This window comes from Helicobacter fennelliae (assembly GCF_900451005.1).
Taxonomy (GTDB): Bacteria; Campylobacterota; Campylobacteria; order Campylobacterales; family Helicobacteraceae; genus Helicobacter_B; species Helicobacter_B fennelliae.
The window spans coordinates 1035083-1092753 of record NZ_UGIB01000001.1; the positions used below are offsets into that span (position 1 = coordinate 1035083).

The window sequence follows — 57671 nt, forward strand, 5'->3', positions numbered from 1 at the left end:
CAAGCAATAGCGCCTCTTCGCAGCCACAAGCCAATGCTTCATATTTTGCCATTTGTGAATTGAGATAATTTGCTGGAACTTTTGCTTTACCCATTGAGGATTTGATAGGATTACGCACAAAAGAGCTTATTTTGACTTTGATTCCATTATTTATCCCATCTTCGCCAAGGTAAGCACCCCATTCCCAAGCAGCGATCATCGTATGCACTGGAGCATTCACATGATACACGCCCATTACCCCATAGCCAAGATATACAAGCGGGCGGATATAGACATTTGTCGTATAGTCATTTTTATTTGCCTTCAAAAGCTCAATATGTGCGTTTTGCAACTCAGTTTGTGAATAAGGACAAGCAATAGCGACAATCTTACAAGAATCTAAAAGCCTTTTGCAATGATCTTTGAGCCTAAAAATAGCAAGTCCCTTATCTGTCATATAAGCTCTTGTCCCCTCAAATGCGCCATTTCCATAATGCAATGTGTGGCTTAGCACATGCGTTGTGGCATCATGCCATTTTATCAGCTCACCATCTCTCCAAATATATGTCGCTTCCTTCATACTTTCTCCTTTTTTATTTTTTTACTTACTTTCTTATATAAACTTTTGCAAACCTCGTAATTCCTCATAATTCTTCATCATTCCTCACAAACTCTAGCAAACCTATCTCACTTTATTTCTATGTGTGCTGTGTCGTTGATGTGATCTATTTGATCTTTGCGTATGCTTGGGCTTTTTGGCGTGAAAGGGCTTAGATTCTTGTGATAGATTCTGGATTTGCTTTTTACTCAAGCCGATTTTGTTATTTTGGAGATAAAAAGTCAAAAGCTTCAAACAAAACTGCGCCTGATCGACTTCTGTGCCGATTGAGCCAAAAATATCGACAGCTTCTTTGCTGACTTCAAGATCCAAAAGCTTTTTGAGTCCTTGCGATTGGCTAAATGGAATCTCAAAGAGCTTTAATTTTGAGCCGACATCATCTTGAATCCGCTGCAATTCTTTATACTCTAATGGCGTAACAAGCGTAATAGCGATACCCTTTTTGCCCGCCCGCCCTGTGCGCCCTATCCTATGGACATAGCTTTCTGGATTTAGCGGTATGTGGTAGTTAAACACATGGCTAACATCGCTAATATCAAGCCCACGACTTGCGACATCAGTTGCTACAAGAATATTTGATTTTTTGTTTTTAAACGAAGTGATAGATTCTCTACGTTGCCTTTGATCCAAATCCCCATGCAAAACGACTGATTTATACCCTTGCGAGCAGAGCATTTCATTCAGCATATCAGCTTCTTTTTTTGTGCGCGTAAAGATGATTGATGAAGTTGGCTCTTGTGTATCCAAAAGCCTCAAAATCGCGTCATTGCGCTCACCTTCATTGATTACATAATAACGTTGCGAAATATCTGTGTTTGTGATTTCAGTGGGTGTGATTTTGATATTTGTCGGGCTAAGCAGAATCTTATCTGCAAGATCTCGGATTGGCTTAGGCATTGTCGCAGAAAAAAGAAGCACCTGAATATCCTCTGGAAGATACCCAAAAATCTCTTCAATATCATCTAAAAAGCCCATATCAAGCATTTCATCGCTCTCATCAAGCACAACTATTTTTGGCGCGAATCCTTTGAGTCGGTTATTTTTGAGATGATCAAGCAATCGCCCCGGAGTTGCGATCATCACTTGAGGCTTTTTATCCAAAAATCCGATTTGATGTTTTATGTTTTGCCCGCCATACACACAAATGGTTTTCACCCCGCAAAACTTCCCAAGCTTGAAAATCTCATCGCTAATTTGCATAGCTAATTCTCTTGTCGGCGTGATGACTAACGCCTCGATTTTGCCATTGTGCTGCAAATTATTTAAAATCGGAAGCGCAAAAGCCGCAGTCTTACCCGTGCCTGTTTGTGCTTGTGCGATGAGATCGCCACCTTTGAGTATGGCTGGAATGGCTTGAGTTTGGATAGGGCTAGGCGTGGAGAATCCAATCCGCTCGATACCTCTTAGGACGGATTTTTTTAATCCCAACTGACTGAATTGACTAAAATCTATTTCATTTGACATTTTATTTCTTTCATTTTTCTTTATTGCAAGTTATTGCTAAGGTTTGATTTTGATAAGAAATTATACTTTTAAAACCTTAATCTTAAATAATCCTAAAAACACAACCCCATAAATTCTAGAATCTAATTTACATAGATTCTACTAAAATCTGTCGTTTTTGTCGTCATTGCCACAGCCCTAAGGGGCTTTGTGATGACGACAAAAGGCTGGATTGCACGACTTCCTAGTGGAAGTCTCGCAATGATGATTTAGAATCTAGATTCTAGTTTGGATTTGGATTCTTCGTTCGTTTCACTTACTCAAGTAATGACGACAAAAACAACATAGATTCTACTAGAATTTATGCAAACACAAGCAAGCATTAAAAAATTCTAGACTTTTTTAATTTTTAGATTTTAGAATTTATGCAAACACAAAAAGAGCGTAAAAGAGATTTTAAGATGAGTTTGCAAGAGCTTGATAGATTGTGCGGTTTTGAGCAAGGAGATAAGGCTAGTCGCCTATCGACGAAGCGAAAAACAAACTCGCAGCTCAAATCGCTTAAAAGCTAGGATTTAGATCCTATGGAAATATGTAAATTAGAATCTAGATTCTATGCAAAAATATTAGGATCTAAATCCTAAAACTTTTTCTTTTTTGCATCATCTAAGATAGCCTTAGCAATCAATGAGACTTCATTGCTAATCTCTGCGCTAGTATTAGCAATAGTTACATTATTTTGTGTAACAGATTCTAGATTTGAAATGGCTTCATTGATTTGGGTAATACCTGCTGTTTGTTCTTTGATAGATTCTGCCATATCATTGATTGATTGCACAAGTAGATTTGTATTTGCCTCTATTTCTCCTAGACTTTTTCCTGTGCGCTCTGCTAGCTTTCTGACTTCATCAGCAACAACTGCAAATCCTCTTCCATGCTCTCCTGCTCTTGCTGCTTCAATCGCAGCATTAAGTGCTAAGAGATTTGTTTGATCAGCTATATCTCGTATGATACCAATGACATTGCGTATATCTTCTGTTTGTTGGATTACTTCATTAGTCCTGCCTGAGACATTTTGCATAGAAGAAGTGATCTCTTCTACTGCTGTGGCTGTTTGCTCTAATGAGCTTGCTTGAGAGTGAGAGGATTGGGTAAGATTATTGACTGCTTCTTCAAGTTTATTGCTTTGGGTATTGAGTGTATTTGCAAAGTCAGATGAAGCAGAGAGCATTTTTCGTATTTCTTCACCTAAAGTATTTGTAATCACTTCTACTCTTCCTTGTGCATTTTTAACTTGCGTTGAAAAATCAAGTTTTGCAAATGAATCAAATACACGATTAAGCTCTGGTAAATCATTTCCAATAGCACTTGAGAGAAGATCTAGAAGTTTATTGACAGAATCTTTGAGTGTATTTAGCTCTGAATTACTTCCTGTGAGTGTTATTCTTTGATCTACATGTCCTTCTCTTGTGTGTTCTATAACAGCTAGAGATTGTTGGACAAGTTCTTGATCTTTTTGGAGGGATTGTTTGGTGTGTTGTATATTTGCATTAATAGCTTGAGCAATTTGTTCAAATTCATCGCCACTTTTGATTTGAAGTGTTGTTGCATCTTTGGCTTCGTGATTGATATATTTAAAGAATTCTGATAAGCCTGTTGCTATGGTTTTGAGGGGGGAGATAAAGCGATGAATGCAAAACAAAATCACAACCATACCAAGAGCAAAAAACAAAATTCCAATGAAAAAAATCATTCCAAATTGCGTGCTAATCGCAGAAGTATATTTACTTTCATTCGCACAAACCGCCACTATCCACCCAAATGGAAGCTCTGTAAAAACAGCCAAGTATGTATCATTATGGCTATCTTTATAATCTAACCAATGTTCCTGCCAATCCTTTTGCTCTGCCAACTGATTTGTTTTGGTCGCGCTTGTTGTGCTAGTTTGGGCTATATCTTGCGCTTGTTGTAATGCTTCTTGAATGCCACTTATCGCGATTGTGCTATCAGTTGCATTTATCAATTTAGTTTTTTCTTGCGCTTTGGAATGATAAAACACATTGCCCGCAGAATCTGTGATTATCAATTCACTTTCTTGCAATGCATCTACAAAAGGCTTTAGTCGCGCACTAATTTCCTCAAATGCGATATCCATACTGATTACGCCTGTAAATTTGCCATTTTTAATAAGTGGCATGGTGGCTGTAATGATTATTTTGTTTTTATCTTTAGGTGAGCTATACGCGGGTGTAAATATAGGCTTAAAAGCTTGCTTTGTATGCATATACCATTGATTTGTGCGCGATTCCTTGCGTGATTGTTTATCATTCTCCCAATTCGGTGAAAAATGTGTTTTGGAAGTGTTGGTTGTGGATTCTGTGAGGGTTGCGCCATCATCTTCATAGACAATCGATACATTGAGAGATTTAGACATCTGCGCTATTTGATAGAGAATCTGCCGTTGGGCGATCACATCATTCTTATCGAGCGTAGCGAGATTTTTGGTGGCAAACTCAAGCTTACGCCACACATCATGCGCCACCACATCAATGATTGCAGATACGCTATGAAGCTCTGTGGTTTGTGTATTTGCATAAAGTTTATAAATGCTTTTTTTGCTCTGATGATAGCTTACAAACATCACGATAGTAAATACAATCACAAACACAATTCCCACAGAAAGCATAATTTTTGAACTCAATGTTTTCATAAAGCAACCCCTAATCTCATACAAAGCACATTCTAGCTTTGAAGTTCTTAATTTTTCTTAAGTTTGTGCGCAAAATCCAAAAACTCTGAAGCTATATATTAAGATTTTTGAAGAGTTTTTGAAGTGATAAAAATGTTATTTTTTTAATCTAAGATTATCGGGTTTTCAGATTTTACTTTAAGGAGAACAGAATGAAAATAAGCAAAGTTGTATCAAGTTTATTGGTCGTGGGAGCTATCGCTTCAAGTGTGCCAAATGTAGCACTTGCAATCGGTGGCGCAAGCGGTCCTAAGCTCACTTACAATATACCCGGAAAAATCGGTGAAATTATCGTGAATCCTTATGGTCTTGCACCACTTACAGCGGTTATCAAAAATGGTGGCTATGAGCTCAAAAACGCAAAAGTAACGGTTGTAGGCAAAAAAGGTGGAGTTGATATTAGCTACAATGTCGCCGATAAACATTTGCGAACTCACGCTGGGATTCCGGTATTTGGACTTTATGCGGATTATCAAAACACCGTAAATGTCGAATATGACAGAATCTTTAATGGCAAAGTAGAAAAAATCAAAGAAACTTACAAAATCTATGCTGCACCTATTTATGGACAATCAGGCGGTGGTGGCACCGGGTTATTCTTTAGCAATATTGATGTCAAAAAAGTTGATCCTGCATTCAAAAATAGATTGTATTTTGTCAATGATTTGGGTAGCGATCAAAAAGGTATGAAAGTCGTTTGGAATAACCCATCAGGCGGTGCATTAGAGTGGAATTATGAGCCACAAAACTTCATCATTGACACAAAAGGCGAAGTGCGCTGGTATATGCTTCCTAATCAAATCCATGATATGCAATCAATCTTTAAAAATGGCGTCATGATGGGATTCCGTCAAAACACTGATGGTGCGCTCTCTTGGGGATTTGGTCAAAGATATGTCAAATACGACATTATGGGTAGAGAGATTTTTAACCGCAAACTTCCAGAATCTTATAATGACTATTCACATTTTATGTATCCAGCCACAGCAGGCAAATCAGCAGGGCATTACTTTATGAGAGTTGCAAGCTCAAACTACAAACGTCCTGATGGCAAAAATGTGCGAACCGTGCGAGATGTGATCGTAGAAGTCGATGAAAATGGGAATGCAGTTGATGATTGGAAATTGTTTGAGATTCTCGATCCATACAGAGACAATATCATCAAAGTGCTTGATCAAGGTGCTGTGTGCTTAAATATCGATGCAAGTAAAGCAGGACACACTATGAGTGCTGAAGAATTAGCAAAACTTGATGAAAGCAATACATTTGGTGATGTTACAGGAAGTGGTGCAGGACGCAACTGGGCGCATGTCAATAGTGTATGGTATGATGCAGAAGATGACTCAATCATTATCTCTTCACGACATCAATCAGCAATGGTTAAAATTGGTCGTGATAAAAAAGTAAAATGGATTGTTGGAGCACATAAAGGCTGGAAAGATCAATTCAAACCATTCCTTTTGCAACCTGTTGATGAAAAAGGTAATAAAATCGTATGTGATGATGAATACACTAAATGCCCCGGATATACAAACAAAGCTGGTGGATTTGACTGGACTTGGACACAACATACAGCATTTAAAATCGATGCAAAATCAAAAGGTGATATTTTATATCTTTCAGCATTTGATAATGGAGACTCAAGAGGAATGGAGCAACCAACATTTCCTACAGATAAATACTCTCGTGCTGTAATTTACAAAATCGATCAAAAGAAAATGACAATCGAACAAATCTGGGAATATGGTAAAAATAGAGGTCATTCTTACTATTCACCAGTTACATCAATTACAGAATTCCACCCTGATACAAACTCTGTGCTTGTATATTCTGCGACAGCAAGTATGAGCTTTGACATTGCTTCTGGAAAAGCTGGTGGCAGACCACAACCATTTATCAATGAATTCAAATGGAATCCAAATGCAAAAACTCCTGAAAAAGAGCCTGCGGTAGAAATCCAACTTCATGACGCAATGGGTTATCAAGCATTTCCATTTAGTGTAACTAGCGCATTTAGCAAATAATTACACAAACGCGATAGTGGCTGCAAAGCCACTATCTTAGCATTTAGATTCTGCTTAGATTCTATGTCGCAAAAATTCTTACAATTTCTCTCCAAATTTTCTCACGCAATTTTTCTCACAATAGTAGCAGTAATAGCCAAAATAGATTCTGTGGTATAGATTCTCTTTTATACTTTAAGCCTTCTATTTATTTTTGCTATTTTGCGCTATATTCACTGCTATTTTATCGCCACCATTCCACCACCTCAAAATAACAAAACCTTAAAATACCAAACAAAAGCATTCCAAAATCATTTATACAAATTATTCTCATTAATAAAACCACGCAAACAAACCACTACCACGAATAATCACAACTCACAAAATAACCCTAAGTGATAAAAATGTTATTTTTTTAATCTAAGATTATCGGGTTTTCAGATTTTACTTTAAGGAGAACAGAATGAAAATAAGCAAAGTTGTATCAAGTTTATTGGTCGTGGGAGCGGTCATTTCAAGTGTGCCAAATGTAGCACTTGCAGGTGGTGGCGCAAGTGGTCCTAAAGTCCAGCATGTCGCAGTAGGAAAAATCGGTGAAATTGTCGTAAATCCCTATGGCATCGCACCACTTACAGCAATCATCAAAAATGGTGGCTATGAGCTCAAAAACGCAAAAGTAACGGTTGTAGGCAGAAATGGCGGGATTGACATCAGCTATAAAGTATCTGATGATCATCTCAAAAATCACGCTGGGATTCCGGTATTTGGACTTTATGCGGATTACAAAAACACCGTAAATGTCGAATATGACAGAATCTTTAATGGCAAAGTAGAAAAAATCAAAGAAACTTACAAAATCTATGCTGCACCTATTTATGGAGATATTACAGGACTCAATGAAGGTGGCGTACTGCTTAGCAAAGTCGCAGTCAAAAAAGTCGATCCTGCATTCAAGGATAGATTGTATTTTATCAATAACCTCTCTTCAAATCCTCTCAGCTCACAAGCCGTTTGGAATAACCCATCAGGCGGTGCATTAGAGTGGAATTTCGTATCTCAAAACTTCATCGTTGATACAAAAGGCGAAGTGCGCTGGTATATGCTTATAGACAAAATCTATGATAGAGAATCCATCTACAAAGCAGGTCCGATGATGGGATTCCGTCAAAACACTGATGGTGCGCTCTCTTGGGGATTTGGTCAAAGATATGTCAAATACGACATTATGGGTAAAGAAGTCTTTGATCGTAGATTGCCAATCGGCTACAATGACTATTCACATTTTATGTATCCAGCCACAGCAGGCAAATCAGCAGGGCATTACTTTATGAGAGTTGCAAGCTCAAACTACAAACGTCCTGATGGCAAAAATGTGCGAACCGTGCGAGATGTGATCGTAGAAGTCGATGAAAATGGAAAAGTTGTCGATGATTGGAAATTGTTTGAGATTCTCGATCCATACAGAGACAATATCATCAAAGTGCTTGATCAAGGTGCTGTGTGCTTAAATATCGATGCAAGTAAAGCAGGACACACTATGAGTGCTGAAGAATTAGCAAAACTTGATGAAAGCAATACATTTGGTGATGTTACAGGAAGTGGTGCAGGACGCAACTGGGCGCATGTCAATAGTGTATGGTATGATGCAGAAGATGACTCAATCATTATCTCTTCACGACATCAATCAGCAATGGTTAAAATTGGTCGTGATAAAAAAGTAAAATGGATTGTTGGAGCACATAAAGGCTGGAAAGATCAATTCAAACCATTCCTTTTGCAACCTGTTGATGAAAAAGGTAATAAAATCGTATGTGATGATGAATACACTAAATGCCCCGGATATACAAACAAAGCTGGTGGATTTGACTGGACTTGGACACAACATACAGCATTTAAAATCGATGCAAAATCAAAAGGTGATATTTTATATCTTTCAGCATTTGATAATGGAGACTCAAGAGGAATGGAGCAACCAACATTTCCTACAGATAAATACTCTCGTGCTGTAATTTACAAAATCGATCAAAAGAAAATGACAATCGAACAAATCTGGGAATATGGTAAAAATAGAGGTCATTCTTACTATTCACCAATTACATCAATTACAGAATTCCACCCTGATACAAACTCTGTGCTTGTATATTCTGCGACAGCAGGGCTTAATATGGCTCAATTTGCAAGAATGCAAGTATCGCCTATTTTGCAAGAATTCAAATGGAATCCAAATGCAAAAACTCCTGAAAAAGAGCCTGCAGTCGAACTTCAATTCTCAGGCACTCCTATTGGCTATCAAGCACTTCCATTTGATATAAAAAGTGCATTAAGCAAATAAGGAGCTTATATGAAATATTTAAGCAAAGTTGCAACCCTTACAGCCCTAAGTGCTTGCGCGGCATTTGGTGCGCCTGATGAATTTGATTGGTCAGGGACAAGCTGGCCTGATCTCCCTAAGCAGACGAGCTTTCCTGCAGAAGTCGCAACTACTGCGGCTACTGCCTATGGGCTAAAAAGTGAAAAACATGGCAAAGTCTATCCTGTCGCCACAGCGGGTGTTACCACTGCGACAGGTGGTTCGACCACTTATGCTGGTAGTTTGGCAGTGCTTATGCGTTATTTTCTCACTACACCAAATGAAAACGCAATCAACAATACCTTTAACTTTGTCGCTCGTATCGGACTTGGCAATCAATGGGATATTGCTATTGCGGTTCCACAAAACTACAATGTCCAAACAAATAACCCAAATGCCACCAAACGCTATGGTGCGCTTGGGCGATTACCACTTACATTCCACAGGCAGCATTGGGCGAAAAAATTTGGTGAATCTTCTTTTGCGATCGCGACAAACTATATCATCAACATTCCTGCTTCAGCTGGAATGGCGCAGCCTTGGGGCTTTGGCTGGGGCGTAGGCTGGACTTGGCAATACCACCAAATGAGCTGGATATTTGATGCAAAATATACGACTTTTACAGGTGGGCGTCCGGGCGAATTCAATATCCAAACAGGGTATCTTTTTGCCTTTACAAACTGGGTATTTGGCGGGCTTGAGGCAAATTTTGATTATATCCCTTTCACTACGGGCTGGGCTATCGATAGTCAAATCGGCAAGACAAACCTCTGGCTTGGACCAAGCATAAACTTCAAATCCGTAGCGCACAAAAACAAAACTTTCCATATTGGGATATTCTTTGATGTGATCCGCCACGCGCAACTTGAAGCTAATCGCACACTTTGGAAATTTGGATCTGGATTTACACTTCCATTCTAATTTTCTTAGTTATTTTTCTTGTGCTAGATTCTCGCTATTACTCAAAGATGCGAGAATCTACGCGCTTTGACTTCACATTTTACATTTATATTTATATTTTGTGCTTATGCACTTGCACCATAGCCCAATCAAACCAAACACCAACCAAACCAATCCAAAAACCTGTCTAAAAACACCTGCCTAACTTTTCATTCCAAACCTTGCAAATCTAGCCAATACAGAATCTTAGATTCTTAAGTTTCTCATAATTCCATAATCACATTGTATTTTTTATGTATTCTTTGTGTTTTTTCTTTCTATTTTTTTTTTTTTTTTTGGATTCTTCGGCTGCTTTTTATCAGAATCTAAAGAATCCAAAAATCACTCCACAAAACAATAACTAATTTTCATTATTGCTTATTTATAGGAATTAAACTTATTTTTATATTTAAAAAAATACAATAACCACTTTTGTTTTATCCAAAAAGGACATTACAAATGATAAAGAAAAAATCAATCCTAACACTTATATTTTCTTCACTTTTGTTGTCAAATCTCAACGCAGAAATACAAAACAATGAGCTACAAAATAAAGAAATCTCAAATAGGGGGGGGCAGAGCAAAGCCCTAAAAATGAAGGCTCAGACAACTTGACAAATCAAACAGCACAAGATTCTAATCAGGATTCTGGAATGCAAGATTCCACAAAAGAAGATTCTAGCACTTCATCACAAGCACAAACCCAAACTCCAACCTCAACCCAAAATCAAGCCCCAATCTCATCTCAAACTACTTCATCTCAACCCACTTCGCAAGGTATCGAAACAAGAGAGCTTGGGCGACAAGTTGTAAGCGCGAGTGGTTATGCACAAGACATCAAAGACGCACCTGCGAGTATTAGCGTGATAAGTAAAGAGGAGCTAGAGACCAAGCCCTATCGTGATTTGGGCGAGGCAGTCGCGGACATTCCTGGCGTGGATATTCAGCGCGGGAAAACAGGAGGCTTTACTATTTCAATGCGCGGATTTGAGTCTAAATATACACTCTTTCTTGTCGATGGCAAAAGACAAAATCCAAGCGATGGCTTCAATCTCAATGGCTTTGATGCAGTAAATACGAGCTTTATGCCACCAATTAGCATGATTGAGCGCATTGAAGTTATCCGCGGACCTGCCTCCACACTTTATGGCTCAGACGCGATAGGCGGTGTCATCAATGTAATCACAAAGAAAAATCCTGATAAACTCGCAGGCTCAATTAGCCTAGATTCTATCTTTCAAGAGGATAGAATCACTTGGGGAAATTCTCATAGTGTCAATGGCTATCTCGCAGTGCCAATTATCAAAAATACCCTCTCGCTTTCAGTAAGAGGTAAAGTGTATTCTAAAGAATCTAGTTTCTTACAGCTTCCAAATGGTAGCGCACAAGGCAATACTGCAGGACTTTATGATATTTATAATCTCGGCGGACGCCTAAACTACACAATTAATAATAAAAACAATCTCTATCTTGATGGCGAATACTACTTACAAAAAGCAAGTGGCTCTAGCCTCTATGGGCAGGCTACCACAGATACAAGCAGTGCAAAGCAATTATGTGCGGATTAAATCTACTTTTTTGGCATTTTGCTCCCTAAATCTAGCTGAACGAAGCTTGTATTGTTGGGCAATGCTAAGTCCTAGCCCCTTTTCCAAATCCTTTGGTGTCATAAATTTAGCAAAGAAGTTTGGTGCTTCTTGCTCTTGCTGAGTATTTCCATCGACCTCCTCTAAATGCGTATGGTTAAGAAGCAGATTTATTACTTTTTGGACTTTCTTTATCCACAAGAACCGATACTTGACCTGATTTAAAGCGCATTTTCTTGTGTTTTGCTTTCATAAAGAATGCTAGAATCACACAATTAGTTTTAAAAGGATTTACAATGAAAAGCAAAGGCGAAAAACTCAAAGAATTACGAAGTGCCTATAAACTCTCTCAAGCAGAATTTGCCGATAAAGTAGGCTCTACAAAAGCAGCAATCCACTCCTATGAGCATAATTTCAACCAAATTCCAAAAACGATAATGCAAAAAATCACGCAAGCTACAGGCATAGGGTTAGAATATTTTGAAAGCAATATGAGCTTAGAAGCAGCATTTGCTACATACAACATAGATACCACTAACCCTAAAATGAAAGGCAAATAATGGACTACAAAAAAGCATTTTATAGCAAATTAGAGGAATGTTATCTGGGTGCAAAGATAAAAGCCTATGAAAAGGCTCATACAGCACAAAATACACAAAGCAATACAAGTAACGCACAAAGCGGTTTTAGCAATCTTTTAAGCATAAAAGAGCAGTATTTCTCTCACATAAAAGCCTACCTAGATTCTGCTATCCCAAATGATGATTTTAACTCACACGATATTTACAACAAGCTTTACACTTTCTTTGATAGCTATCTTAATGATACAGGCACGCCATTTTTCCACGATACACCGCTGTATAAAAATATTTATGCAAAAGTCTATACCAATTCCAAAGATACAAGCCTTTTTTATAAAACAAAAGATTTATACTATGTCAAAAGTGATACGCTTTATACTAGCCTTACTTTAAGCGATGAAAACGAGCTAGCCCAAATCCACTTTGATACAAGTGAATATACGCAAAACGCTGATAATACAAAGCGAAAGCTTATTTTCAAACTTGATAAAATCGAGCAAACAAGCACAGATACACAAGATTCTATACCCACCATTTATATCAAGGTTTTAAGTCAAAAGGATTTATTCCCAGAGCTTAATGCTGTGTTTAAAGAAAATAGCAATGAGTTGAGCGAAGATTTTATAAAATCCCTAAAAGCACATAAATTCCCCCTAGATGAAGCGACCATAAAAAAGCTTTTTACAAGTTATAAAAAGCAAAATGAAGTTGATTTTTTTATCCACAAAAATGCAATGGCATTTTTACAAGAGCAGTTTGACTTGTGGTTTTATCATTATCTTTATAAAGACAGCGAGTTTCAAGAATGGAGTGTAAAATCCATTTCACATTTACAAAGGATTCGCAATATCGCCTTAGAGTTAATAGGGCTTATAGGCGATTTTGAAGATGAGCTAAAGGCTGTGTGGTTAAAGCCTAAGTTTGCTAAAGCAGTAAATTATGTCTTTAGCCTTGATTTAATTTTAAGGCATTCAGTATTGAGTGATAAATCGGCGATTCTGTGTTCGCCAACTGCGGCACTTACGACTAGTAAGCTTCTTGTTGGCTCACTTGAAAACGCCGATTTCTCATCTCAATCCTTAGAATGCCAAGATTCTACTAATGCTTATTTGCATAATACAGCCCTTTTAGATTCTATATGTAAGGACAAAGGCTTTGAATCTCAAATCAAAGAATGGCAGGATTTAGGGCTTATTGATGAGAGTTTTAGCAAAGAAGCCTTTATAGATTTTTGTTATGCTTATCAGCATTCTTTTTGTCATACCGACCTTGAATCTTGCCATACTGAAACCCCCTCCACTTGTCATACTGAAGCGTTAGCTGAAGTATCTAAAAATATAGAATCTAAAAAAGATATTTCGCTGCCACTCAATATGACAAGTTTGCATAGTGATATGACAAACTCACAAAGAGATATTTCGGCTTCGCCTCAATATGACAAAGAAGCACAATGCACAGCAACTTATAAAGATAGTCAAAGCATTTACCCTGCTAAAGATTATCAAAAAGCACAAAAAATCATTGATTACAGAAAATCCCGCAAACTCATTAAAAAGCTTAATAAGGGCGAAACAATCACACTAGATATGAGCGGATATAGAAAAGAATTTGATTTATTCCACACTTTAGCAAACTTACAAGGGCTAAAAATCAAGCGATTATTTTTAGATTCTAAAGGTATAGAATCTTGTGAGTTTGACAATGGCGATATTGTATCATTAGAGCAAATCGACTTACACACATACCCAAAACTTAAAAATCTCATCTGGTGGGAATAGAAAGGAAAAGCAATGAAAATTCACATTAAAAATATTGGAATGCTTGATGAAGCAGAATTTGAAGTAGGCGATTTGACGCTTATTTGCGGTGAAAACAATACAGGCAAAACCTATGCGACTTATAGTTTGTATGGGTATTTGGATTTTATGAGAAGGATTCGCGATGTGTTTTTAAGGGCAAGAAGAAATCTTTTTGATGATAATGAGTTTTTAGAAAATATAGGGGAATCTCAACGAGAAATCAAAATAACATACGAAGAGATATTGGAAAAATTAAAAGAACACTTGCAAGAAAAAACTAAATTATATTCCACTCGCATTCTACCACAAATTATGGCAGGAAAAGAGGAGGATTTTTCAAATGTAGAATTTGATGTAGAAGAGTTTCATATTTCTTTGATAGATGTTAAAAGAGCTATTAAAAAGTATTTAGAAGATGGCGGTTTAAATAGAAGGTATAAAAGAAGAGTGCAACATACTATTTATGATAATGGATTAAGTTTTTCTTGTTTGGATAAAAGGGATTTTGTTGAGTATGCGGGGACATTTTTTGATGCAATACTCCACATAATTTTTATGAAAAATTTTATTTTAAGTGTTGAGAGGACAGGGGCTTCTATATTTCAAGAAGAGTTAGATTTTGTAAAAACAGCAAAGTTAGAAACAAAGTTAGAAACAATACAAAAAATGCTTAAGGAAGAGAATATTAGTTTGTTTGAAATTAACAGGACATTAGACAAGAAAAACAACTCTATCCAAAACCTGTGAGAGATAATATAGCATTCATTAGAGATATTAAACAAATATCAAAACAAGAGAGTATTTTTAAAAAACACAAAGATGAATATAAAATAATTTTTGAAATTTTAGGCAAGATTATTGGAGGAAAATATAAGGCAACAGATGCTGGAATTTTATTTCAACCTAAAGGTTCAAAAAAGGCTTATAATATTGAAATAGCTTCTAGCTCCGTGCGTTCTTTGTTGATGTTAAATTATTATATTTTTCATATTGCGAATAAAAATGATATTTTAATGATAGATGAGCCGGAGCTTAATCTTCACCCTAAAAATCAGATTCTTGTAGCAAGACTGCTTGTTTTGCTTGTGAATGAGGGAATCAAGGTGTTTATCACAACGCATAGCGATTATATCGTGCGAGAATTGAGTAATTGTATAATGCTGAATAATCTTTCAAATGAGCAAATTCAAAAAATTAAAAAGCAAGGATATAGCAAAGAATATGGCTTAGAATCTAAAAAGGTAAAAGCATATTTAGCAGAAAATATCAAAGGTAAAAATACTTTAAGGGCGGTAGAGATTAGACAAGATCTAGGTATTTTTATGGAGACTTTTGATGAGCCCATTGACTTACAAAACGAGAATCAGGGATTGATTTTTGAAGAAGTTATGAGGGGTAAAAGGAGTGGTGATGACAAATAGAAGCTTGTCTAACTTTAAGGATTCTATTCATCATAGCTTGAAAGCAAAAGAAAAAAATGGGTGTTTATGTGTTAGCGAACAAGAAGAAACAAGCGTGATTGGGGATATATATTTTAATAAAGGTAATAATGATGATATTTTAATCATACAGCAAGATATAACAAAATGTAGAGCTATTGAAAATCTCTTTGAGAAAAAAACTAGAGTAGATAGCTGCGATTTTTAAAAAATCCTTTGAATCAATAGAGTAGGTGAATCTGTGGCGTTGCGTGGATTAAGATGAAATTTTTTGGTGGATTTGGATTTAAAGATGAAGAGCGAATCTTTGAGAAAATCCTGCGTGATTTGGGCTATTTTAGTGCGAATCCTTATAATATTTGCGGTTTTAGCTATGGAGCGCAAAAGGCGGTGCGATTTGCGCTTGAATCGCTTAAATCAAATGTGCGCGTAAATCGCGTTTTGCTTTTATCCCCTGCATTTTTTTAATGACAAGGATTTGGCGTTTAAGGACGCGCAAATTAGGGCGTTTGCTAAAAATAAAGCACTTTATATGAAAGCATTTTATAAAAATATCGGGCTTAAAAAGGGCGATGAGATTTATTTGCGTGAGATTGAATTGCTAGATTCGCGCATTTTAGAACAATGTCTGCGATATGAATTTAAAGGCGATGATTTGGTATTTTTGCGCTCAAAGGGCGTAGAAATCGTGGTGATTTTGGGACAAAATGATAGGATTATAGATTCGCTCAAAGCAAATGATTTTTTTAGCGAATTTGGAATCGTGTATTTGATAAAAAATGCTAATCATTTGCTTAATGTAAGTTTGCCTTAAAAGATTTGCTACTCACAAAAATGACAAATGCGCGATTCTCATACAAGGACTACCAACAGAAGCGTGGAGCGCAAAAAATACGGCAAAAGAAAAGCCCACCGCAGCCCACGATTCTCTAAACGCTAATTTTTTATCAAAATTCAAGGATTGTGTGAAAATAATCCTTGAATTTTTACTTTCAATCAACAGCAAACATTAAGATAAAATCATAAAAACGATTTTGAAAGAATTTTGTATGGGTAAATAAAACTGTTGGAAAATGCTTATATTTATGCAAATTTGCGAAAGTTTGGTTTTAGTTGCAAATTTAAAGAAAATTTAAGTAAAATGAGATACAAAAATTTAAAAAGGAACTAAAATGGCAGGATTTCAACCAGCAATCACAATCAATGAGGCAATGCAGAGAATAAGAAATGACGAGTATTTACTACCAGCATTTCAAAGAGAATATGTTTGGGAGGGTTGGCAAATTGAGGAACTTTTTGACTCTTTGATGAGGGGTTATCCTATAAGCTCAATGCTTTTTTGGGAAGTTAGAGATGAGAGTAAGACGGCTTGGAGATTTTATCGTTTTTTAAAGTTTTATAGAGAAAAACACAACACGCATAACGAGTTAGTAGATACCAAACAACACAAAGATTTTAAAGCTGTGCTAGATGGACAACAACGCTTGACTTCTTTATATATAGCATTATTTGGGCATTATGATGAGGGTATAAGGAAAACAAAATGGCAAAGTGAAAATGATGATAGGTGGTTTTATATTTCTAGTTTGTATTTTAATCTTACTCAAAGCAAAGAGCCTGAAAATCCGAATGTGGAGTATGAATTTTTGTGGCTAGACAAAAAAGAAACCAAAGAACAAGACATATATATAGATAAATATGAAGATAGAGACAAGCAAAAACAAGAGCAAAAATGGTTTAAATGTAGTGCTATTTATAGTATAGGAGACATAAATGATATAATAAATTTTTCACAAAAGAACAATTTTACAGATGATGAGCGCAAAAGATTGTGTGATTTTCATACGCTTATTTTTAATACAAAAGACGAATCTAAAATCAATTTCTACCTTGAAACAGAGCAAAAACCAGATAAAGCGGTAAATATTTTTATTCGTGTGAATTCAAATGGTGAACCTTTGGATTATTCTGATATTTTGTTTAGTATTGCTATTGCAAATTGGGAAAAACTTGACGCAAGGACAGAAATAAATAATTTGGTTGATAGAATTAATCAAGATTTCAGTATTAGCAAGGATTTGATATTGAAAGGATTTTTATATCTCTTTCACAATAGTGTCAAGTTTCAAATCAATAGCTTTGATAAAAATTTTATAAAATTTATTGAAACCAAATGGGAAAGCATTAGGGATTGTTTCGTTGAAACTTTTAAACTATTAAAAAGTTTTGGATTAGAAGCAAAAACTTTATCATCAAATAATGCAGTCTTACCCATTTTGTATTTTGTCTATCATAAAAATTTAACAAATAAAATTGTAGATTCGGTATCTCAAAAAAATAATAGAGAGATTATTAAAAGGTGGCTTTTAAGGGCGTTGATTTTAAAACCATTTGGTGGTAGTGGCGACGTGGTGTTAGCAAATATGAGAAAAGCATTTATCAAAGATTTCAAACAAAATAGTGAAGCATATTTCGATAAAAATATAGATTTGTTTCCACTTGAAGCAATCGAAGAAGAAGCTAAATATCATCAAATTATTGATGATGAATTTTTAGAAAATGAGATAATATGGCGTAGAAAAAATAGTGCGGAGGCATTTGCTATCCTATCGTTTTTATATCCAAATTTGGATTATAAAAACAATAATTTTCACAAAGACCATTTGCACGCTGAAAATTTATATAAGGAATACAAAAAAAACGGTGAGGCAAAACATAAAAAAGATGCGAACTACAATTATTGGGCTTTTGAAGTGTATGATTCTTTGCCAAATTTACAAATGCTTGATGCAAATGAAAATAAATCAAAACAAGATAAATCATTAGAGCAGTGGGTGCAAGAAAATTGCAAAAATGATAGAGAAGGCTTTTTGAATAAACATTTAATCCCTGACATAGATTTATCGCTTGAAAATTTTGATAATTTTTACGAGGCTAGAAAGGTGTTATTGATTAAAAAATTAAAGGAAATTCTAAATTAAATAAGGCTCAAAAAATGTTTCAAACCAAAACCGTTCGTCTAAACGCCCTTTATATGCGACTTAAAAGCGCAAATGGCATAAGCATAAAGGATTTAGCCGCAGCCGCAAATATTGCGCATTTCATAATTGTATAGTGCATAAGTGCGATGATTATGTAATTTTTTATCGTGCGTAAAAAATTAAAGCATTTAAAAAAATAATGCAAATTTGCATAATTTAGCGATAATGATTTAGAAAATTATCACAAGGTTTGCATAATGGCTCAAATATATTATGCTTTAAGGTCCTTTGCGTGAAAAGTAAAAGCAGATAGCGGTTACAAAAAGTAAAAATGGTGCACACACTTTAAGGCATAGCTATGCTACTTTGATTTATAAAGAATCTAATGATTTATTGCTATTACAGCAATTATTAGGGCATTCTAGTGTTGAAACCACAAAAATCTACACCCATTTAGATGAATCAACGCTTACGAATGCCACTCAATATCTCCGCGCGATTTGCTAGATTCTAAAATAGTCTGCTTTGGCGAGGCAGACTTATTTAGATTAGAATCTAGCGTATTTTCAGTGTTTTGTAATGAATCTTGCAATGATTGACTTAAATCTTTGTCAATTTGTTTGCCTTTTGGCGTAGAATCTATGATAGATTCCGCGCTAGGCTCTACACAATGCTATCTTTAATAAGATTTTTGGCTAAATTCTTATTAAAACGATATATTTTACATAGATTTTTAAACCTAGATTCGTCCTGTGCGGATAAAAAATTGACTCCATAGCCAATTTCTTTTATCATAAAATACATAATTTTTAGCAAATCGCTTTAAATATTTCTCATCGACTTCGTCCTGTTTTTCTAATGCGTTCTGTAAAGATTGCAGTAAAAAATCTAATCGATTTTAGATTAGCGTTTCAATGCGTTGTTTATTAGAATCTAATCTCCACGAATCTAAAATGCTTTTAGAATTATCAACAATATCGCCATTTTCATCGATGACAGAGATGGCAGTCGAAGTTGTATATTCCAAAGCATTTTTTAGATGTGAATTACTTAAATCTTGTGCGGAATTTTTACTATTTGTGATAACATAATTCAAAGATTCCAAATATTTAAATCTTAATTCACAAAAAGCACAAATTCAAATCCCAAGCAAAACAATTCCCAAAAAAATTCACAAAAATTTGATAATTTTTGCTTAAAATTTCGCAAAAATTCATTTATATTTATAAGGTTTGTATTTGAAAACACAATTTTTTTTATGCGTTTTTGTGGCGAGTGTGGCACTTTATGCGGATCATTTTGGCGGATTTTTGGAAAATATTTATGATGAACTCCAAATGCTAAATCTTAGCAAAGAGCAGGAAGTCGCAATAAAAGGCATAATCAAAAATCACCATAAATTCCTGCGTCAATGGTATAGCGATTCTCTAGCAAATAGCGAAAAAATGATGAAAAATTTTGCCGATTCGACCCTAAAAAACAACACCCCTGAAATTGCGCGTGATAAGAGCCTAGCGATTGATAAGATAGACGCGGAGCATAGGTTTATGATGAGCGTGTATGAGATTTTGGATGCAAATCAGAGGCGAATCTTTAGTGCCAAAATCAAGGATAAAAATAAAGAAAATAAAAAATTAGGCAAAGACAAGGGATTTGTGAAGTATAGGGAATAAATCGCACTATTAAAATTTATACTACAAATCCACTTGATTTAAAGCATTTAACCACTCATTTTTAAATGCCTCAAATTTTTGCGCGATTATCGCCTCCCTAGCGCATTTCATCAAATCCAAATAAAACGCAATGTTATGAATACTCGCTAAACGCGCGAATAAAATCTCATTTGCGCGGAATAGATGATTGATATAGCCTAGCGAAAAATGCTTGCACGCATAGCAATCACACGCCGAATCTATGGGCAAATCACTTAATGCAAATCGCTTGGATTTCACATTTACGCGCCCAAAATGCGTGAAAAGCGTCCCATTTCGCGCATTTCGTGTGGGCATAACGCAGTCAAAAATATCCACGCCACGCGCGATTCCCTCCAATAAATCCTCTGGCGTCCCCACACCCATAAGGTAGCGGATTTTGCCCCGTGGCATAAGATTTGCCGTCCATTCAATCGTATCATACATCGCGCTTTTTTCCTCGCCTACGGCAAGTCCGCCGATTGCAAAGCCATCAAATCCCACTCCGCCGCATTCTATAGCCACTAAACAATCAGCGCAGATTTTTCGTGCTTCCAAATCTACGCCCCCTTGAATAATGGCAAAGATATTGTTTGAAAGGTGAGATTCGCGCCTAGTCGCGTGATATTCTAGCGATTCGTGTGCCCAAGCAATCGTGCGCTTAATCGAATCTGCAATGCGTTTTTGCTCCGCGGGGAGGCGGATTAAATCATCTAAAATCATCATAATGTCGCTATTTAGATTATATTGAATGTCAAGCACCTTTTTGGGCGTGAAAAAATGAGTGCTTCCATCAATGTGGCTACGAAATTCTATGCCATTCTCGCGTGGTTTCCCGCCCAAGCTAAATGCTTGAAATCCGCCACTATCGGTTAAAAAGCTACCATTAAATCTGCTAAATCCGTGCAGTCCGCCTAGCGTTCGCACGACTTCATCATTTGGACGCAAATACAAGTGATAAGTATTTGCCAAAATGATTTTCGCGCCAAGATTTTCTAAATCATTAAAATCTAGTGCCTTGACACAGGCTTTAAGTCCCCACAGGCATAAACATAGGCGTTTGCACAATGCTATGAGATAGATTCATTTGCCCTGCACGAGCTTTATTATCAGTAGATTTTAGTGTGAAAGTCAAAATTTATACCCAATCTTTATATCGCCTTTTGCACCATAATTCGTGCCACTATCTACCATTCCAGCGATTCCATATTGCAAGTATAGCGCGTCTGTTAGCTTATGTGAGCCTATGAGATTGATTTCTGCGCTAAATCGTGGGGCAGATTCAAGGCTGTAGCCGATAAAATTCTGTGCTCCGCTTAAACTCATAAATACGCGCTCACCGCCACTATATGCCATATCTTTTAGCGTGAGCGCTAAGCTATAAAAGCTCTCACTCATCACGGCATTATATTCCACGCCAAGCCCATAGGAAAAATTCACGCTATTATATGTTGCCTGCTTGTATTCATTGATTTCAAACGCACCATTGCGATTGTAGCCTAACGCCAAAACTACCACAGGTTTTAGCGCGTGGCTAATGGTATTATTTTGCGCTAAAATAAAGTTGTATTTATAATAGAGTGCGAAAAGCGTCCCAAATGCCGTATTTTTCGCACTTTTAGATTCGATAGTTTTGTGATTATCGTTAATGCTAAAACTGATATTGCTTTGAATCTCGTGTCCGCCGTATTTTCCACCCTGCGAATCAAAAATGCTATGCAAATATAGCCCGATATTATAAAACATCGCGCTATCTGTCATATCGCCTGTGTATGCATTTGAGCCACCAAAGCCAAACATTGCACCAAGCAAAATATCGCTACTACCCGCATAAATAAGCCTATCATAGCCGATATTTGTCGCACCAAAGCCCATTTTGCTATCCCCACCGAAATATCCACCGCCCACATTTAGCCACACACTATTTGACAAGTCTAATTCGCGCTCACGCGCATAGCTAGGCATCGCATCGCTTCTAACTGCGCCTTGCATTAGGGATTGAATGCGATACATAGTGTCATTTTGCGCAAATCGCAAGTGCTTATTGCGCCCACTCTGTGCTAGGCGGACTTGCGAAATGCGTGTATTTATCGTTTGGTCATTTGAAAAGAGCAAATTGCGCGTTTGACGCGTTTTGTTGCCCTGTGCTATTTCATTTAAATCGCTATCAATAGTTTGAATCCGTTTATCTAGGACGCTGTAATTATCGGTGCGTGTGGCAGTATCGATGGCATCATCTTTGGGATTTGCCTGTATCAAAGCCTCCAAAATCTCGCTATATCGGCTTTGCTCGTGGGAAATGTTTTTGTTTAGCTCGGCAAAGGAATCTGGCGCAGATGCTAGGAATTTTACATAAAGCGTATTGCCGATAAATTTACTAACGACAAAGAAATCCGTATTCGTAAAATCTATGCGCTTATCCGTGCGATTGTCCGTGATAGTCCCCGCGCTTATGAGTTTGTAATAATCGCCCGTTTTTATGCTAGATTCGCTCTTTTTTACGCTCGAATCAAAACTCACACTTATCTTGGAATCCGCTCCAAACGATAGATTTTTATTTTCAAATTTTAGCGATTCAAAGCGTGTATCTGTGCTTATGTTTGGGGTTGTGCTTTGCGTGGTTTGCGCTTTGCCGACATTTGATAAACTCAACACCCCGCTTATCGTGGAATCCGCGCTAATAGTCTTTGGAGTGCCATTTTGTGTGTAAGTGGCATTTTGAAAATTAACGCGTGAATTATCGGTGCTTGTGAATGTCGTAGTATTTTTAAAATCCCATTCGTTAATATTTAGATTCGCGTTATTGTTTAAAGTGATTTTTTGCAAACTTGCCGTATTTTTCGCTGAATCTGCAAAATTTAGCGTTAGATTCGCATTGACATTTAGATTCGCCACTTCTAATTTTGAAGTGTCATCAAGCGTAAGATTCGCGCTTTTGCTGAATGTCAAATCGCTTGTTTTTACAATACTCGCATTTTTTAGCTCGATATTGCTACCGATAAGGTTGCCCGTAAGCGTTGTAGTCCCGCCATCAAAAATAAATTTTCCTATATTTGCCGTTCCGCCGTTTTGTTGCAAAGTAAGATTCGCCACACTTTTTGCAGTGATTGTTTGCGCTGTAAGCGTGGCGGTGTCGCTTAATTTGATTGAATCAAAGCCGTTTTTTAGCTCAATATTTTTTGCCTCAAGATTTGCACTTCCGCTTAAATCCACACTTGCGGTAATGGATTCAAGCGCAATGGTAACTACACTAGAATTATTCGCGCTAATCTTACCACTAAAATTTGCCACCACGCTGTCATTCTGAGCCGTAGGCGAAGAATCCACATTTTTGCTATTTGGATTTTTCGCTTCGCTATCTTGCAATGGCAATGACGAAAGGATTATTTTGCTCCCACCTTGTGCGTTTATATCAAAACTTTTATCGCCAAGCATTCCAATTTGTAGTGTAGAATTTGTGCCACTAACTTCGACATTTGCTTTGCCATTTGTGCCTGTTGTTCCTGTGAGTTTTGAATCTTTGTCAAGTGCCAAAATGCCGTCCTTGACATTACTAAATGTGATTTTTGGTGCACTAATCTCGCTTTTGCCCCATAGCTGAATCGTGGCTTTTTCTAAATTTTCTGCTCTTAAAACGCCACTCAAAGTTAGCTTTGTATTGCTCGTTTGTTTGCTATCGCCCTGCAAATACACGCTATTTTTAAGCGTTGAATCATCTATCTTTTTTAGTGTAAGATTTTGTAGCGTTAGATTCGCTTCCTCAAAAAGCGAAACATTTGCGCTTAAATCTTTGTTTGTGCCTGTAATGGTGGATTTTTCAGCGATAATGTCGTAATTTTCTGTTTTATCAATATGTGCTGAATCTAGTTTGCTTAAATCAAAATTTTGCGTATTCTCAAACAAAAATGATTTTTCAACTTTAAGTTTCCCACCACTATTTGTAAAAATCGTATTAAGATTATTGTCGCTTACATTTTTTAAAATAAGATTTTGAATTGTTGCACTTGCACCGTCAAGTTTCACCGAATCCTTATCGGTCAAAGTCAAATAGTCCGCTGTCAATGTCGCACTATTTTTTAAATCTAAACTTGCATTAAAATCTAAAATATGCGATTCTATCGTGCCACCTGTCGCGGTAATTTTGCCTTTGTAGTGTATAGTCTCATTTGCGATTTTTTGCATTTCCTCGCTTAAAGTGTTGCTTTCAACTAACTGCTGATAGCTAAACCCGCTACCCGTTACATTTTTGCCGTCTTTATTGTCGATGAAGTGCTTTACGCTACCGCCAAACTCGACTTTGGAGCTATTATCTAGCGTGATATTAGATTCTAAACTCGCATTGCGTCCTAGCGTAAGATTTGCGCCTTTTAAGTCAATGCCACCCAATTTAAAAGTGCGATTATCCCAATCGGGTTGATTTAGGGTTGACGGCTTGCTTAAATCCATATAATCAGGCATTTTTTGGCTCGTGCCTTGTTCGGCTTTTGTGATTTGATTGCGAATCGTTTCGTCAGAAATCGTAGCGTGTGCAGTGGCGTGTCCTTGCAATGCGATATTTGTTTTATTTGCGCTTAATTTTCCGCTAGTGTTAATATTTCCGTCAAAAATCAAATGTGCACTATCGTTTTTGGTATCACCATTGTGGATAATGTCGATATTTGCTTGATTCGCACTATTTGTCGAATTGGAGTCGCCGATACTTGCGTGGATTATGGTGTTTTCTTTGGTAGTTTTTTTATTACCGCTCGAATCATACCCCAAGCCTTGAATCTCAAGCGTTGCCTTTGTCGCGCTAGTGCTAGTGATAATTGCGCCACTATCATTTGCGGCTATGGTGTTAAGCACTAGCGAGTTGCCCGCCAAATCAAACTTGCCTCCGCCCTTGCCAAAATAAAAGCCCATTTTGTCCGTGCTATCTTGCGCGAGCGTGTAAGAAGTCGCCGAAGTCGCACCCGAATTTATCGTGTTTGCCGAAGTTGTGCCGTTTTTTGTCGCGCCTAACGCCTCAGCCTTGCCCGCTTTAAGCGCAAGTTCGCCTCGTCCGCTTGTGATATAAATATTATCAAAAGCCTTTGTATTCGTATCTAGTGTAACCTTGCCCTCGCCGATTTTCAGCGTACCATTGTCGCCTTTTGAATCAGTGATTTTAAGCTCACCTTTGCCTATTTTATGCAACGAATCGCCTTTTTGTGTCCCCAAAGCCCATTCTACCACGACATTTTGCCCTATATCAAGCCCAGAGCCTTTGAAAGAGTGAGTTTTGCCGTTTGCGTTTGTAAATTTATAAGTCGTAGGATTCGTGCTAGTCGCCGTATCTCCAGCCACAAACACGAATCCACCAGCATAGCCACTTTGTGTTCTGTCAATATCTTTTTCTACTTGAATCGTTCCACCACCACTAAAGATTATATCCTTATTGCCTTGTATTGTTTGGTCTACTGATAGTGTATTATTATCCAAAGCGTTGCCATTGAGTGTCCAAAGTTTATTTTGCAAATCAATTTTTTGCTCGAAATTCTTTTGATAATCTACAAAATCTTTGTTTGAGACAAAGCTCACTTCGGCGCGATTGACACCTGAAGTAGCGCGCGAAGTTACGCCTAGCAAAATCCACTTTTGGTTTGTGCTATCATACGCATAGATTCCGCTTCCGCTATCGCCTGAAGTTATACGGTTATTAAAATCGCTATTTGGATTGTAAAAATACCAAATCCCGCGAGAATCCCCGCTCGCATCTACTTGGACAAGATTTTGATACCCACTAGAATCAATGTTTAAAATCCCAAATCCCCCGCCTTTCATCGAGCCATCTTGAGGTAGGTTTATGTTTTTAATCGGATTATCGCTCCAGCGCAAGTCCATAATCCCGCTACCTGCTTGATAAATATACACATTGCCACTAGAATCTTTTAGCTTCTCTAGCTCTGCTTTGAAGTTCTTTAGATTCTGAGTCTCGCTTGCAGTGCTTGCGGTGTCGCCCTGTTTGGTGCTATTAGCAATATTGAGCATTGAAGTTTGCCCCTCTACAATATATTTATTAAAGCGTAGGAATTTTTCATCTCTACCGTAGGGCTTAGAAATGCCGTTTATATCGTTGCCTTTACTATCAGTTACGGTTTCATTTGCTATATCATATTTTGTCAAACCCCATTGTCGAAGTTCATCTACACTTTCAGGGCTTGTAACATGATTAGCCGTTACCGCAAAGCCACGCCCCACAGAAGTAAGTGAGCCATAATTGCTTGAAGCAGAGAAGTTTGGGGTTTGTGGGATTGTAAATTCCTTGCCGTCTTTGCCCATTATCGTGGTGCTACCATTGCCACTAAATGCGCCTTTATTTTGCCCAAAGTCCAAATAATCCCTATAATAAAAATTGCCTATATTTATACTTTGCGCATTTGCAATAACTGCGATAAATAGCACACTATAAGCGAATCTACGCAAACAAACTAATAGGAGGGGGGCAACACACACTACAACCTCGCTATCATCGTAAATCTCAAAATAAACGCAACCATTTTGCAAATCCTAAAAACCCTACGCCGCCGTTTTGACTACAAACCATACCATTAGCCCTGCAAACGCCGCAAGTGCCACAATCGGCGCAGATAGTGGGATTTTGTATAAGTCAATAGTCTTTTCTACTCGCACTTTTTTGTTCATAAAATTGCCTTGATAAAATTGCCTTGCCTTAAATTTTTGGGTGCATTGTAGCAAAAAACGATTGAAAAAGCGTTAATTTTTGCAAATCTAAAATGCTTGTCATTGCGAGATAAATCGCAGATTTGGCGTGGTAATCTAAAATCTTTTTGTCATTATTGCGAGATTTTGTGATTGGATACTTCGCGCTGTCGCGCTCAGTATGACGAAATGAACATAAATAATCGTCATTGCGAGGCTTCCGCTAGGAAGTCGTGGCAATCCATTTTTGACTAGATTGCTTCGTCCTATTGTCCTTACAATGACAAACCTGCCCCCTCAATTGCGAGCAAAATTTTCAAATTTTGCGTGGCAATCCATTTTTTGAGTTTTAGATTCTAGAATCCATATCGTAAGCTAAAAAATATTAGCACAAAGTAGAATCTCATTCCAGATTCTGCCTTCATCATCAAAAGCTAAATTAAAAGCTAAAAATATATCGCACGCCGACGCTATATTGACGCGCTATGCTTAATTTGGTTGATATGCCTTCTTGTGACTCATTTAAAAGCGTTGTCGCGATAAATGGCACGCGAGCTAGCACTTCTATGCCGTGATGTTTGGCAATTGATGTGCGCACCCCGACATTAAGCCCCAAATCAAAGCCTGTTGTGCTAAGTTTGCGATTGTCAATACCACCCCAAGTATTTGCACCAAGCCCAAGCCCTAGCAATACGCCAAAATCTAGCGTTTCATTGCTGATGAAATTATACAACGCATCGACATTCACACCATAATTAAACACAAAAATCCCATTAGTTGTTGCGCCGTTTTCTGTAAATGGTGAGTCGTTGTAAGCAAAGTTTGCATAATAGCGCAAGCCAAATTCTGGGGTAAAAAATTGCTTGTATCCAGCGATTACTTCTGCACTGATGCCTCCGCCATTTAATGAATAAGTAGGCCCGCCTGTTACTTCTGCTTTGAGCTGTGTGCCACCATAGCCCACGCCTACACCCACAAATGCTCCGCTTTCTTCTGCGAGCGCGTAAGTTTGGCTTAATGCCACTGCCAAAATTGAACTTAAAACAATCTTTTTCATATAATCTCCTTGTGATGTTATTAAATGTGAAGCAAAATGTGTAAAATTATGTTTCAATTAAACACACATTAAATATTTTACCCCCCCCCCTGAAAGTTTCCTTAAAAGTTGAAAAATCATTTGTTTATAGATTCTCAAATCAAAAATTTCTATGATTTAAGCCCTAGATTCTGATTTTTATGTATAATTTTATCTTTTTGGAGTATCATGAAACAGCTTGACAAAAATAATATAAAAGTGCTTTGGCTTTCATCACTTGGTGGGACTTTGGAATTTTATGATTTCATCATCTTTTTGTTTTTTACTTCGGCGATTTCGTATCATTTTTTTCCAGAGACTTTGAGTGAAACTTGGAAAACTATCAATACTTATGGTTTGTTTGCAGCGGCATATTTTGCGCGCCCTTTAGGCGGGGTTGTGATGGCGCATTTTGGGGACAAAAACGGACGCAAAAATATGTTTATGCTCTCCATTATGCTTATGGTGATTCCGACATTTTTGCTTGGGGTTATGCCGACATTTGAGACGATCGGCTATATCGCGCCTATCGCGCTTTTGCTTGTGCGGATTTTGCAGGGGATCGCGATTGGTGGGGAGTTGCCCGGTGCTTGGGTTTTTGTCAGTGAGCATACGCCAAAGCACAAAAGAGGCTTTGCGATTGGGGTTTTAACCGCTTCTGTGGCAGGCGGGATTTTGCTCGGATCGATTGTTGCGGTTTGTGTGCGACTGGCTTTTCCTGCGGAAGTAGTCGAGGAATGGGCATTTCGGATTCCGTTTATTTTGGGCGGTATTTTTGGGATTATTTCAGCATTTTTGCGCCGTTATCTTGATGAGACACCGATTTTCCGCAAAATCAAAGAGCAAAACGCGCAACATCACTTTCCTATCAAAGAAGTGATCGCAAGAAACAAAAGCGCGATTGTGATTTGTATGATTTTTACTTGGATTCTCACTGGTGCAGTCGTGGTGATGACACTCACCATGCCAAAATTTGTCGGCAAACACTTAGAGTTAAGCGAGCTTGTGATTGTGTTATTGCAAATGCTTGTTGTGTTTGGAATGTCAAGTGGTTGCGTGCTAGTTGGCTGGTTTTGCGATAAAGTCGGGATTATTAAAGCTAGCAGTGCATTTAGCCTAGGACTTAGCGTGAGTTGTGGGGTTTTGCTGTGGCTTGTATATGAGGCAAATATCACAAATGTGGGATTAATCGTGAGTTTGTATTTTGTGTGTGGGATTTTTATCGGTGTGACGTGTCTTGCGCCGATTATCACGCTCAAGCTTTTTCCTTCCAAGATCGCTTTTTCGGGTTTGAGCTTTTCGTATAATGTCGCTTATGCGGTGTTTGGAGGCACTGCTCCGATTTTTGTCAGTGCTGCGATCTCAAGCGCGCACCCGTTTTGGATCGCTTGCTATATGATATTTTTAGGACTTATGGGCTTGTGCGCTACATTGTTTATCTACAAAGCGCGACTTTTTGACAAAGTGTATGATGAGCATGACTGATATGAGCACGATTAGCGTTTGTGGAGGCGGAGCTTGGGGGAGCGCGCTAGGCTTTGCATTTGGGCAAAATCATCATGTGCTGATTTCTTCACGAAGGAAGCTTACGCTAGATTCTAGTTTGGATTCTGCTTTATCCTCTAGTTTGATTCCTGCTTCTACTTCCTCTATTTCTTCTACTTCTCTTGCTGTCTCGATGCGACAAGTCTCGCTAGCAGAGGCACTAGAATCTGAATTTATCGTGATTGCCATTAGTGTGGCGTTTTTGCGTCAATGGCTTGAATCTGCACCGCTTAAAGCAGAATCTAAATATCTTTTTGCGTGTAAGGGGATTGAGGAAGGCACAGGGGCGTTTGTGCATCAGATCGCCAAAGAATTCATGCCATCGCAGCAGATTTGTATATTAAGCGGTCCGAGCTTTGCCTCTGAAGTGAAGCAGTCTCTGCCTTGTGCGGTGGCGATCCATTCAGATAATGAGCGCATCGCCACAGAGTTTGCGCAGTTTTTTCCGCCATTTATCAAGCCCTATGTCAAAGATGATGTAATCGGCGCAGAGATAGCTGGAGCGTATAAAAATGTCATTGCGATTGCTGGCGGGGTTTGCGATGGATTGGGGCTTGGGAATAACGCTAAAGCAGCACTTCTTGCAAGAGGGCTTATAGAAATGGAACGTTTTGGGCGATATTTTGGTGGCAAAATAGATACATTTTTAGGGCTTGAGGGTGCGGGGGATTTGTTTTTGTCGGCTAGCTCAAAGCTTTCTCGCAATTATCGCGTGGGATTTGGCTTGGCGCAAAACAAGCCACTCGAGCAGATTTTGCGTGATCTTGGCGAAGTGGCTGAAGGCGTGAAAACGACAAGAGCGATTCATCTCATCGCGCAGCAAAACAATATCTACACGCCCATCGCAAGCGAGGTTATGGCGATTTTGGACGGAAAGGCATGCAAGGAGAGTATATTAAAGCTTATGAGTCGTTAGATTCTGCTTTGCATAGAATCTAAATCCTCTCTTTTTGCACATTTCAGGGAATTTGAAATTTTTAGCCTACGATGAATGCTTATGTTGAGCTTTTTTTGTATTTTTGCTTGCCTAAATCTGCCAAATATAGAGGATTTCTTAATGTATCATTGCGTCTGTATAGAATCTAGATTCTAATTTAGATTCTACGCGAAAGCATTTAGGCAAACCTTAGAATGAATCCACACAGAATCTACACACTCCAATAGATCGCTAAAGCAGTGATGATAAATCCTACCCCGAGTGTGCCAAACGCGCTTAGGCGATTTTTTTTGCAAAATGAAGTTACAAACAGCCCAGAGAGATAAAACAGCAACAGCGACACCCCAAATCCAACCGCAATAAAGTCAAAAAACGAGAATCTAAACCCGCCAAGCTCAAACTTCGTGCCACCGGATTTATGCATCATCATTAGCACGCCATAGAGATTTCTATCTATGACATTCATTATCACCTTTCCGCTCGGATCTTTGGAGATAAACGCGCTATATTTCACATTTCCCATACTGATTCCGCCTTTGAAGTTTCGCACTTCTGTGTTTGAGGGGATTTTGAGATTATTATTTTTGAGTATTTGGAGTATGACTTCTTGCTCTTTGCCTTTTTGGGGCATTGATTCAAGCTCAAACTTCCAAGTTTGCGCGCCAGAATTCTGCCGAATCTCAAATATATACAACGCCCCAGTGATCGCATAAATCAACGCCGCAGGCAAGAAAAAAAGGCTTAAGTATGTATGGATTTGCATCCATGTTTTTTTGGTGATTTTCATTGTGTTCCTTTTGTGTGGATTAAGCTAAAAATAATAAATAGAACCAAAAAGCCCGCGTATGATAGCAGGCTTTTGTGAAGTTGGTGTGAATTAGGCTTAAAACAGATTATATATCATATCTCAAACTTACCCAATAGCTCCTACCATCAAACCAATTTTGGTAAGCATTGACATAGCCTGTGGTAGTTGTTCCATTGTTTGTGCTTGTATAGGGCAAGTATTCAAGCTTTTGGTTAAGCAAATTATTGACTGCAAAATTAAGTAAAAGATTTGGGCTAAATTTATAATTCACATTCAAATCAAGCAAATGAGAATCTTTGTAATGATCCCCTAGCACACTTCTAGTTGCGGCATTTGTGAGAAGCTCGGTTGTTGTCTGTAAGCGTGAAGTAAGCTTTAAATAAGTGCCAAAATTTTTGTAATTGTAGCTAAGCTTTGCTACGATTAAGTGTCTTGGCTGCCCTTGGATTGGCTTGCCGATATTTTCGCCTGAGAGTTGCTTAGAATCCACAAAAGTATAAGCCACATCAAAGCCTATGCCAAAAATTGGCTTGAGTTTAAAAGTCGCCTCTGCTCCAAGTGAGCGCGCAGAATCTAAGTTTATGTGAAAGCTACATTGTTGCGTTCCTCTACCAACCACCGTTACACAAGTTCCTGCATAGCCATGCCCTAGCGCACTCCCTGTCGCGACATTCTCATAAGCTATTTTATTGCTAAAGTCTGTGTCCTGTTATGGCAAAATTCACATATCTAAAGTCAAAATCTGTGCCTAGCTCGTAGTTTATGCTAGATTCTGGTTGTAAATTTGGATTCCCATAGCGTGGATTTGCACCTTGTCCATTGACTTTGTAGATCCCGGGCTTAGCTCTTTAATCACTGGGACTTTGTAGCCTGTGGCTACTCCGCCCTTGATAGTCCAAAAGTTAAAGGGCTTAAAGACAAGATAGCCCCGAGGCGTGGCATACGAGCCAAAGATCGAGCCATAAGTATAGCACACACCGCCGGTGATCCCAATGTATTCGTTTATGCTGTATTCATCTTCTAAGAAAAGTGAGCTTTGAGTTTGGGAGATTGCCCTATGGCGCATTTGATTATCAATACCTGCATTAAGCGTGTTTTGAGCTACATTTTGGGCGTGTTGGAATCGCTCATGCCATACTTCACCACCCACACTTAGCTTCATAAAGCCTGCTCCTCCTAGATCAAAAGGCATTACAAGCTGAGATTTGGCAATATAGTTGTCGCTAAAAAGTGTTGCTACGCCTGTTTGTTGTGTGGAGTTGTATTGCGCGTAAGTATTCCATTTTCCAAAGTTATAGTTTCCGTCGTGATTAAGTGTAGATTTAATCTTCCATATATTAAACAAATGGGTTTGATTGTGTATGACAGAGATGATGTGATCAAGTGGCTTAATTTAAATAAGACTAAAGGAGTAAAATGAAAGAGAATAAGGTAGTCGCCCCAAACACAACTAAGGGGCAAACTAAAAAAACAAGAGCTTCCAAAAAACTAGAAGCAAGTGATATTTTAGCAATAAATTGTAATGGATAGAATGCTTGAAATCTTTGAATGAGCAAAAGACAGCAATGAGAATTTACTAGGATTTATCCCTTGCAATAAGCTCTCTACCAATCCATTTTTTAGCCAAGAAATAGCCGATTTGCGTGAGTTTGTAGAATCTAGGATTGCAGAGCGAGATTTAGGGGATATTATTTTGCTAGATTCTATGCTTTTTGAACGCAGAGCGTATAAAAAAGCAGTAGAAGATGGACTAAGCTTAGATGAGTTTGGCGATAGCAAAGCAGTGGCGGAATTTGGCATATTTTTCAATGAAATTGTCAAATATGGCATTAAAAAGATAAAATAAGTATTATAAAATATTGTTAATATAAATATTATTTTGTATTGATAAAACAATAAGGAGCAAAAATGGCATTTAAAAAGCCTTTGAGTGAAAGTGGGGTACAAAGGGAGCAGATTTTGTAGAATCTGCTAGTGGTGAGAATTCAGAATCCAAACACACCAAAAAAGGAAATGAGTTAAAAATAATTAGTGTAAAGTTACCCATACACTTGATAGAGCGAGTTAAGCGTTACCAAAAAAGCGATATGGCAAAGCGTGTGGATATGCAAAGCTATATCTTTGAGCAAGCCATTACACAATGGCTAGATGCAAAAGGGTTTGAGAAGTGAGCTGTATTTGGCATATCAAAAAACAACAAAGGGAAGAGAAATGACAACAGAACAAAACAACATATTGAGCTATTTGGCAGTATTGAAACCAGAACTAGAAAAGGTTGGTGTTACAAAGCTGGGGCTTTTTGGCAGCTATGCCAAAGGGAATACTCACCACAATAGCGATATTGATATTGTCTATGAGATTGATTTTGATCGTTTTAAAAACACGATAGGTGGCGGATTTAAATATCTTGTATTTTTTGATAAACTACAACAACAAATACAGCAACAATTTAACACTGATGTGGATTTATGTGATGCAAGCTCTATGCCGCTTGACAAGAAAGAAACCTTGCTGCAAGGAGCAATATATGTATGAGAAAAAGAAAAATACGCTCATACTGATTGGCAGCAAAATTGATAAGATTTTCAAATTTGTGGCAATACAGGTAGGGATGGTGTGATTTCTGCATTGAACGATGATGTGCGTGATAGACCTGCAATTTTAATGCATCTTACATCTTGCGAAGAACAAATTAAAAAATTAGCTAAAGCGGATATTGATGTGAGTGATGTCATTGTTAGTGATGATATAGCAGGATTAAGACAGGTAAGAAATAGAATAGCACACGATTATGAGGGGATTAGCCTAGAAGTCATAGAGGATATTATCATAAATGATTTACCACGAGTGAAACAATGTATAGAAAAATTTTTAAATCAATATGAGACTACTGAATCTCAAGTCAAACAAGAGACTAAGAAAAAAGACAAAGATTTGGAGCGATAAATAACATACGCTTTTATCTCTCCAAATCCCCTTTGTTTTTCTTGGCATTAAACTTAGCCCACTGCTCTCTTGTGTAACGTTTTGGCTCTATGGGCTTAATGGATTCCATCTCATCGCTAAATTTATCTACTATTCGCCACTTTCTTTTGCTAGTAGCATTTCTTGTATCGCTATGATTTGTTGATCGCAGTTCTCTATTATCATTGTTGGCTGAATCTGGTCGTCTTGGTAGGTTATGCTGTGCATCACTTGGCAGAAGCATTTGATGTTGCGTTGATTCTTTATCCACATTGCTTTGGGACATTCTTGACAAATCGTGCTTTGTGGTAATTTCACTTGCAAGAGTGTCAAGGTTGGACTCTGATAGATAGGGCTTTGATCTAGCAGCTCTCCATTGGAGCTCGGTATTAGATTCTCTAAATCCTGTGAAGCTGCTAATTCTAAGCTCTGCATATTGCTCTTTGAATCCTGTGAAAGCATTGTATCTTGGCTTTGGCGTATTTGTTGCTTGAAGTATTGCAGCTTTTCTTGCAAATTTTGTAGCATTTCGCTCGGCATTGAATCTAGCCCATTGCTCTCTTGTGTATTGTGGTCTTGTGTTTCCATTTGTATCCCTTCGTGTTGGTTTTGGTTTAGAAGATTCTTTCAGTCTTACTATTGGCTTAAAGGTCGGTGGTTTTGGGAGTTTCACAAAGTCTTTTTCTGCCCTATCTCGTATAGATATATCCCATATCGCTACTTTTGTAGTATTAGTGATTGTGTAAGTTTTACCACCAATTGTTTTCTCAAATGTATAAGGACGAAGTTTGTAACCTAGCTTTTTAACACGGATAAAATCACTTTGTTGCAAGTCATATTTTTGCGCTAACTCCTTTAAATGCTCTCCCCAAATCGTTACAGATCTATTATTGACAAGATACGAGATAAAAAAGCTATCTTTGTTGAGATTATCATCATTATATGGAGCTTCGCCAAAGTTAATAATTCCATAAAATTTTTGCTTCAAGTCTAGCTCCGTTCTTCTAGGAGCGTTTAAGGCAATTTCATAGCCACGATAACTATCGCTTCGTTTTGTGGCAAGCGCATACACTCCACGCGCATTTAATTCCTTAGCAAAGCTTTGTCGCATAGCAAATAAATCTTTCTTTTGTATATGGATTCTGCTACCATTGAGATTATTAGCATTAAGACAAATGTGGCAGTGTGGATTGTCTGTGTCTTTATGCAAAGCCAGCACAAATTGTGCGTTTGGATAGAGCTTTTTCATCGTAGCAAAAGCGGATTCTTGCAAAATATGTGGCTCACACTCTTCATAATCTCGCATAGAAAATACCATATTGTAAGTTTCTCGCCTTTCTCTTACTCTCTCAAATCTTTGTGGAATATTGGCATAGGATTCTACGCAGTCTTTGGTATCAGCTTTTCCTAAAAATATATGATTATCCGCACTTAAAAGCTCTAACTCTCCATCGCGTGAGATATATTCAATATGTTTTAAAAGTTGTGTTTTATTTCTCGCATTTGAAGTGATTTTAATCATAACTTCATAGCCACCACTCATAAGTTTTGCTTTTTTATCTCGCTCTTTTGCGTAAGCAGATAAATCAAATCTGCCTTGATTCTCTTTGAGTTTTTGGGCTTTCTCTCTTGCTTTTGTAGTATTTTGAGTGGATATGTTTGAGTTTTGTGTAATTAGCAAAGGAACGATTGGCTCTTGCTTTTTGCACTTGCCGCCCTTTCCAAATATTAAATTCCAGCTCATCATTGCTAAATTTGTTAGCAAAATATTTTGGGATTGCACTCACGCTAATCGCCTTTTGTTTGATAAAAGTGTAGTGATTGCTAGAGAGAGTTTATCAATTTTTTCTCGCAAATCGTTTAGTATTGCAAGCAATTTGTCATCTATATTTGGTTTGAGTTGTGTGTTGTATGCTTTGGCTATTTGATTGATATTTGAGCCGATTTTATGAAGCTCTGCTCTTGTTTCATTGAGCGATTGTATCTCTTGCATATCGGGGATTTTAACTTTATAGATGAAATTGAGCGCGTGGAATTTAAGCTCTCTTGCTACCGAGCCACGAAAATTCTGCTGTGCGGATTGTTTGAGTTTTGCATATTCATCAAGCGAGAGATATAGCACAATTTTCTTTTTACCCACTTCATCATTGCTGGATTCTAGTAATTCCAAATGCTTATGGGGCTCAAAACTCTCAATCAAAAAATTAAGAATCTTTGATTTATCCAAACCACTTTTTTCTTGGATTTTGCAAAGTCGCTCTTTGTTATCGTGCGTGATTCTAAAGCTTACAATGTTTGATTTATTCACAATCCTTCCTTTTTTTGGTGTTACAACTTTCAAACTCGCTTAGAGTTTGACTCTCCGCGTAAGCGGACTTCTCGCTTCAATTTGAAGCGACTTTTCAAAATTTGCGTGGCAAATTTTGATTAAGAGCCACGCAGTGCAGGAGGCAATTCTTATGAATTGCCGCAAAAAATACGCAAAATTTAAAAACGAAGTGTTTAACATTTTGGCTATTTTTTGCTATCCTGCATCCTTTTAAAATAAACATTTTACATTGATAGTTTTTCAAAAGTCAAGTATATTTCTCAATTTATTTGTTATGTTTATTTATATTTAGAATATAATATCTTATAAAATTATTTTACAAGGAGACACAAGAAATGGATAGCGCATATATCAAAGCACTGAAAGAGAAATATAAAAACAATCTCGCTAAAGCAAAGGAGCGAGAGAAAGTTAAGCTCAATACCTTGTATAAGGATTTAGCTTTAGCAATCGTGCAAAAAACTTATAAAGAGAGTGAGTTTAAAAGCTTTGTAGTGATGATGAGTTGATAGCAAAAGCTCTCTTGCCATTGTTAGAAATGTATCCGTCTAAAGAAGATTTACAAGATAAAACGTCAAACAAAGACAAGGAGTAGAAAATGATGAAAAAAGCTATAAGTGATGATTTTTTTGAGATTAGCTTTGCGCAGAGTGAGGCCAATGAGAGATTGAGATTGTGTGATGATTATAAGGACACTTATAGAGAGCAGCACGATATTGATTGTATTTTAAGCCACTTAACAACTATTGATGAAACCAAAAAAGAAAATAAAGTAAAAGGTGGCGACTTCAAAAGCGAGATAGTTGATTTTACTATCTCGTATGGAGTCAATGGAAAAATGGTGAGTGAAAAAATCAGCGTGCCTTTAGGCTATGGGCATTTTGAAAAGGGTATCAATCATTTGCGAGATAATTTTTCACAAGGGCTAGGTTTGAATCCAGAAGAGAGAATTGCGGCTAATAGCGATGAAGTCCGCAAAAGATTAGAAAATAAATGCAAAGGATTTAAAAAGCCCACACTTGATATGGCATATTTACAAGCATTAGGCAAAGGCACTATTGATACTTGCGTAGAAACTGCTAAGGCATTGAGCAATGAGGAGCTAGGTGCATTTTTAAAAGGATTCCAAGAGTATAGTAGGCGAGTTGGCAAAAAGACAGATGATAATAAAGAAGCCCTCATCAATGCTTTAGCCACAAAACTTGGAGTGGATTCAAAAGAGCTAAAAGAATCTATTGATGAGTATTTAAACAAAAAAACAAAAACTCATATAGACAATGTAGAAAAAGATACCAGCGAAGAATCAAAAGAGACTTTGACAAAAGATTCTGCCAAGCAAGATAAGCAATCCACAGAGAAAAAATTTAGCAAGAATCCGCAGCCAAGCGAAGAGACAAAAAAGAAAATGGCAGCAAAGCGAAGCGAGATGGCTAAGACAAAAAAGGCTCAAGTGGCGGATAAATCTAAAGCAAATGAAAGAGCCAAAACTAATCTGCCACTAGTCCAAGAAATTATCCGCTGATAAATAAGAGAGTGAGATAAGGAGAAATAATGGATAAAAGCAAAAAAGAACAACAAGGAATTTATAATGTAACCTTTGGAGATGAAAAGGTTGCGCCTATATTCAAGGATATTGAAGCTATTGAAGATGCAGTAATTGAGTATATCACTATATATGTGAAAGGCTGGCACAATGTAAGAAGAGGTAAGGGGACTGGTGCAGAACATATTAAGTTGCATTTAGAAAAAGGCTCTCAAGGTGAAATTAGCATAGAGGAGCTTGTGAATATTGGAAAGTCTTTAAGAGAATTTCTAAAAAACTTTGATGAGCCTTTTATTGATAAAAATGGGGCAAAAGTATATGAATGGCAAAATGATGATAGTGTAAGATTTAGAGTAATTACAGACACAAAGGGGAGGGTCACTCGAATACGCCACTATCCCCTTTGCTGATGTAATTATAATATTCTACTCTGATAGGAATCTTAACAAACAAATGGAGTTTAAGAACCAAAAGGTTGAAGAGTATTATCAGCAAAAGGTATTGCAAAAGTCGCCACAAGATAAGAAAAAGATTTTTTCTAAAAATCCCAAGCCCACGTAAGAGACAAGAGATAAGCTCAATAAGAAAGCAAAAGAAATATCAAACAAGCTAAAGATTGATAAAGATTGTTCCAACAAGATGGGCGATAAGGATAGATAATGCCAAGAGATTCTAGGATTTATATCTTTGTGCCCTTTAAAGATAGAGATGAAGCTAAGGGGTTAGGAGCTAGGTGGGATAAAGACAAAAAGCAGTGGTTTGTGCCTAGTGGATTAGATTTTGCTCCATTTTCTAGATGGGAGCATAAATACACTTATGAAATAAATGCAGATGAAGCCATAAGGCAATTTAGCGAGAAGTTAAGAGAGTGTGGGCTAATGCTAGAATCTATGCCCATTATGGATGGCAAAATCCATAGATGCAAGGTTGAAGGCGATAGGGGCAGAGAAGCTAGCGGAGCATATCAGGGCTACTTAGATGGCTATCCAAATGGCTGGATTCATAACTTTAAGACTGATGAGCGAGTGAAGTTTAAATACGCAATGACCGCTTCTTATAGTCCAAGCACTACAACATACAATAGAGACAAAACTATCCAGTAGCACAAAGCCATTGCACGAGTCAAGCAGCAGCAAGAATTGCAAGAAAAGACTGCCAAAAGACTTAAGATTGAATTTGCAAATGCAATGCCAGCACCAGACTCCCACCCCTACTTAGAATCCAAAAATATTAGTATCCAAAATATTAATATCAAAGTGGATACATTTAATAATCTGCTTATCCCCTTGCGAGACATAAATGGCAAAATGCAAAGTTTGCAGCGTATAATGCCAAATGGAAGCAAGATGTATGGCGTTATCAAAACAGCACAAGAAAGGCAGAATAATGAAGAGTTCTTAGCTAGGAAAAATGGGTTATTTTTCACACAAAGACCATTAGAAGAGCATAGCGAGTTTTTTGTATGCGAGGGCTTTGCTTCGGCTATGAGTATGAGTAAGATTTTAAATAAGCCTAGCATTGCGGCTATGGATTGTGGGAATTTGCTTAATGTATGCGATGAGCTAATATCCAAATATCCGCATAAGCACATTACAATTTGTGCGGATAATGATATGAAAAAAGAAGCACAAGGCAGGAGAAATGCTGGAATGGATTCTGCCAAAGCGTGCCAAGAGAAATATCCACAAATCCGCATAATCTATCCACAAATTAAATCAAGTGAGATAGAGAGTGTGAGTGATTTTAACGACTTAGTAAATCTGCGCGGCATTGAAGCAGTAAGAGCAGAGGTAAAAGAGCAGATTGATTCGCTTAGTATGCCAAAAGAGATTAAGCAAAATCCTAAAACAAAAGGCAAAGATGGTTTTGAGCGATAATCATTCGGCTTTGATATAAAAATATGAATATTTATAAAACAATATATAATAATCTTATAATATATATATATATGTATTGTTTTATAAATATTTGCTTCCAAATAAGCTATTTTTAGCCCTATTTTTTAACTCTTTAAAAACACAAAATTTTAGGTTAAAAATATTGGGAAAACGGGAATGCGGAGTAACATCGTGTAATGGGGCATTTCAAACCCATTTTTGACATCACAAAATTTTCATTTTTAACATCTTTTGAAAAATTACTAAGCTCTAAAATCCCATAATACACGAGCTTTGAGCCTTATTCTAAAAAGTGTAAAAAATGATGGGCGAAATGTGGCGGGAAAACGGGAATACGGAGAAGTGCCGTAAAATAGGGCATTTGATGGGTATATTTTGAGGTGTAAAAATCACACTTTTTGCTTAAAGTTTTATTAATAGCTCTTGTAACAGCGTGTGGAATGGAGTTTGAGACACTTTGAAAAAATCGCATTTTTTGTCAAAAGCGTTATTTTCATCGTATGGTAGGGCGTTTGATGGGTGTAAAATTTTATCAAAAAATCCACAAAACCCTATTTTTAGGGACTCACTTTTTCAACTTTTTGGACAAAATTGGGAATACGCGGAAAATGGGGCGTTTGAGCGTTTTTTTGGTAATTTGACAGATTTTGAAAAATGAATGATTGGAGCAGCAAAATCATTAGAGAGACAATACAAATATTTATGCATATTGGCTTGTATTTATTTGTATTGTTTATTCCTTGCTTAATCTTGTTTATTTAGCTCAAATTTGCATAGATTATTCAAATAATCCCCATACCATTGCATTAAGATTTTGAGCTGCTCAAATGTGCTTTTTTCTCGCTCATATGCAAATTTGATTTCATTATCTGTTTTATGAGCTAAAGCAGATTCTATGACTTCATCACTTATACCTTTTTGGAGTAGTTCGGCTTTGTGTAGTGTGCAAATAGTGCGAAATATCGCACGGAATCCGTGAGCAGTTACTCTGCCTTTGTATTTGCCATTTTCTAGCTTTTGCAATGCGGTATTGAGCCTATCTCGGCTTATGTGTTTGAGTTGGTTAAACGCTGGGAATACAAATACACTTTGTAGTCTCGCTGTTTTTTGCTTTTGGTGTTGTAAAATCTCTAGCGCGTAGTTGCTTAATGCTATGGTGTGGCTTACTTGCGTTTTCATCTCTTTGGCAGGGATTATCCACAATGCAGAATCTAGGTCAATATGACTCCATTTAGCCTTTGCAGTGTTGATGGGGCGATGGACACAAAGAATTTGTAGATATAGGGCATTTTTGATTTGTGGGTCTAGTGTGCTGTGAGCTAAATCACATAAAATTCTTGTAGTTCATTTTTATCTGTGATGGCAGGAAGTCTAGAATCTATGTCGTTATTGAGATAGAACTTAGATTTAGTGGGAAACTCCTGCCTTAATCCAAAGGTTGGATTATAGTCGATATAGCGGTCTTTTAGAGCTATGCTAAAAATGCCATTGAGATGAAGAGTTAATCACTTAATGGTTTCAAGTCTGCTTTGCTATAGCCTTTGTTTAGTCCTTGTTTGTGCTTTTGTCTTATGTATCTAGTATAGAGATTTTTGAAAAGATATTTTGTAGAATCCAGATCGCCCCCTGTCTCTATGGGGGGGGGATTTTTTGTGTTATTTTTATTGTGAATAGTTTTATGTGTAGAGAGTATATTCCAAGCAGAATCTTTGCTTCCATCATCAACAAAGCACAAAAGCTTTGGTTGTGGATTTGGTGCTGGGCGATAAGGGCGGATATTTTGTCTGATAATATTTGGATTGTTTTTGTAAGCACAGCTTCTTCATTGTAAGCGGGGATCACTATGGCAATTTTTGGCGCAAATTTTGCGGAAGGGTGAGATTTTGTGTGAGTAGATTTGATAAGGGTAGATTCTAGGGATTAGATTCTATGGATTGGGAAGCATTCATATTTTTGCCTTTCTTTTTGGTTTGTTTTAGTTTTGTTGGCGCACATCATATCATATTTTGTGAAAATCATATAATTACAGACAATCGCATCATCGCCTGCCAACGCAAAAGCCGCGCGGTTTTGCGGTTTAATGTAAATAAATTTTGCCTTGAGAGATATATTTAAAAGATTTTGATAGAATGCGTGTTTATTTTAGGCTTAGATTTTGGAGTTTTGCTTGATTAAAGTTTTTCTAAAAATTTTACTTGCTTCTATAATCGCGGGTATTTGGCATGAGCTTGATGAGTCTGGAAATGAAGGTATTGCGCTTGTTATTTTTATATTTGTGCTTGCGGTATTGCTTATGAATCCTGTCAAATTCCAATCGCCTGAAAAGCGAGAGGAATATATCCAAAAAATGAGAGAAAAAAAGGAGCAAAAACTCGCGATAGCACTCAAACAAAAAGAAGAGCGCGCGCGCCTTAGAAAAGAAAAGCAAGAGCGCGATGAGCAAGCACAAAAAGAGCTTCAAGCAAAAATCAGAAAGTAACAAAAAGGAGAATCTATGGTTAATCTTGTGTTGTTTATCATCGCTGGGATAGTGATTTATTATCTGTATATCACTTTTCAAGAATACCTCAAAAACCCAATTTCAACGCAACCTTCTCAATCACAATCAGAATACAATCTCAAAAACGATCCATATGTGCGTGCCGATCCTAAAGATCGATTGAAAAACTCTTATGCGGGCGTGAGCGTGCGGATACTCAATAAGCTTTTGGAAGTAGGGATTGCTAAAGATTCTCGCGATAAAGCCCCGAGTCTTTTGCAAAGAGGCTTGATTGAAAGTTTTATCAAAAACGTCTCCTTAACTCTTAGCGACAAACAAAGCGAACAGCAGCTTTTGTCAATGGTCGGACAGAGTGAATCGCAAGATATTGCGTCTTTGGCGCAGGAATTTTTGAATGATACTTATGGCGAATACAAAAAACGAGTGGCGTTTGTGGCGTTTTTGTTTATGCTTGCATGGAGTGATAAGGATCTCAACGAGAGAGAACGAGAAGTGATTATTGATGTCGCGGCGTATTTGGATATTGACAATCAAGATTTTAATCAGCTCTATGAAAGCTTTGAATCAAGCCAATCAGTAAGCAATGATGAGATTACTACACTCAAAGCTCAATATAGAGCAAACTTTAAAGATATGCAAACCGCAAGTGCTTTGCAAGAGGGCTTTACATCTCAAATCGCCTCAGTGATCGCCAAATCACAAAAAAGCCAAGAAACCCCAAAAGCATTGATTGATAAATTATGGGCTTTGCAAGAAGTTTATGATGAAGTCTATAATGAGGCGCATAATGAAGTATGCGACAAGGCGCACGATGACACACATCAAGATTCTACGAATGCTACAAATCCAGAATCTAACATCTAAAACAAGAAAAAAAGAAAAAAGGAAAAATATGAATAAAACTTCTGCATCTTCTGAATCTGTATCACAAGAATCCTCAAATAGCATTGTTGTCGGGGGGGGGGGGATTTTTACACCTCATAATTCTTCACAATCTTTCTTTACGCATCACACTTCCTCTCCACATTTTTCTACACTCTCAATTATCATTCCTTGCTACAACGAAGAAGCGACAATTTCTAAGATTCTGGAAGTTGTATCAAATGTGCAGATTCCATATCACAAAGAAATTATTATTGTTGATGATTGCAGCACAGATAAGACGCGCGAGATTTTATCCGAGATTTTATCAACGATGGATACAACCTCTGCAAATACGACACTCTCATTCATTCATCACACACACAATCAGGGCAAAGGTGCGGCATTACGCACAGGGATTGCCTCTGCGAAGGGGGAGATTGTGCTTATCCAAGATGCGGATTTAGAATACGACCCAAACGAATACCCAAAGCTTTTGCAGCCTTTTGAAAGAGGTGTGGCAGATGTAGTGTTTGGCTCTCGGTTTGTAAGTGGAGATTCTCATCGGGTGCTTTATTTTTGGCATAGAATGGGAAATGGTATGCTGACTTTGTTTTCAAATATGATGACAAATCTTAATCTCACGGATATGGAGACTTGCTACAAGGTTTTTAAACGTGAGATTATCCAATCTATCCAAATCAAAGAAAATCGCTTTGGGTTTGAGCCAGAAATCACCGCAAAAATAGCCAAAATCAAAGGTATCAGAATCTATGAGGTCGGTATCAGCTACTATGGGCGCACATACGAAGAGGGCAAAAAAATTGGCATAAAAGATGGCTTTCGCGCTTTATGGGCGATTGTGAAATATCACTTTAAGGATTGATGGGGATTGATAAGGATTTGAATCATTTGCGTGGTTTTGCTTGGTGTAGTTGTGTGATAGTGTAGGCATAGGTATTTGTAAGTTAATTTATAATTTAGGGAGTAAAATATGAGTATTATTTCTCAAGAATGGTTTATTGCAGATTGCAAAATTTTGCTTGTTTTGCTTGGTTGGATTCTGGCTACATTTGGTTATGGAAGCTTAGTTTTGCGCCTTTTTTATTGTGTCAATAAGGCTAATCCTTTTACTTTTAGTCGATCTCAAGTTACGCGATCAAACAATAACTCTTTCTTAGCCCCCCCCCCTATAAGCTCTCTTGAAATTCTTGTTTCTTTGGTATTGGGTGTAGGGCTACTTATTTTTATTGTTAGCGTGCTACACTTTTTTATTCCTTTGTATGGGTATATATCGCTTGCATTGCTTTTGTTTGGGATTGTGGCGTTTTTTGTGTGCTATGCATATCTCCTCAAAGATTGGCGTATATGGATAAGCGGGATTATTGCATTTTTGTTTGTGGGGATTTATAGTTTATTTTTAGATTCTATAAGTGATAGCATCAATTATCATATACAAATTGTAACTTGGATACAAGAATCTAATCTCGTATTTGGGCTAGGAAATATCCACACAAGGCTCGGTTACAATGGCAATATTTATAATTTTTATGCCCTTACTGATGTAAGCCAGATTCTTGCTTCATTGCGGAGCTTTATAGGCAATGAAATTGTGTATTTTGGGTTTTTATTCAGCGCGTTTTATGGGCTTCTTTGTAGAGAAAAACACACTAATGCAAATCTCTTTTTGTTGTGCTGTTTGCCATTTTTTGTTTATGTGCTTCATGGCGGGGAGTTATCAGCACTTTATTGTGAGGGCATAGGGGCTGTATTTGGGATTTTGGTTTTTGCGCTTTTGTTGCTTGCTCTTGAGATAGATTCTGCCAAAAAGCCTGCGGTATTTTTTATCGCATTTTTTATAGCCCTCATTGCCACGACTATAAAAATCGCTAATACCGCTCTTGTATTTGGTGTGATTTTGGGATTTGTTTATGTATATAGAAAGAAAATATTTTCTAGAGAATTTTTGCGAGGATATGTATGGGCGTTTGTGATTGGGGTGGTATTTTGCCTTCCATGGGTGCTTAAGGGGCTTGCTACAAGTGGTATGATAGCCTATCCTGCGAGCATAGGCTATTTGCAATTCTTACCATTTGCAGTGAGCGAAGAGGATCGCGCAAGTGAAGTGTGCTGGATTATGAGCTGGGCTAGAGATCCGGGCAAAAATTGTGTCGAAGTGCTATCTTCAAACGCTTGGCTTTGGGATTGGCTGCATATGAAGCAGAATTATTTTCATTGGTATTTTAAAAGATTTGTTTGGACATTTTTTTGTCTTTTGGGCTTTGCGCTTGTGCTTTTTGGGCTGTATTATGTGTCGCGCAAAAGCCACAAACAAGCTCTTATAAAAAATATTTTTGATGAAAGCAGAATAGATTTTAATACCCAGAATCTAGCGACAAACTTAGCTCAATTTGCGCTGATTTTTGTAGCTATTGTGAGTGGTGTTGGTTTTTGGTTTGTCAGTGGTCCAGATCCGCGATTTGGTATGGTGTATATTATTCCGTTACTTGGGGCATTATTTGGGGTCAGTCTTTTGCTAAGTTTAGCGATACGATCTAAGCTATATCGCTTTGGTGCGTTATTTGTTTTGTTGTTGTGCTGTATTCCATTTTTTCTCATCAATCGCCCGATGATTGTATTTGTAAGCGCATTTTGGGTGATTTTTGTGATGAGTAAATGTTCTTCACGCGTATTTGTAGGGCTTATGATTGTGCTTAGTCTTGTGAGTGTGCCAAATTTTTATCGCAAAAATTATAAAAACATTACCCAAATGCCAAAGGTTTTGCCTGTGCATGTAACGCAAAAGATTACAGATTTTGGAGTTGTCGTGTATCAGCGCACAGATGAGCCTACTGATACATCTCAAACGATTGATTATGAAGTGCGTCCAATGACACCTTATTTTAATCCACGCGTGCGTAAGGGTGAGTTTTTGGGACGCGATGCATATATCAATGAAAAACGATTTGATAGGCGTGAGTCTCAAAAGTGAGTTATGGTATTACGTTGCAAAATCAAAACAAAAAACACAAAGGAATATGATGAGTAACACAAACAATACAAATAAGCCCATAGTCAAAGAGACATTTTTTGATGTGCTTTTACGCAAAATGCGATTAGCTCGTGTTTTGCCAAGCATTAGGGGGTTTAGTGAGCCTTGCGTGCTTGATGTGGGCTGTGGCTGGGAGGCTAGGCTTTTGCGTGAGATTGAGCCTTATATCGCTAAAGGAGTAGGGATTGACTTCAAAGCCCCAAATATAAAAACACCAAAAATAGAGACATTAAGCTATCGCTTTGAGGCATTGCCAAATGAGAATCTATATGATGTGCTTACATTAGATTCTTTAGATTCTAGCTCGTCTAACTCATCTAGCGCATTAAGTGAAGCGACTTTGGATCACAAATCGCTAAATTCATCAAATAATTTGAATTCATCAATTTCATCATTAATGTTGCCATTTGCTTCCTTTGCCCCCCCCCCCAATAGTGTTTTACACACTTATTTGCCCTTTAAAGATGAAAGTTTTGAGATTGTTACGATGCTTGCTGTGATTGAGCATTTGCATTATCCTATCGATATGCTGCGAGAAATCGCGCGCGTGCTTAAGCCAAATGGAATCTTGCTTCTTACAGCACCAAGTCATCTTGCAAAGCCTGTGCTTGAATTTCTCTCTTATAGGTTGCATTTAATCGATGAAAATGAGATTCTCGATCATAAACGTTACTACAATAAGCGCGATTTGGCAGAATCTATAAATCAAGTCTCAAATCTTAAGATTTTGCAACATCGCTATTTTCAGTGTGGTATGAATAATTTTTTAAAAGTTGTAAAAGAAAGTTGAATAGATTTTAGAAAGGATTACAATGAATATATCTCAAGCACAAAAAGTGAAGTTATGGATATTGGGTATTTTTGGTATAGAGTTTTTGGGTTTGGTGCTTTTTTATGGATATGCGTATCCTATTGTTTTATTTTGGGGTGATGATTGGACGATAATTTTAGATTATAAGCCTATTTTACCAATAGCTCATTCTTGGATAGTGAGTCGGATTCTGCCTGTTTGGCTTATGGACTTTTTTATGATATTTGGGGCTTATGTGGTTATGCCTATAAGTGGGCTAGGCTTTTTGGAATCTATGAGTGTGGGATTGGCATTGTGGCTTGCATTGGCTGTTATTGGTATGCAATATGCACTCTATAAACTGTGTTCTTTGATTACCAAAAGTGCTGTGTATGGGCTACTTGCAAGTATGGTGTTTGTTGTTGGTGGATTTGGTGCTACAAAAATAAGTGCTATGCCGTTATTGTATCCTGCTGATTTGAATGCGGAAGGAATGGGGTATGTTTTTACAATGATGTGCTTTTATCTTCTTCCATATTTGCTTAATTTGAGTCTTGTTTGTGTATTTGAATATTTGCGATTGGCTAAGCTCTCTTTCAAAAATACTAAAACTGCTGCTATTGTCGGGGGGGGGGGGGATTTTTGCTAGCTATATAGCTATTTTTTCTATGACTACTGCAAGTTTTATGCTTGCAAGTTATGCGGGTATTGTGATTGGGTTTAAGATTTTTGGATTTTTGAGATATGGTTCGTGGAGAATCTGGCGAGCTTTTGGTTTGTTTGATTGGTTTTTGTGCGCAATTATCGTGCTTTGGTGTATCGCAGCTATTCTTGATATGGGTTCTGGAAGGGTAGAGTATTGTGGAAGTTTTGATTTATCTTTTGGTATGAAATACACATATCAGACATTCAAAATGTTTGAGAGGGGTTTTTATTATCTTTTTGTGTTTGGGGCTATTGTGGCTGCGGTTAGTGTGTGGCGACTCAAAATAATGCGAATAGAATTTTTAGCTTCTTTGCTTTGGCTTTTGCTTTTGGGTGGATTTTATGTGCTTGTTGTATCAAAATGTGGAGCAAAATATTATTTGATGAGTGGATTCTTTTTGAGTATGCTTGTCGTGCTTGCTTTTTATAGCGCTTTACTTTGTGTGTTTTCGATCAAAAGCAACAAAACTAGAGTGCAAGGATCGCTCATAGTGAGTGCTATACTTTGTTTTTGTATAGCTTCAAGTTTTACAAAAAGCTATCAGGAGCGTCCAAGAGCTGCGTATAAAGAGCTTATGATGTATGCTAAGTCTTGGGTTACACAAGTGCAAAAGGCACAACAAAATGGCAAACATAAGATCACAATTACCATTCCAAAAGCTTTGCCTCATTGGCGTTGGCAATGGTTTATGAATGGCTTTCCGCATACTCTTTTAAGATATGGAATTATATCTGATCACATAGAGGTAACTTTCGCCCCAATGGAATAAGATTAAATCTATGATCTATTTTAGATTCTGCGCTCTTTAAGCATATCAGCTACAAGAAATGCAAGCTCAATGGCTTGAGTAGCGTTAAGCCTTGGATCGCATTGTGTGTGATAGCAGCTCGCGAGATTGGCTTCAGTGATGGCTTGCGAGCCACCGACACATTCTGTTACATCATTGCCTGTCATTTCAAGATGTATCCCACCCGCGACACTTCCATTGGCTTTGTGAATATCAAAAAAGCTTTTGACTTCGCTCAAAATATCATTAAACGCGCGCGTTTTATAGCCATTATTGGCTTTGATCGTATTGCCATGCATAGGATCGCAGCTCCATAGAATATGCCTTCCTTCTTTATGGACGCTTTCAAGAAGTTTTGGAAAGTTTTGCTTGATTTTGTCAGCACCCATTCGGACGATGAGATTGAGTCGTCCCTCTTCATTGCTTGGGTTGAGAATCTCACAAATCCCCATAATCTCATCTTTAGTTGCTGTTGGACCTATTTTTACACCCACAGGATTTTTGATCCCTCGCAAAAACTCCAAATGCGCCCCATCTAAATCTCGCGTGCGCTCACCTATCCAGAGCATATGTGCCGAGCAATCATACCATTGTCCTGTGAGGCTATCTTGGCGCACAAGCTGTTCTTCATAATTTAACAATAAAGCTTCATGGCTTGTGTAGAATTCTGTTTCTTTGAGTGCGGGGGTGTTTTGGGTATTGATACCGCAAGCATTCATAAAGCCCAAAGTTTGCGTGATTTGATTGGCAAGTTGTTCGTATTTTTTGCCAAAAGGATTAGATCTGACAAAATCAAGATTCCAGCGATGAACTTCGCTCAAATCCGCAAGCCCACCACTTGCAAACGCGCGCAAAAGATTAAGCGTTGCCGCACTTTGATTGTAAGCTTTTAGCATTCGCGTAGCATCAGGCTCCCTAGAATCTAAATCAAAATCCATTCCATTGATAATATCTCCGCGATAGCTTGGCAATTTTTTGCCATTACTTTCCTCAAAATCGCTGCTACGCGGTTTGGCAAACTGCCCTGCCAAACGCCCAACTTTGACGATTGGACAGCTTCCTGCAAAGGTCAAAATCGCACTCATTTGGATAATCACCTTAAACAAATCGCGAATGCTTGAACCACTGAATTGACAAAAACTCTCCGCACAATCCCCGCCTTGCAATAAAAATGCCTCGCCTTTTTGGACTTGAGCGAAGTGCTTTTTGAGATTTCTTGCCTCACCTGCAAATACAAGTGGCGGATAGGATTTGAGCTCTTTTTCTACTTCTTGTAGTGCTTGCTGATTACTATAAGTTGGGTGCTGTTTGATTAGAAATGTTCTCCAGCTTTGTGCGTTCCAAGTGTTTGGTGATTTCATCGCTTTCCTTTTGAGTATGCAAAATAAATTAAATAAAAATTGTAGCAGAGATGTGCTAATTTAGATTCTGCATTTTAGAGAGATTGAGGTTTTAAGTGATAATTTATGAAGTGAGTTTGAGTGCGCTTTGGTATTGCTCCAAAGCGCATTTTGGTTATGATTAGATTGCTTTTTTTGCGAGTTCGACCATTTTTGCAAAACTTTCAGGCTCATTCATCGCCATATCAGCCAAGATTTTTCTATCAAGCTCGATATTTGCAAGCTTTAGCCCATGCATAAATTTTGAATAACTTATATCATTTATCCTGCAAGCTGCATTGATGCGCACGATCCACAAACTACGAAAATCTCGCTTTTTTTGCTTTCTATCGCGAAACGCATAGCACATACTTCTTTCAAGTTGTTCTTTTGCTTTGCGAAAATGTTTTCTTCTTCCGCTATAAAATCCTCTTGCGAGTTTTAAGATTTTTTTATGCCTTCTGCGACGGACAACGCCAGTTTTTACTCTCATATTATTCCTTTACCTTATATTTGGTGTAGCCTTTTGGCTAATCTTTCCCTGCATATCTGTGATATTAGGGGGACTCCTTCTTACGCCTTACAAAGTAGATTCTTGACAGAATCTATATTTGCACTATGCACATAATGAGGGCTTTTGAGTTTTGCTTTTGTTTTGGGTGATTTCTTTGTCAAAATATGGCTTCTAAAAGCACTGCCGCGTTTGATAAGATTTTTTTTCACCTTAAAACGTTTTGCTGCCCCACGATTTGTTTTCATCTTTGGCATCGTCTTCTCCTTTCATAAGATTAGTTATTTTGATTGCTTTTTTGGCACAAAAAGTAATGAGACAAACCGCCCCTCTGTTTTTGGCTCTTTTTCGGGTTGTGCGATGTCTTCCATCATTTCGGTAATGCGATTAAGCACAGATTGTCCGAGTTGTGGATTTGTGATTTCGCGCTGTTTAAGCACGACTTTAAATCGCACATGCTTACCTTCAGTAATAAAATCTCTTGCATGTTTGACTTTATAATTGATGTCATTTTGAGCAATTTGCGTTGAGAGCTTGATTTCTTTGATCTCGATTTGCTTTTGCTTTTTCTTTGCTTCTTTTTGCTTTTTTTCTAATTGGTAGCGGTATTTACCATAATCCATAACCTTACACACAGGTGGTTTGGCATTTGGCGAGACGCATACCAAATCTAAGCCTCTAGATTGTGCAATCTTTTGGGCATCATACGATGATATGACTCCATATACTTCACCATTATCATCAACGCAACGAACCTCAGGAAATCGTATCTCCTCATTTAGCAATACTTCTTTGCTCAAAAACTAACCTCTTTTAATTTAGATTCTATCAATGTTATCAATTCTCCTTCGCTTAGATTGTATTGTTGCTTGCTTCTGCGATCGCGGATAGCAAGGATTTTAGATTCTACTTCTTTTTCTCCGATGACAAGAATCATCGGCACTCTTTGCTTTTCGGCTGTGCGGATCCTTTTGTTGAGCGTTTCGTTTTTATTGAGTATCTCCGCATATGCCCCAACTTGCCTGATTTTAAGCTGTATTTCTTTGGCATAAGAGAGCTGGGCTTGAGAAATCGGTATGATGACAACCTGTGTAGGCGCGATCGCAAAAGGAAACTCTCCGCTAAAATGTTCTGTCAAAATAGCCACAAATCGCTCAAAAGAGCCTAAAATAGCGCGATGAAGCATTACTGGTCGTTTGGCTTGATTTTCTTCATCGGTGTATTCAAGCATAAAACGTTCCGGAAGATTCATATCCACTTGGATTGTCCCGCATTGCCATTTTCGTCCTATCGCATCAGTGATTTTTATGTCGATTTTTGGTCCATAAAAAGCCCCGCCACCTTCATCGATTTGGTATTGGATTTGGTTTTTTTCTAGGGCTTTTTTGAGTGCAGTTGTCGCGCTTTGCCAAATCGCTTCATCGCCTATGGATTTTTCTGGGCGCGTAGAGAGCTCCATTTCGTAGCAAAACCCAAAGGCTTCCATGATCTTTCGCGTAAAATCGATGATAGAATCTACTTCAGATTCTATTTGGTTTGGCAGACAAAAGATATGCGCGTCATCTTGAGTAAATTCCCTCACGCGCAAAAGCCCATGCAAAACCCCGCTTTTTTCATGGCGATGAACGACTCCATATTCATAAAATCGTAGTGGCAATTCCCTATAACTGCGTTTTGCGCTTTGATAGACTTTGATATGCCCGACACAATTCATAGGCTTTATACCATATTCTGTCTCATCAATAGTCGTAAAATACATATTTTCTTTGTAATTATCATAATGCCCGCTGACTTTCCACACATCGCTTTTGAGTATTTCAGGACCCCTCACAGGCTCATATTCGCGCATAATCAAAGCTTTTGTAAGGAGATTTTCTAATCGCACGCGCAGTCTCGCTCCCGCAGGAAGCCAAATCGGAAGCCCAGCACCGATTTCCTCATCAAATGTAAAAAGCCCAATCTCTTGCCCGATTTTCCTATGATCGCGCTTTTTGGCTTCTTCTATTTGCGTGAGATAGGCATTTAAGCTTTCTTTGTCGGCAAATGCGATACCATAGATTCTAGTAAGCATTTGGGCTTTTTCATCACCGCCTAGATACGCGCCTGCAAGTTTGGTAAGCTTGAAATAATGCAAAAACTTCGTGTTTGGAAGATGTGGTCCCCGACACAAATCCTCAAAATCCCCCTGCGCATACACACCGAAACTATCGCCCTCTATTTTGCTCATCACCGCTATTTTTAAATCATCATTTTTGAATTTTTCTTCTGCTTGCTTGCGCGTGATTGTTGTTTTGGTGATTGAGTAGCCTATTTTGGCGATTTCTTTCATTTTTTTCTCGATTGTTATGAGATCTTCTTCACCTATTTTTGCGCTTGTTTTGAAATCATAATAAAACCCCTCATCAACAACTGGACCTACAAAAAACTTCGCATCAGGATAGAGTGTTTTTATCGCTTGAGCCATAAGGTGCGCTGCTGAGTGGCGGATAATCTCTAGTGCTTCTTTGGAATTATCAAAATAAATTGGCTCGCCAATTTTTTCGTTTATTTTGGTATTGTTTGCATTATTTTGACTTGCTTTTTGCTCTTGTGTATTTGCATTGAAAGTCGCAGGATTTTGCGCACTTTGGAGATCGATAATGCTATCATCACACTTAAAACCTATAATTTCTGACATTTTTAAATACATAATCCTTCAGTAAAATAAAGCGTAATCATATCAAATCCTATCTTGTTTTAAGCTAAAGTTTGAGATTATATTTGGTGATTTTATCACTCAGCACTTCTTGCGTCATTCCTAGAATCTCACTTGCTTTTTGGAGATTATTATCACAATCTTGCAAAACTTCTTGAAGGAGCTCTTTTTCTAATGTTTGGATTTTTTGCTTTGCTTTTGAAGTGCGACTCTCCAAAAACAAATCACTAGGCATAATCTCTTCTCCATCACTTAAAATCGCCGCTCTCTCTACGACAGAGAGAAGCTCTCGGACATTTCCATACCATTCGTAATTTACAAGCATATCTTCAGAATCTTTTGAGAATCTTTTTGATGGAAGGTTGTATTGAGCGATGATTGTTTCAAGCTGATGATTGGCAATTGGCAGAATCTCTTCTTGGCGATCTTTGAGCGGTGAGATAAACACAGGAATTGTCTGAAGCCGATAAAACAAATCCTCTCTGAATTCTTTTTTGGCGATTTTGTCTTGGAGATTGGCATTTGTAGCGGAGACAAACCGCACATCAAAGCTAATGGGTTTGCTTCCGCCAAGACGCGTTACTTCTTTTTCTTGGATAGCGCGCAGAAGCTTTGCTTGAAGCATGATAGGCATTTCGCCGATTTCATCTAAAAATAATGTCCCGCCACTTGCCACTTCAAAAAGTCCGGGCTTTGGTGCGATAGCGTCTGTAAAAGCACCTTTTTCATACCCAAATAATTCAGATTCTAGCAAATGCTCTGGAATGGCTGCCATATTGATTGCGACAAATGGCTTTTTAGCGCGGTTAGAATTCTCATGGATAAATCGCGCAAATACTTCTTTGCCAACGCCGCTAGCCCCCATAAGTAGCACACTAGAATCTGTTTTGGCGACTTTTAGCACTTGTGCTTTGATAGATTCTAGGGCTTTTGATGTGCCTACAAATGGTATTTTTTTGTCGTTGTGTGTTGCGTGTTTGGAGGTGGTTTTTGTGTGTGTTTTTTGAAATTCTTGAATCTTTTTGGTGCGATAAATTGCCTCTAGGAGCAATTCTGGCTCAAATGGTTTTTGAAAAAAATCTTTTACACCAAGTCGTATAGAATCTATCGCGCTATTGAGCGTGGCATTTCCGGTGATGACGATCATTTCGTATTTGCCATTGAGCTGCTTTAAAAATTCTAATCCATTCATTTGTGGCATATTGAGATCTGTAATCACCAAATCAAAACTAGAATCCAAGCTTGAGAGCGCGTCTTTTGGATTCCGAAAAGTTACGACATCAAGATCTTTTTGGTCACTGAAAAAAAACTCCAAACTTTTTCTCATATTTATATCATCTTCGACAATAGCAATTTTCATTAGATTCTCCTTAATCTGTATTATTTTGGCTCTTCAAGCACTTCGATAATCAAATATCGATTTTCCAAATATGCCAAAACGCGCTTGGCAGGTATGCTTAAAAGTGTGCTGTCATTGATGTATTCTAGATTCTGTGTTTGCGCGTCATGGCGCATTTGGACGCCACTTTTGCGCAGGCATTCAAGCACTTTGTCTTGATAATGCGTGAGAATGTATTTTATCGCATACACTTCATCATCTGTAATTATATCATTGATAGGCGTATCTAGCGAGCAGATATATTTGACTTTGAGATTCTGGGCTTTGGAGACAAGTGGATCGGAGATGTTGTATTTCTCACCTGTGATGATGCCATTTTCGCTCAATGCCTTATAAGAGATGATAAATTCAAGCTTGGTTTTTGGGCTTATAGCCTCATCTGGAGTAAGGGGATCTGGGATAGATAAGGGGCTAGGCAGAATCTGTGGGATTACTTGTTGTTCTAAAAGTTGTTTATTTTGCTCTTTTTGTTGCTTTTGTGATTGTTTTTGTGAGGGTGTGGCAGAATCTACATCTTTTGGGGTTTGGGTTTTTATCTGTGTATCAGGGGCGATGATGAGTGAATTGCGTGAATCAAGCATATTGTGTGAGCCAAGCAAATCACCCTGCGCAAAGGTTGGTATATTGATAGTGATAGCAAAAAATACAATCCTCAAACAAAATCTCCAAAACATCAACACCTCTTAAAAAATAGCATTATAATCAATATTTTGTAATTTGGCTTATTTATACACACTACCCCTAGATTCTGCTTTGTGGGCATATATCAATAGTTTGTCATTTATGATTTCATACAAAAAGCAATATTTGGAGATTCTCAATCGAAAATGGCTTTCTTTGCCTTGGAGTTTTTTGACATCAAGAGTATTGTCATAAGGGTTAGTGGCTAGAAGTTCAAAGCTTTCTTTTATTTTGGGTGCGATATTTTTGTGTTTGTTGATAAATTTTGCAAAGTCTTTGCTATACAAAAGTTCGTATTTCATTGTTTTAATTTTTCAAAAAGCTCTTTATGGCTAATTGCCTCACCTCTCTCAAATTCTTTTTTTGCTTTTTTGTATGCTTTTTGGTCGTCTTTTGTCCATAAGGTATCATCATCTTTTATCGTGCGAATCTTTGCGTTATCGAGTTTAACCATGGCTTGCAGAGCCTTTTTGAGCTCGCTACTTGCATTTTCTATAAGTAGTGTCATTGTTTTTCTTAATCCCCCAAATTTTTATAAGTAGCTTGGTTTGATACTTTAATACCAAAATACAAAATATATTGTTAAGTTGTGGATTATAACATTGTTTTAGCGTTTTAAATAAAAAATAAGTGCGCTTCTAGAAAGTTTTGGCATTGTATCGTTATTATGTTGGCTTTAGATTCTAGAATCTAAAGCTTCCTGCCTTCATAAAGCACTTTTCCAAAGAGTTTGATATAGGTTTGCTTTTTGGAGATTCTCACTCGAAAATATTGTTTAAATCTTTCTTTAAAAGTAGCGGTTTTGTCGATAAATTCTTGCGCGCTATTTGAGCTTAAGCAAGCGCGTAAGATTCTGTCATTTTGGATTACTTCTTGTGGAATTTTAAGCTCACGCACAAAGGTTTTTGCTTTTTCAAAATCCGCATCACTTTTTGACATATATTCTACTGGTGGGCGAAGCAAGAACGAAGGCACACCCAAAGAAAGCAGATTATGCTCTTTTAAAAACAAAAATGCATATTTAAAATTATCGCGCCATTCCATTGGTTTTTTGTGTCCTACTTTCATAAGAGATTCTGGTCTTTGGCGGTGAAAATATCGCGCATGATAATTAATGACAAATTTTTTAGCAAGAGCATGTGCGCAAAAATTAAAAACAATATCTTCTGCATGCACTTTTGGGAATCGTAAGTCTTTGATAAGATTGTAATCATACACGCAACGTCACACTTCCGCTTTTGTGATTTTATTGTGCTTAAATTGCCATGCTAAGCCTTTTGTCTGCCTCTGCCGAATCCTAAAGGTTTTTGCATTGTAGTGATTTGTGTCAAATATCGCTACATCGGAGCATTTAGCAATCTTGACATTATGAGCTTGCATACTAAAGACAAGATTGCAAAAATAATTCTTGCTTATCACATCATCAGAATCCACAAATCCTACAAGATTATTGTTATCAGGGGTATTGTTTTGCCCTTCTAGCTGTGTTTTAGGTATTCTAAGCCTGCATTTCTGACAAGAGCTAAACCTTGATTCTCTTGATTGATAAGCACAAATCGTGGATCACTCAAATACTCCTGCGCGATTTGTGCGTTCTCATCAGTGTTACCATCATTTATCATAATCGCCAAAAAATTCTCATAGCTTTGATTTTGCACAGAATCTAGACATTCTCTAAGATAAGGCGCGACATTATAAATTGGGATTATAATATTGTGAGCTTTTTATTTTCAATTTTTTTCATTGTTTATCGCTTTTGTGTTGAATAAATCGCAATTATAGCGCAGTTTTAAAATATTACAAGGCAGTCAGCCAGCCCTAATGGATTGTGATTATCTGGATTTAGTACTATTAACCTTCCATAGCGGGTCATAAAAACTAGATTCTTGGCTTAAAAGTTTATTAAATTCATTAATTCCTAGCTCTTCTAAAAGTGTCTTGCTATATAGTGGATTGCGTCCAAGCCCAAAGGCACGCACCGATAGAATCTAAAATTAGTGCGCTTATATCAAAATGGCTAACAAGGCGATTTTTGGTGAGGCTAGATTCTGGTGTGATACTAAAGCTAGGATTGATGAAGGTATTAAAAATAGCGCGTTTAGTGCCTTGCGGGAAATAATCTTGTTTCATCGAGAGATGATCGCCTAGCACGATAATGCTTGTATCTTTGTAAAAATCCTGACTCTTTGCCCATGAGATAAATTCTGAAACATTTTTATCCGCACAAAGCACGACATTATTAAATGCGACATTTTCCTTAAACTCCGCGCAATGCTGTGGATCGATATTGCGGCTTGCAAAATATTGTGAGGTGAAATATTCCTCTCCATGCAGTGAAATATGATGTGAGTTGTAGAATTGATTTTTACCC

Annotated in this window: 59 protein-coding genes and 5 pseudogenes (2 of these 64 running past the window's edge); 32 read left to right on the forward strand and 32 right to left on the reverse strand. The window is 37.6% G+C overall.

The window, feature by feature from the left end; genetic code table 11:
* From DY109_RS05075 to DY109_RS12635, 4 genes and pseudogenes are all read right to left on the reverse strand, one after another.
* Positions 1-559, reverse strand: partial view of a branched-chain amino acid transaminase gene (locus tag DY109_RS05075; RefSeq protein WP_023949695.1) — the 5' portion only. The gene continues 365 nt to the left of window position 1, outside the view; 559 of the gene's 924 nt are visible here — the first part of the coding sequence; its start codon is at positions 557-559; the stop codon falls past the left edge of the window.
* Positions 560-661: 102 nt separating this feature from the next.
* Positions 662-2062 carry a DEAD/DEAH box helicase gene (locus DY109_RS05080; RefSeq protein ID WP_023949696.1) on the reverse strand — a complete coding sequence of 467 codons (1401 nt, stop codon included), beginning with the start codon at positions 2060-2062 and terminating at the stop codon, positions 662-664.
* A 619-nt stretch (positions 2063-2681) separates the two neighbouring features.
* Entirely contained in the window at positions 2682-4196 is a 1515-nt protein-coding gene (locus DY109_RS12335; protein ID WP_414629182.1) for a methyl-accepting chemotaxis protein, read from the reverse strand.
* A pseudogene (locus tag DY109_RS12635) lies at positions 4182-4751 on the reverse strand (cache domain-containing protein); the annotation flags it as partial. The pseudogene DY109_RS12635 and the gene DY109_RS12335, both read right to left, overlap by 15 nt.
* Before the next feature lie 191 nt (positions 4752-4942).
* On the opposite strand from DY109_RS12635, the gene DY109_RS05090 reads away from it, so the two are divergent.
* The 5 genes from DY109_RS05090 to DY109_RS05105 all read left to right on the forward strand — a co-directional run bounded on the left by DY109_RS05090 (position 4943) and on the right by DY109_RS05105 (position 11650).
* A complete protein-coding gene (locus tag DY109_RS05090; protein WP_115737807.1) occupies positions 4943-6814 on the forward strand; it encodes an aryl-sulfate sulfotransferase in 1872 nt (623 codons plus the stop codon).
* Positions 6815-7262: 448 nt separating this feature from the next.
* Entirely contained in the window at positions 7263-9125 is a 1863-nt protein-coding gene (locus DY109_RS05095; RefSeq protein WP_220086698.1) for an aryl-sulfate sulfotransferase, read from the forward strand.
* Between the two features lie 9 nt (positions 9126-9134).
* A complete protein-coding gene (locus DY109_RS05100; protein WP_023949984.1) occupies positions 9135-10064 on the forward strand; it encodes a hypothetical protein in 930 nt (309 codons plus the stop codon).
* A 477-nt stretch (positions 10065-10541) separates the two neighbouring features.
* Positions 10542-10697 (forward strand): hypothetical protein, encoded by a 156-nt coding sequence (locus DY109_RS11445; RefSeq protein ID WP_181894620.1) that lies wholly within the window; start codon positions 10542-10544, stop codon positions 10695-10697.
* The gene (locus DY109_RS05105; RefSeq protein WP_244916654.1) at positions 10694-11650 is read left to right on the forward strand and encodes a TonB-dependent receptor plug domain-containing protein; all 957 of its coding nucleotides are present in this window, start codon (positions 10694-10696) and stop codon (positions 11648-11650) included. The genes DY109_RS11445 and DY109_RS05105 overlap by 4 nt, the downstream gene beginning before the upstream one ends.
* Here the strand turns inward: DY109_RS05105 and DY109_RS05110 are convergent.
* Entirely contained in the window at positions 11636-11869 is a 234-nt protein-coding gene (locus DY109_RS05110) for a hypothetical protein (protein ID WP_023949981.1), read from the reverse strand. The genes DY109_RS05105 and DY109_RS05110 overlap by 15 nt on opposite strands.
* Positions 11870-11964: 95 nt before the next feature.
* On the opposite strand from DY109_RS05110, the gene DY109_RS05115 reads away from it, so the two are divergent.
* The 7 genes from DY109_RS05115 (at position 11965) to DY109_RS05145 (ending at position 16301) form a co-directional block, all read left to right on the forward strand.
* A complete protein-coding gene (locus tag DY109_RS05115; protein WP_023949980.1) occupies positions 11965-12228 on the forward strand; it encodes a helix-turn-helix domain-containing protein in 264 nt (87 codons plus the stop codon).
* The gene (locus DY109_RS12440) at positions 12228-14027 is read left to right on the forward strand and encodes a hypothetical protein (protein WP_023949978.1); all 1800 of its coding nucleotides are present in this window, start codon (positions 12228-12230) and stop codon (positions 14025-14027) included. The genes DY109_RS05115 and DY109_RS12440 overlap by 1 nt, the downstream gene beginning before the upstream one ends.
* Before the next feature lie 39 nt (positions 14028-14066).
* Positions 14067-14795, forward strand: coding sequence for a hypothetical protein (locus DY109_RS05125; RefSeq protein ID WP_147291169.1), 729 nt, complete (start codon positions 14067-14069; stop codon positions 14793-14795).
* Entirely contained in the window at positions 14792-15469 is a 678-nt protein-coding gene (locus DY109_RS05130; protein ID WP_023949974.1) for an AAA family ATPase, read from the forward strand. The genes DY109_RS05125 and DY109_RS05130 overlap by 4 nt, the downstream gene beginning before the upstream one ends.
* Positions 15459-15695, forward strand: a complete 237-nt coding sequence (locus tag DY109_RS05135) for a hypothetical protein (protein ID WP_023949972.1) — start codon at positions 15459-15461, stop codon at positions 15693-15695. Before DY109_RS05130 ends, DY109_RS05135 begins: the two co-directional genes overlap by 11 nt.
* Before the next feature lie 53 nt (positions 15696-15748).
* Positions 15749-15955 (forward strand): hypothetical protein, encoded by a 207-nt coding sequence (locus DY109_RS05140; RefSeq protein WP_023949970.1) that lies wholly within the window; start codon positions 15749-15751, stop codon positions 15953-15955.
* 64 nt (positions 15956-16019) lie between these two features.
* A complete protein-coding gene (locus DY109_RS05145; RefSeq protein WP_147291170.1) occupies positions 16020-16301 on the forward strand; it encodes a hypothetical protein in 282 nt (93 codons plus the stop codon).
* Positions 16302-16313: 12 nt separating this feature from the next.
* On the opposite strand, the gene DY109_RS12595 is transcribed toward DY109_RS05145, so the two are convergent.
* Positions 16314-16487: a hypothetical protein gene (locus DY109_RS12595; RefSeq protein ID WP_220313938.1), complete on the reverse strand. Its 174-nt coding sequence runs from the start codon at positions 16485-16487 to the stop codon at positions 16314-16316.
* Positions 16488-16659: 172 nt separating this feature from the next.
* On the opposite strand from DY109_RS12595, the gene DY109_RS05155 reads away from it, so the two are divergent.
* Both DY109_RS05155 and DY109_RS12340 read left to right on the forward strand, forming a co-directional pair.
* Positions 16660-18468 carry a DUF262 domain-containing protein gene (locus DY109_RS05155; RefSeq protein ID WP_023949966.1) on the forward strand — a complete coding sequence of 603 codons (1809 nt, stop codon included), beginning with the start codon at positions 16660-16662 and terminating at the stop codon, positions 18466-18468.
* Positions 18469-18777: 309 nt separating this feature from the next.
* The gene (locus DY109_RS12340; protein ID WP_081714952.1) at positions 18778-18975 is read left to right on the forward strand and encodes a tyrosine-type recombinase/integrase; all 198 of its coding nucleotides are present in this window, start codon (positions 18778-18780) and stop codon (positions 18973-18975) included.
* On the opposite strand, the gene DY109_RS12345 is transcribed toward DY109_RS12340, so the two are convergent.
* Positions 18938-19060, reverse strand: a complete 123-nt coding sequence (locus DY109_RS12345) for a hypothetical protein (protein ID WP_023949960.1) — start codon at positions 19058-19060, stop codon at positions 18938-18940. The two genes, DY109_RS12340 and DY109_RS12345, sit on opposite strands and share 38 nt — an antisense overlap.
* Positions 19061-19366: 306 nt before the next feature.
* Positions 19367-19564 (reverse strand): hypothetical protein, encoded by a 198-nt coding sequence (locus tag DY109_RS05165; RefSeq protein WP_147291171.1) that lies wholly within the window; start codon positions 19562-19564, stop codon positions 19367-19369.
* Between the two features lie 142 nt (positions 19565-19706).
* Here DY109_RS05165 and DY109_RS05170 point away from each other — a divergent pair, with 142 nt between their 5' ends.
* Positions 19707-20141: a hypothetical protein gene (locus DY109_RS05170; RefSeq protein ID WP_034550565.1), complete on the forward strand. Its 435-nt coding sequence runs from the start codon at positions 19707-19709 to the stop codon at positions 20139-20141.
* Between the two features lie 21 nt (positions 20142-20162).
* Here the strand turns inward: DY109_RS05170 and tgt are convergent.
* The 4 genes and pseudogenes from tgt to DY109_RS05185 form a co-directional block, all read right to left on the reverse strand.
* A pseudogene (gene tgt, locus DY109_RS05175) lies at positions 20163-21294 on the reverse strand (tRNA guanosine(34) transglycosylase Tgt).
* Positions 21291-26633, reverse strand: a complete 5343-nt coding sequence (locus tag DY109_RS05180) for a S6 family peptidase (protein ID WP_342352890.1) — start codon at positions 26631-26633, stop codon at positions 21291-21293. The pseudogene tgt and the gene DY109_RS05180 overlap by 4 nt, the downstream one beginning before the upstream one ends.
* A gap of 63 nt (positions 26634-26696) precedes the next feature.
* Entirely contained in the window at positions 26697-26822 is a 126-nt protein-coding gene (locus DY109_RS12350; RefSeq protein ID WP_023948015.1) for a hypothetical protein, read from the reverse strand.
* 457 nt (positions 26823-27279) lie between these two features.
* Positions 27280-27897, reverse strand: a complete 618-nt coding sequence (locus DY109_RS05185; protein WP_023946214.1) for an outer membrane beta-barrel protein — start codon at positions 27895-27897, stop codon at positions 27280-27282.
* A gap of 204 nt (positions 27898-28101) precedes the next feature.
* Between DY109_RS05185 and DY109_RS05190 the strand changes: the two genes are divergently transcribed.
* Positions 28102-29400: an MFS transporter gene (locus DY109_RS05190; protein WP_181811358.1), complete on the forward strand. Its 1299-nt coding sequence runs from the start codon at positions 28102-28104 to the stop codon at positions 29398-29400.
* The gene (locus DY109_RS05195; RefSeq protein WP_081714844.1) at positions 29384-30376 is read left to right on the forward strand and encodes an NAD(P)H-dependent glycerol-3-phosphate dehydrogenase; all 993 of its coding nucleotides are present in this window, start codon (positions 29384-29386) and stop codon (positions 30374-30376) included. The genes DY109_RS05190 and DY109_RS05195 overlap by 17 nt, the downstream gene beginning before the upstream one ends.
* Positions 30377-30608: 232 nt before the next feature.
* Here the strand turns inward: DY109_RS05195 and DY109_RS05200 are convergent, their stop codons facing one another.
* From DY109_RS05200 to DY109_RS12605, 3 genes and pseudogenes are all read right to left on the reverse strand, one after another.
* Positions 30609-31184, reverse strand: coding sequence for a hypothetical protein (locus tag DY109_RS05200; protein WP_115737809.1), 576 nt, complete (start codon positions 31182-31184; stop codon positions 30609-30611).
* Positions 31185-31290: 106 nt separating this feature from the next.
* Positions 31291-31896: pseudogene (locus DY109_RS12600) on the reverse strand (TonB-dependent receptor domain-containing protein); the annotation flags it as partial.
* A gap of 1 nt (position 31897) precedes the next feature.
* Positions 31898-32550, reverse strand: a pseudogene (locus DY109_RS12605) (TonB-dependent receptor domain-containing protein).
* A gap of 294 nt (positions 32551-32844) precedes the next feature.
* On the opposite strand from DY109_RS12605, the gene DY109_RS05220 reads away from it, so the two are divergent.
* The 3 genes from DY109_RS05220 (at position 32845) to DY109_RS05230 (ending at position 34151) form a co-directional block, all read left to right on the forward strand.
* Positions 32845-33051 (forward strand): hypothetical protein, encoded by a 207-nt coding sequence (locus DY109_RS05220; protein ID WP_023946197.1) that lies wholly within the window; start codon positions 32845-32847, stop codon positions 33049-33051.
* A gap of 365 nt (positions 33052-33416) precedes the next feature.
* Entirely contained in the window at positions 33417-33740 is a 324-nt protein-coding gene (locus tag DY109_RS05225) for a nucleotidyltransferase family protein (protein ID WP_034549043.1), read from the forward strand.
* A gap of 81 nt (positions 33741-33821) precedes the next feature.
* Positions 33822-34151 (forward strand): HepT-like ribonuclease domain-containing protein, encoded by a 330-nt coding sequence (locus tag DY109_RS05230; protein WP_051404601.1) that lies wholly within the window; start codon positions 33822-33824, stop codon positions 34149-34151.
* A gap of 13 nt (positions 34152-34164) precedes the next feature.
* Here DY109_RS05230 and mobP1 read toward each other — a convergent pair whose 3' ends face one another.
* On the reverse strand, positions 34165-35952 hold the full coding sequence (gene mobP1 / locus DY109_RS05235) for a MobP1 family relaxase (protein ID WP_023946189.1): 1788 nt from the start codon (positions 35950-35952) through the stop codon (positions 34165-34167).
* Positions 35953-36477: a plasmid mobilization relaxosome protein MobC gene (gene mobC / locus DY109_RS05240; protein WP_034549041.1), complete on the reverse strand. Its 525-nt coding sequence runs from the start codon at positions 36475-36477 to the stop codon at positions 35953-35955.
* Between the two features lie 356 nt (positions 36478-36833).
* Between mobC and DY109_RS11450 the strand changes: the two genes are divergently transcribed.
* The 5 genes from DY109_RS11450 (at position 36834) to DY109_RS05260 (ending at position 39918) form a co-directional block, all read left to right on the forward strand.
* Positions 36834-37007 (forward strand): hypothetical protein, encoded by a 174-nt coding sequence (locus tag DY109_RS11450; RefSeq protein WP_023946183.1) that lies wholly within the window; start codon positions 36834-36836, stop codon positions 37005-37007.
* Positions 37008-37096: 89 nt separating this feature from the next.
* Positions 37097-38020 carry a hypothetical protein gene (locus DY109_RS05245; RefSeq protein ID WP_115737806.1) on the forward strand — a complete coding sequence of 308 codons (924 nt, stop codon included), beginning with the start codon at positions 37097-37099 and terminating at the stop codon, positions 38018-38020.
* Between the two features lie 29 nt (positions 38021-38049).
* A complete protein-coding gene (locus DY109_RS05250; RefSeq protein WP_023946179.1) occupies positions 38050-38451 on the forward strand; it encodes a hypothetical protein in 402 nt (133 codons plus the stop codon).
* A gap of 249 nt (positions 38452-38700) precedes the next feature.
* On the forward strand, positions 38701-39144 hold the full coding sequence (locus DY109_RS05255; RefSeq protein ID WP_023946175.1) for a DUF5710 domain-containing protein: 444 nt from the start codon (positions 38701-38703) through the stop codon (positions 39142-39144).
* 36 nt (positions 39145-39180) lie between these two features.
* Positions 39181-39918, forward strand: coding sequence for a toprim domain-containing protein (locus DY109_RS05260; RefSeq protein WP_023946173.1), 738 nt, complete (start codon positions 39181-39183; stop codon positions 39916-39918).
* A gap of 765 nt (positions 39919-40683) precedes the next feature.
* Here the strand turns inward: DY109_RS05260 and DY109_RS05270 are convergent.
* On the reverse strand, positions 40684-41274 hold the full coding sequence (locus DY109_RS05270) for a tyrosine-type recombinase/integrase (protein ID WP_081714842.1): 591 nt from the start codon (positions 41272-41274) through the stop codon (positions 40684-40686).
* A 297-nt stretch (positions 41275-41571) separates the two neighbouring features.
* Complete coding sequence (locus DY109_RS11130) at positions 41572-41754, reverse strand: hypothetical protein (RefSeq protein WP_147291172.1); 183 nt, start codon at positions 41752-41754, stop codon at positions 41572-41574.
* A gap of 352 nt (positions 41755-42106) precedes the next feature.
* Between DY109_RS11130 and DY109_RS05285 the strand changes: the two genes are divergently transcribed.
* The 7 genes from DY109_RS05285 (at position 42107) to DY109_RS05315 (ending at position 48617) form a co-directional block, all read left to right on the forward strand.
* Entirely contained in the window at positions 42107-42418 is a 312-nt protein-coding gene (locus DY109_RS05285) for a hypothetical protein (protein ID WP_112058925.1), read from the forward strand.
* A 15-nt stretch (positions 42419-42433) separates the two neighbouring features.
* A complete protein-coding gene (locus DY109_RS05290) occupies positions 42434-43303 on the forward strand; it encodes a TerB family tellurite resistance protein (RefSeq protein WP_023946159.1) in 870 nt (289 codons plus the stop codon).
* Positions 43227-44186, forward strand: coding sequence for a glycosyltransferase family 2 protein (locus DY109_RS05295; protein WP_244916655.1), 960 nt, complete (start codon positions 43227-43229; stop codon positions 44184-44186). The genes DY109_RS05290 and DY109_RS05295 overlap by 77 nt, the downstream gene beginning before the upstream one ends.
* A gap of 108 nt (positions 44187-44294) precedes the next feature.
* Positions 44295-46292, forward strand: coding sequence for an LIC_10190 family membrane protein (locus DY109_RS05300; protein ID WP_023946155.1), 1998 nt, complete (start codon positions 44295-44297; stop codon positions 46290-46292).
* Positions 46255-47142 (forward strand): class I SAM-dependent methyltransferase, encoded by an 888-nt coding sequence (locus DY109_RS05305; RefSeq protein WP_181894621.1) that lies wholly within the window; start codon positions 46255-46257, stop codon positions 47140-47142. The genes DY109_RS05300 and DY109_RS05305 overlap by 38 nt, the downstream gene beginning before the upstream one ends.
* Before the next feature lie 22 nt (positions 47143-47164).
* Positions 47165-47791 carry a hypothetical protein gene (locus tag DY109_RS05310; RefSeq protein ID WP_112058923.1) on the forward strand — a complete coding sequence of 209 codons (627 nt, stop codon included), beginning with the start codon at positions 47165-47167 and terminating at the stop codon, positions 47789-47791.
* The gene (locus DY109_RS05315; RefSeq protein ID WP_147291173.1) at positions 47763-48617 is read left to right on the forward strand and encodes a hypothetical protein; all 855 of its coding nucleotides are present in this window, start codon (positions 47763-47765) and stop codon (positions 48615-48617) included. The genes DY109_RS05310 and DY109_RS05315 overlap by 29 nt, the downstream gene beginning before the upstream one ends.
* A 20-nt stretch (positions 48618-48637) precedes the next feature.
* Here DY109_RS05315 and DY109_RS05320 read toward each other — a convergent pair whose 3' ends face one another.
* The 13 genes and pseudogenes from DY109_RS05320 to DY109_RS05380 form a co-directional block, all read right to left on the reverse strand.
* The gene (locus DY109_RS05320) at positions 48638-49996 is read right to left on the reverse strand and encodes a class II 3-deoxy-7-phosphoheptulonate synthase (protein WP_023946148.1); all 1359 of its coding nucleotides are present in this window, start codon (positions 49994-49996) and stop codon (positions 48638-48640) included.
* 160 nt (positions 49997-50156) lie between these two features.
* Positions 50157-50507, reverse strand: a complete 351-nt coding sequence (gene rplT, locus DY109_RS05325; RefSeq protein ID WP_023946146.1) for a 50S ribosomal protein L20 — start codon at positions 50505-50507, stop codon at positions 50157-50159.
* A gap of 80 nt (positions 50508-50587) precedes the next feature.
* Positions 50588-50782 (reverse strand): 50S ribosomal protein L35, encoded by a 195-nt coding sequence (gene rpmI, locus DY109_RS05330; RefSeq protein ID WP_023946144.1) that lies wholly within the window; start codon positions 50780-50782, stop codon positions 50588-50590.
* Positions 50739-51325: pseudogene (infC, locus tag DY109_RS05335) on the reverse strand (translation initiation factor IF-3). Before infC ends, rpmI begins: the two are co-directional and overlap by 44 nt.
* Entirely contained in the window at positions 51322-53202 is a 1881-nt protein-coding gene (gene thrS, locus DY109_RS05340; protein ID WP_023946140.1) for a threonine--tRNA ligase, read from the reverse strand. Before thrS ends, infC begins: the two are co-directional and overlap by 4 nt.
* A 64-nt stretch (positions 53203-53266) precedes the next feature.
* Entirely contained in the window at positions 53267-54580 is a 1314-nt protein-coding gene (locus DY109_RS05345; RefSeq protein WP_023946139.1) for a sigma-54-dependent transcriptional regulator, read from the reverse strand.
* A 20-nt stretch (positions 54581-54600) separates the two neighbouring features.
* Positions 54601-55293 (reverse strand): hypothetical protein, encoded by a 693-nt coding sequence (locus tag DY109_RS05350; protein ID WP_023946137.1) that lies wholly within the window; start codon positions 55291-55293, stop codon positions 54601-54603.
* A gap of 48 nt (positions 55294-55341) precedes the next feature.
* Positions 55342-55602, reverse strand: a complete 261-nt coding sequence (locus tag DY109_RS05355; RefSeq protein ID WP_023946135.1) for a type II toxin-antitoxin system RelE family toxin — start codon at positions 55600-55602, stop codon at positions 55342-55344.
* Positions 55599-55808 carry a hypothetical protein gene (locus tag DY109_RS05360; RefSeq protein ID WP_023946133.1) on the reverse strand — a complete coding sequence of 70 codons (210 nt, stop codon included), beginning with the start codon at positions 55806-55808 and terminating at the stop codon, positions 55599-55601. Before DY109_RS05360 ends, DY109_RS05355 begins: the two co-directional genes overlap by 4 nt.
* Before the next feature lie 182 nt (positions 55809-55990).
* The gene (locus DY109_RS05365) at positions 55991-56518 is read right to left on the reverse strand and encodes a hypothetical protein (protein ID WP_023946131.1); all 528 of its coding nucleotides are present in this window, start codon (positions 56516-56518) and stop codon (positions 55991-55993) included.
* 6 nt (positions 56519-56524) lie between these two features.
* Positions 56525-56734, reverse strand: a complete 210-nt coding sequence (locus DY109_RS05370; RefSeq protein ID WP_023946129.1) for a hypothetical protein — start codon at positions 56732-56734, stop codon at positions 56525-56527.
* 44 nt (positions 56735-56778) lie between these two features.
* Complete coding sequence (locus tag DY109_RS05375) at positions 56779-57012, reverse strand: glycosyltransferase family A protein (protein WP_081714841.1); 234 nt, start codon at positions 57010-57012, stop codon at positions 56779-56781.
* Between the two features lie 229 nt (positions 57013-57241).
* A protein-coding gene (locus DY109_RS05380; RefSeq protein WP_023946125.1) for an alkaline phosphatase family protein crosses the window boundary here: on the reverse strand, positions 57242-57671 show its 3' portion. 851 nt of this gene lie beyond the right edge of the window; the window shows 430 of its 1281 coding nt (coding positions 852-1281); its start codon lies beyond the right edge, outside the window; its stop codon occupies positions 57242-57244.

Excerpts from the sequence above, each read along its gene's own strand:
- DY109_RS05080 (WP_023949696.1), bottom strand. The coding sequence starts at position 2,062 with ATGTCAAATGAAATAGATTTTAGTCAATTCAGTCAGTTGGGATTAAAA.
- DY109_RS12335 (WP_414629182.1), bottom strand. The coding sequence starts at position 4,196 with ATGGATATCGCATTTGAGGAAATTAGTGCGCGACTAAAGCCTTTTGTA.
- DY109_RS05090 (WP_115737807.1), top strand. The coding sequence starts at position 4,943 with ATGAAAATAAGCAAAGTTGTATCAAGTTTATTGGTCGTGGGAGCTATC.
- DY109_RS05100 (WP_023949984.1), top strand. The coding sequence starts at position 9,135 with ATGAAATATTTAAGCAAAGTTGCAACCCTTACAGCCCTAAGTGCTTGC.
- DY109_RS11445 (WP_181894620.1), top strand. The coding sequence starts at position 10,542 with ATGATAAAGAAAAAATCAATCCTAACACTTATATTTTCTTCACTTTTG.
- DY109_RS05115 (WP_023949980.1), top strand. The coding sequence starts at position 11,965 with ATGAAAAGCAAAGGCGAAAAACTCAAAGAATTACGAAGTGCCTATAAA.
- DY109_RS12440 (WP_023949978.1), top strand. The coding sequence starts at position 12,228 with ATGGACTACAAAAAAGCATTTTATAGCAAATTAGAGGAATGTTATCTG.
- DY109_RS05125 (WP_147291169.1), top strand. The coding sequence starts at position 14,067 with ATGCTTGATGAAGCAGAATTTGAAGTAGGCGATTTGACGCTTATTTGC.
- DY109_RS05135 (WP_023949972.1), top strand. The coding sequence starts at position 15,459 with ATGACAAATAGAAGCTTGTCTAACTTTAAGGATTCTATTCATCATAGC.
- DY109_RS05140 (WP_023949970.1), top strand. The coding sequence starts at position 15,749 with ATGAAATTTTTTGGTGGATTTGGATTTAAAGATGAAGAGCGAATCTTT.
- DY109_RS05145 (WP_147291170.1), top strand. The coding sequence starts at position 16,020 with ATGAAAGCATTTTATAAAAATATCGGGCTTAAAAAGGGCGATGAGATT.
- DY109_RS05155 (WP_023949966.1), top strand. The coding sequence starts at position 16,660 with ATGGCAGGATTTCAACCAGCAATCACAATCAATGAGGCAATGCAGAGA.
- DY109_RS12350 (WP_023948015.1), bottom strand. The coding sequence starts at position 26,822 with ATGAACAAAAAAGTGCGAGTAGAAAAGACTATTGACTTATACAAAATC.
- DY109_RS05185 (WP_023946214.1), bottom strand. The coding sequence starts at position 27,897 with ATGAAAAAGATTGTTTTAAGTTCAATTTTGGCAGTGGCATTAAGCCAA.
- DY109_RS05195 (WP_081714844.1), top strand. The coding sequence starts at position 29,384 with ATGATGAGCATGACTGATATGAGCACGATTAGCGTTTGTGGAGGCGGA.
- DY109_RS05200 (WP_115737809.1), bottom strand. The coding sequence starts at position 31,184 with ATGAAAATCACCAAAAAAACATGGATGCAAATCCATACATACTTAAGC.
- DY109_RS05225 (WP_034549043.1), top strand. The coding sequence starts at position 33,417 with ATGACAACAGAACAAAACAACATATTGAGCTATTTGGCAGTATTGAAA.
- DY109_RS11450 (WP_023946183.1), top strand. The coding sequence starts at position 36,834 with ATGGATAGCGCATATATCAAAGCACTGAAAGAGAAATATAAAAACAAT.
- DY109_RS05245 (WP_115737806.1), top strand. The coding sequence starts at position 37,097 with ATGATGAAAAAAGCTATAAGTGATGATTTTTTTGAGATTAGCTTTGCG.
- DY109_RS05250 (WP_023946179.1), top strand. The coding sequence starts at position 38,050 with ATGGATAAAAGCAAAAAAGAACAACAAGGAATTTATAATGTAACCTTT.
- DY109_RS05255 (WP_023946175.1), top strand. The coding sequence starts at position 38,701 with ATGCCAAGAGATTCTAGGATTTATATCTTTGTGCCCTTTAAAGATAGA.
- DY109_RS05290 (WP_023946159.1), top strand. The coding sequence starts at position 42,434 with ATGGTTAATCTTGTGTTGTTTATCATCGCTGGGATAGTGATTTATTAT.
- DY109_RS05295 (WP_244916655.1), top strand. The coding sequence starts at position 43,227 with ATGAAGTATGCGACAAGGCGCACGATGACACACATCAAGATTCTACGA.
- DY109_RS05300 (WP_023946155.1), top strand. The coding sequence starts at position 44,295 with ATGAGTATTATTTCTCAAGAATGGTTTATTGCAGATTGCAAAATTTTG.
- DY109_RS05305 (WP_181894621.1), top strand. The coding sequence starts at position 46,255 with ATGAAAAACGATTTGATAGGCGTGAGTCTCAAAAGTGAGTTATGGTAT.
- DY109_RS05310 (WP_112058923.1), top strand. The coding sequence starts at position 47,165 with ATGAATATATCTCAAGCACAAAAAGTGAAGTTATGGATATTGGGTATT.
- DY109_RS05320 (WP_023946148.1), bottom strand. The coding sequence starts at position 49,996 with ATGAAATCACCAAACACTTGGAACGCACAAAGCTGGAGAACATTTCTA.
- rplT (WP_023946146.1), bottom strand. The coding sequence starts at position 50,507 with ATGAGAGTAAAAACTGGCGTTGTCCGTCGCAGAAGGCATAAAAAAATC.
- rpmI (WP_023946144.1), bottom strand. The coding sequence starts at position 50,782 with ATGCCAAAGATGAAAACAAATCGTGGGGCAGCAAAACGTTTTAAGGTG.
- thrS (WP_023946140.1), bottom strand. The coding sequence starts at position 53,202 with ATGTCAGAAATTATAGGTTTTAAGTGTGATGATAGCATTATCGATCTC.
- DY109_RS05345 (WP_023946139.1), bottom strand. The coding sequence starts at position 54,580 with ATGAAAATTGCTATTGTCGAAGATGATATAAATATGAGAAAAAGTTTG.
- DY109_RS05350 (WP_023946137.1), bottom strand. The coding sequence starts at position 55,293 with ATGTTTTGGAGATTTTGTTTGAGGATTGTATTTTTTGCTATCACTATC.
- DY109_RS05355 (WP_023946135.1), bottom strand. The coding sequence starts at position 55,602 with ATGAAATACGAACTTTTGTATAGCAAAGACTTTGCAAAATTTATCAAC.
- DY109_RS05360 (WP_023946133.1), bottom strand. The coding sequence starts at position 55,808 with ATGACACTACTTATAGAAAATGCAAGTAGCGAGCTCAAAAAGGCTCTG.